The organism is Aeromonas sp. BIGb0405 (genome assembly GCF_024807335.1).
Lineage (GTDB): Bacteria > Pseudomonadota > Gammaproteobacteria > Enterobacterales > Aeromonadaceae > Aeromonas > Aeromonas rivuli.
On record NZ_JANUEP010000006.1, the window covers coordinates 57,277 to 113,636 of the forward strand.

52 protein-coding genes and 1 pseudogene (1 of these 53 running past the window's edge) are annotated in these 56,360 nt (G+C 61.7%); 28 read left to right on the forward strand and 25 right to left on the reverse strand.

What is annotated here, in order from left to right:
• From M2366_RS14670 to M2366_RS14695, 6 genes are all read right to left on the reverse strand, one after another.
• Positions 1-260 carry the 5' end (the start) of an L-threonylcarbamoyladenylate synthase gene (locus tag M2366_RS14670; protein WP_259237197.1) on the reverse strand. It extends 331 nt beyond the left edge of the window, so the window shows 260 of its 591 coding nt (coding positions 1-260); it begins with the start codon at positions 258-260; its stop codon lies off the left edge, out of view.
• Positions 261-279: 19 nt separating this feature from the next.
• Complete coding sequence (gene purE / locus M2366_RS14675) at positions 280-786, reverse strand: 5-(carboxyamino)imidazole ribonucleotide mutase (protein WP_042039915.1); 507 nt, start codon at positions 784-786, stop codon at positions 280-282.
• Positions 787-859: 73 nt separating this feature from the next.
• Positions 860-1,417, reverse strand: coding sequence for a topoisomerase DNA-binding C4 zinc finger domain-containing protein (locus M2366_RS14680; protein ID WP_224431744.1), 558 nt, complete (start codon positions 1,415-1,417; stop codon positions 860-862).
• Positions 1,418-1,471: 54 nt separating this feature from the next.
• The gene (locus M2366_RS14685) at positions 1,472-1,945 is read right to left on the reverse strand and encodes a DUF494 family protein (RefSeq protein ID WP_042039912.1); all 474 of its coding nucleotides are present in this window, start codon (positions 1,943-1,945) and stop codon (positions 1,472-1,474) included.
• Entirely contained in the window at positions 1,938-3,104 is a 1,167-nt protein-coding gene (gene dprA, locus M2366_RS14690; RefSeq protein WP_259270060.1) for a DNA-processing protein DprA, read from the reverse strand. Before dprA ends, M2366_RS14685 begins: the two co-directional genes overlap by 8 nt.
• An 11-nt stretch (positions 3,105-3,115) precedes the next feature.
• The gene (locus tag M2366_RS14695; protein WP_259270061.1) at positions 3,116-4,204 is read right to left on the reverse strand and encodes a LysM peptidoglycan-binding domain-containing protein; all 1,089 of its coding nucleotides are present in this window, start codon (positions 4,202-4,204) and stop codon (positions 3,116-3,118) included.
• Between the two features lie 108 nt (positions 4,205-4,312).
• Here M2366_RS14695 and def point away from each other — a divergent pair, with 108 nt between their 5' ends.
• The 5 genes from def (at position 4,313) to M2366_RS14720 (ending at position 10,115) form a co-directional block, all read left to right on the forward strand.
• Positions 4,313-4,825, forward strand: coding sequence for a peptide deformylase (def, locus tag M2366_RS14700; RefSeq protein ID WP_005893461.1), 513 nt, complete (start codon positions 4,313-4,315; stop codon positions 4,823-4,825).
• A 12-nt stretch (positions 4,826-4,837) separates the two neighbouring features.
• Positions 4,838-5,782 carry a methionyl-tRNA formyltransferase gene (fmt, locus tag M2366_RS14705; RefSeq protein ID WP_259237175.1) on the forward strand — a complete coding sequence of 315 codons (945 nt, stop codon included), beginning with the start codon at positions 4,838-4,840 and terminating at the stop codon, positions 5,780-5,782.
• Between the two features lie 60 nt (positions 5,783-5,842).
• The gene (rsmB, locus tag M2366_RS14710; RefSeq protein WP_042039908.1) at positions 5,843-7,138 is read left to right on the forward strand and encodes a 16S rRNA (cytosine(967)-C(5))-methyltransferase RsmB; all 1,296 of its coding nucleotides are present in this window, start codon (positions 5,843-5,845) and stop codon (positions 7,136-7,138) included.
• Between the two features lie 64 nt (positions 7,139-7,202).
• Positions 7,203-8,579, forward strand: a complete 1,377-nt coding sequence (gene trkA / locus M2366_RS14715; RefSeq protein WP_042039907.1) for a Trk system potassium transporter TrkA — start codon at positions 7,203-7,205, stop codon at positions 8,577-8,579.
• Between the two features lie 93 nt (positions 8,580-8,672).
• On the forward strand, positions 8,673-10,115 hold the full coding sequence (locus M2366_RS14720) for a TrkH family potassium uptake protein (RefSeq protein WP_224431739.1): 1,443 nt from the start codon (positions 8,673-8,675) through the stop codon (positions 10,113-10,115).
• 62 nt (positions 10,116-10,177) lie between these two features.
• On the opposite strand, the gene rmuC is transcribed toward M2366_RS14720, so the two are convergent.
• Both rmuC and M2366_RS14730 read right to left on the reverse strand, forming a co-directional pair.
• Positions 10,178-11,518, reverse strand: coding sequence for a DNA recombination protein RmuC (gene rmuC / locus M2366_RS14725; protein WP_224431738.1), 1,341 nt, complete (start codon positions 11,516-11,518; stop codon positions 10,178-10,180).
• Positions 11,515-11,730, reverse strand: a complete 216-nt coding sequence (locus tag M2366_RS14730) for a hypothetical protein (protein WP_042039905.1) — start codon at positions 11,728-11,730, stop codon at positions 11,515-11,517. The genes rmuC and M2366_RS14730 overlap by 4 nt, the downstream gene beginning before the upstream one ends.
• 136 nt (positions 11,731-11,866) lie before the next feature.
• On the opposite strand from M2366_RS14730, the gene M2366_RS14735 reads away from it, so the two are divergent.
• The gene (locus M2366_RS14735; protein ID WP_259270062.1) at positions 11,867-12,379 is read left to right on the forward strand and encodes a ferredoxin-type protein NapF; all 513 of its coding nucleotides are present in this window, start codon (positions 11,867-11,869) and stop codon (positions 12,377-12,379) included.
• A 63-nt stretch (positions 12,380-12,442) separates the two neighbouring features.
• On the opposite strand, the gene M2366_RS14740 is transcribed toward M2366_RS14735, so the two are convergent.
• The 6 genes from M2366_RS14740 to M2366_RS14765 all read right to left on the reverse strand — a co-directional run bounded on the left by M2366_RS14740 (position 12,443) and on the right by M2366_RS14765 (position 18,948).
• A complete protein-coding gene (locus tag M2366_RS14740) occupies positions 12,443-12,895 on the reverse strand; it encodes an Rrf2 family transcriptional regulator (RefSeq protein WP_042039903.1) in 453 nt (150 codons plus the stop codon).
• A gap of 238 nt (positions 12,896-13,133) precedes the next feature.
• The gene (locus M2366_RS14745) at positions 13,134-13,973 is read right to left on the reverse strand and encodes a PfkB family carbohydrate kinase (protein ID WP_042039902.1); all 840 of its coding nucleotides are present in this window, start codon (positions 13,971-13,973) and stop codon (positions 13,134-13,136) included.
• 109 nt (positions 13,974-14,082) lie between these two features.
• On the reverse strand, positions 14,083-15,198 hold the full coding sequence (ald, locus tag M2366_RS14750) for an alanine dehydrogenase (RefSeq protein WP_259270063.1): 1,116 nt from the start codon (positions 15,196-15,198) through the stop codon (positions 14,083-14,085).
• A 42-nt stretch (positions 15,199-15,240) separates the two neighbouring features.
• Positions 15,241-15,960 (reverse strand): glutamine amidotransferase-related protein, encoded by a 720-nt coding sequence (locus tag M2366_RS14755; RefSeq protein ID WP_259270064.1) that lies wholly within the window; start codon positions 15,958-15,960, stop codon positions 15,241-15,243.
• A gap of 54 nt (positions 15,961-16,014) precedes the next feature.
• Positions 16,015-17,511 (reverse strand): CoA-acylating methylmalonate-semialdehyde dehydrogenase, encoded by a 1,497-nt coding sequence (locus M2366_RS14760; protein WP_259270065.1) that lies wholly within the window; start codon positions 17,509-17,511, stop codon positions 16,015-16,017.
• A 105-nt stretch (positions 17,512-17,616) separates the two neighbouring features.
• Positions 17,617-18,948: an aspartate aminotransferase family protein gene (locus tag M2366_RS14765; RefSeq protein ID WP_259270066.1), complete on the reverse strand. Its 1,332-nt coding sequence runs from the start codon at positions 18,946-18,948 to the stop codon at positions 17,617-17,619.
• Between the two features lie 174 nt (positions 18,949-19,122).
• Between M2366_RS14765 and M2366_RS14770 the strand changes: the two genes are divergently transcribed.
• The 7 genes from M2366_RS14770 (at position 19,123) to M2366_RS14800 (ending at position 27,331) form a co-directional block, all read left to right on the forward strand.
• Positions 19,123-19,665 (forward strand): cupin domain-containing protein, encoded by a 543-nt coding sequence (locus M2366_RS14770; RefSeq protein ID WP_042039896.1) that lies wholly within the window; start codon positions 19,123-19,125, stop codon positions 19,663-19,665.
• Between the two features lie 144 nt (positions 19,666-19,809).
• Complete coding sequence (locus M2366_RS14775) at positions 19,810-21,306, forward strand: aldehyde dehydrogenase (RefSeq protein WP_224431731.1); 1,497 nt, start codon at positions 19,810-19,812, stop codon at positions 21,304-21,306.
• Between the two features lie 280 nt (positions 21,307-21,586).
• Positions 21,587-24,016 carry an Ig-like domain-containing protein gene (locus M2366_RS14780; protein WP_259270067.1) on the forward strand — a complete coding sequence of 810 codons (2,430 nt, stop codon included), beginning with the start codon at positions 21,587-21,589 and terminating at the stop codon, positions 24,014-24,016.
• A 392-nt stretch (positions 24,017-24,408) separates the two neighbouring features.
• Positions 24,409-24,579: a hypothetical protein gene (locus tag M2366_RS14785; protein ID WP_198135210.1), complete on the forward strand. Its 171-nt coding sequence runs from the start codon at positions 24,409-24,411 to the stop codon at positions 24,577-24,579.
• A 211-nt stretch (positions 24,580-24,790) separates the two neighbouring features.
• A complete protein-coding gene (rarD, locus tag M2366_RS14790) occupies positions 24,791-25,693 on the forward strand; it encodes an EamA family transporter RarD (RefSeq protein WP_042039894.1) in 903 nt (300 codons plus the stop codon).
• A 142-nt stretch (positions 25,694-25,835) separates the two neighbouring features.
• Positions 25,836-26,651 (forward strand): AraC family transcriptional regulator, encoded by an 816-nt coding sequence (locus M2366_RS14795; protein WP_259270068.1) that lies wholly within the window; start codon positions 25,836-25,838, stop codon positions 26,649-26,651.
• Positions 26,652-26,698: 47 nt separating this feature from the next.
• Positions 26,699-27,331, forward strand: coding sequence for a LysE family translocator (locus M2366_RS14800; protein ID WP_259270095.1), 633 nt, complete (start codon positions 26,699-26,701; stop codon positions 27,329-27,331).
• A gap of 111 nt (positions 27,332-27,442) precedes the next feature.
• Here the strand turns inward: M2366_RS14800 and M2366_RS14805 are convergent, their stop codons facing one another.
• The gene (locus tag M2366_RS14805; protein WP_259270069.1) at positions 27,443-28,867 is read right to left on the reverse strand and encodes a PLP-dependent aminotransferase family protein; all 1,425 of its coding nucleotides are present in this window, start codon (positions 28,865-28,867) and stop codon (positions 27,443-27,445) included.
• A gap of 164 nt (positions 28,868-29,031) precedes the next feature.
• Here M2366_RS14805 and M2366_RS14810 point away from each other — a divergent pair, with 164 nt between their 5' ends.
• The 3 genes from M2366_RS14810 to M2366_RS14820 are packed head-to-tail and all read left to right on the forward strand — an operon-like array spanning position 29,032 to position 32,743.
• Entirely contained in the window at positions 29,032-30,240 is a 1,209-nt protein-coding gene (locus tag M2366_RS14810) for an acetyl-CoA carboxylase biotin carboxylase subunit family protein (protein WP_259270070.1), read from the forward strand.
• The gene (locus tag M2366_RS14815) at positions 30,237-31,490 is read left to right on the forward strand and encodes an acetyl-CoA carboxylase biotin carboxylase subunit family protein (protein ID WP_259270071.1); all 1,254 of its coding nucleotides are present in this window, start codon (positions 30,237-30,239) and stop codon (positions 31,488-31,490) included. Before M2366_RS14810 ends, M2366_RS14815 begins: the two co-directional genes overlap by 4 nt.
• A gap of 11 nt (positions 31,491-31,501) precedes the next feature.
• Positions 31,502-32,743: an MFS transporter gene (locus tag M2366_RS14820; RefSeq protein WP_259270072.1), complete on the forward strand. Its 1,242-nt coding sequence runs from the start codon at positions 31,502-31,504 to the stop codon at positions 32,741-32,743.
• Here M2366_RS14820 and M2366_RS14825 read toward each other — a convergent pair.
• Positions 32,716-33,423 carry a chromophore lyase CpcT/CpeT gene (locus M2366_RS14825; RefSeq protein WP_404972801.1) on the reverse strand — a complete coding sequence of 236 codons (708 nt, stop codon included), beginning with the start codon at positions 33,421-33,423 and terminating at the stop codon, positions 32,716-32,718. The two genes, M2366_RS14820 and M2366_RS14825, sit on opposite strands and share 28 nt — an antisense overlap.
• Before the next feature lie 168 nt (positions 33,424-33,591).
• Between M2366_RS14825 and M2366_RS19920 the strand changes: the two are divergent.
• The 4 genes and pseudogenes from M2366_RS19920 to M2366_RS14840 form a co-directional block, all read left to right on the forward strand.
• Positions 33,592-33,693: pseudogene (locus M2366_RS19920) on the forward strand (LysR family transcriptional regulator); the annotation flags it as partial.
• Between the two features lie 211 nt (positions 33,694-33,904).
• Positions 33,905-34,120 carry a DUF2846 domain-containing protein gene (locus M2366_RS14830; RefSeq protein ID WP_259270074.1) on the forward strand — a complete coding sequence of 72 codons (216 nt, stop codon included), beginning with the start codon at positions 33,905-33,907 and terminating at the stop codon, positions 34,118-34,120.
• Positions 34,121-34,213: 93 nt separating this feature from the next.
• Positions 34,214-34,774 carry a hypothetical protein gene (locus M2366_RS14835; RefSeq protein ID WP_259270075.1) on the forward strand — a complete coding sequence of 187 codons (561 nt, stop codon included), beginning with the start codon at positions 34,214-34,216 and terminating at the stop codon, positions 34,772-34,774.
• Positions 34,775-34,894: 120 nt separating this feature from the next.
• Positions 34,895-35,503: a hypothetical protein gene (locus M2366_RS14840; RefSeq protein ID WP_259270076.1), complete on the forward strand. Its 609-nt coding sequence runs from the start codon at positions 34,895-34,897 to the stop codon at positions 35,501-35,503.
• A gap of 657 nt (positions 35,504-36,160) precedes the next feature.
• Here M2366_RS14840 and uvrD read toward each other — a convergent pair.
• Positions 36,161-38,332 (reverse strand): DNA helicase II, encoded by a 2,172-nt coding sequence (gene uvrD / locus M2366_RS14845; RefSeq protein WP_259270077.1) that lies wholly within the window; start codon positions 38,330-38,332, stop codon positions 36,161-36,163.
• Positions 38,333-38,853: 521 nt separating this feature from the next.
• Here uvrD and M2366_RS14850 point away from each other — a divergent pair.
• The 4 genes from M2366_RS14850 (at position 38,854) to M2366_RS14865 (ending at position 43,863) form a co-directional block, all read left to right on the forward strand.
• Positions 38,854-39,852 (forward strand): BMP family protein, encoded by a 999-nt coding sequence (locus tag M2366_RS14850; protein WP_259270078.1) that lies wholly within the window; start codon positions 38,854-38,856, stop codon positions 39,850-39,852.
• 146 nt (positions 39,853-39,998) lie between these two features.
• Complete coding sequence (locus M2366_RS14855; RefSeq protein ID WP_259270079.1) at positions 39,999-41,579, forward strand: ABC transporter ATP-binding protein; 1,581 nt, start codon at positions 39,999-40,001, stop codon at positions 41,577-41,579.
• Positions 41,580-41,664: 85 nt separating this feature from the next.
• On the forward strand, positions 41,665-42,783 hold the full coding sequence (locus M2366_RS14860; protein ID WP_224431717.1) for an ABC transporter permease: 1,119 nt from the start codon (positions 41,665-41,667) through the stop codon (positions 42,781-42,783).
• A 114-nt stretch (positions 42,784-42,897) separates the two neighbouring features.
• The gene (locus M2366_RS14865; protein WP_259270080.1) at positions 42,898-43,863 is read left to right on the forward strand and encodes an ABC transporter permease; all 966 of its coding nucleotides are present in this window, start codon (positions 42,898-42,900) and stop codon (positions 43,861-43,863) included.
• 162 nt (positions 43,864-44,025) lie between these two features.
• Here M2366_RS14865 and M2366_RS14870 read toward each other — a convergent pair whose 3' ends face one another.
• Both M2366_RS14870 and M2366_RS14875 read right to left on the reverse strand, forming a co-directional pair.
• Positions 44,026-44,466: a TM2 domain-containing protein gene (locus tag M2366_RS14870; protein WP_042039877.1), complete on the reverse strand. Its 441-nt coding sequence runs from the start codon at positions 44,464-44,466 to the stop codon at positions 44,026-44,028.
• A gap of 179 nt (positions 44,467-44,645) precedes the next feature.
• The gene (locus M2366_RS14875) at positions 44,646-45,551 is read right to left on the reverse strand and encodes a LysR substrate-binding domain-containing protein (protein WP_259237154.1); all 906 of its coding nucleotides are present in this window, start codon (positions 45,549-45,551) and stop codon (positions 44,646-44,648) included.
• A 133-nt stretch (positions 45,552-45,684) separates the two neighbouring features.
• Here M2366_RS14875 and M2366_RS14880 point away from each other — a divergent pair, with 133 nt between their 5' ends.
• The 3 genes from M2366_RS14880 (at position 45,685) to M2366_RS14890 (ending at position 48,325) form a co-directional block, all read left to right on the forward strand.
• Positions 45,685-46,812 carry an S-(hydroxymethyl)glutathione dehydrogenase/class III alcohol dehydrogenase gene (locus M2366_RS14880; RefSeq protein ID WP_259237153.1) on the forward strand — a complete coding sequence of 376 codons (1,128 nt, stop codon included), beginning with the start codon at positions 45,685-45,687 and terminating at the stop codon, positions 46,810-46,812.
• A 71-nt stretch (positions 46,813-46,883) separates the two neighbouring features.
• Positions 46,884-47,726 (forward strand): S-formylglutathione hydrolase, encoded by an 843-nt coding sequence (fghA, locus tag M2366_RS14885; RefSeq protein ID WP_224431714.1) that lies wholly within the window; start codon positions 46,884-46,886, stop codon positions 47,724-47,726.
• A 92-nt stretch (positions 47,727-47,818) separates the two neighbouring features.
• On the forward strand, positions 47,819-48,325 hold the full coding sequence (locus M2366_RS14890; RefSeq protein ID WP_259270081.1) for a DinB family protein: 507 nt from the start codon (positions 47,819-47,821) through the stop codon (positions 48,323-48,325).
• Between the two features lie 122 nt (positions 48,326-48,447).
• Here M2366_RS14890 and M2366_RS14895 read toward each other — a convergent pair whose 3' ends face one another.
• The 3 genes from M2366_RS14895 to M2366_RS14905 form a co-directional block, all read right to left on the reverse strand.
• Positions 48,448-49,170: a head GIN domain-containing protein gene (locus M2366_RS14895; RefSeq protein WP_259237151.1), complete on the reverse strand. Its 723-nt coding sequence runs from the start codon at positions 49,168-49,170 to the stop codon at positions 48,448-48,450.
• Positions 49,171-49,361: 191 nt separating this feature from the next.
• Complete coding sequence (locus tag M2366_RS14900; RefSeq protein ID WP_259237150.1) at positions 49,362-50,108, reverse strand: SDR family oxidoreductase; 747 nt, start codon at positions 50,106-50,108, stop codon at positions 49,362-49,364.
• Positions 50,105-50,713 (reverse strand): TetR/AcrR family transcriptional regulator, encoded by a 609-nt coding sequence (locus tag M2366_RS14905; protein WP_224432915.1) that lies wholly within the window; start codon positions 50,711-50,713, stop codon positions 50,105-50,107. The genes M2366_RS14900 and M2366_RS14905 overlap by 4 nt, the downstream gene beginning before the upstream one ends.
• A 150-nt stretch (positions 50,714-50,863) precedes the next feature.
• Between M2366_RS14905 and M2366_RS14910 the strand changes: the two genes are divergently transcribed.
• Positions 50,864-51,262: an HPP family protein gene (locus M2366_RS14910; RefSeq protein ID WP_259237196.1), complete on the forward strand. Its 399-nt coding sequence runs from the start codon at positions 50,864-50,866 to the stop codon at positions 51,260-51,262.
• Positions 51,263-51,375: 113 nt separating this feature from the next.
• Here M2366_RS14910 and ompA read toward each other — a convergent pair whose 3' ends face one another.
• The 3 genes from ompA to ilvD all read right to left on the reverse strand — a co-directional run bounded on the left by ompA (position 51,376) and on the right by ilvD (position 56,239).
• Complete coding sequence (gene ompA, locus M2366_RS14915; protein ID WP_259237149.1) at positions 51,376-52,518, reverse strand: porin OmpA; 1,143 nt, start codon at positions 52,516-52,518, stop codon at positions 51,376-51,378.
• A 254-nt stretch (positions 52,519-52,772) separates the two neighbouring features.
• Positions 52,773-54,293 (reverse strand): threonine ammonia-lyase, biosynthetic, encoded by a 1,521-nt coding sequence (ilvA, locus tag M2366_RS14920; protein WP_224431707.1) that lies wholly within the window; start codon positions 54,291-54,293, stop codon positions 52,773-52,775.
• A 104-nt stretch (positions 54,294-54,397) separates the two neighbouring features.
• Positions 54,398-56,239, reverse strand: coding sequence for a dihydroxy-acid dehydratase (gene ilvD / locus M2366_RS14925; protein WP_224431706.1), 1,842 nt, complete (start codon positions 56,237-56,239; stop codon positions 54,398-54,400).
• Positions 56,240-56,360 lie beyond the last annotated feature (121 nt).

A 56,360-nucleotide genomic window follows, 5' to 3' on the forward strand; every position in this document is an offset into this window, starting at 1 on the left:
CGCTGCTCGGCGCTCAACTGGGTCAGGTCGATATAAGTCTCCAGCTGGGCCAGATCGGCGGCAATCAAGATAAGCCCCTTCTCCATCGGCCGCTGTTTGATGGCGAGCAACTGCTGCACGGCGGCCTGGTTATCGGGGTCGCACCCCAGGCCAAATACAGCCTCGGTGGCATAGGCAATGACGCCGCCAGCACGAAGGGCGGCGACGGCTTGTTCGAATTCGTTCTGCATAGGAGATTCTGTATCAAAAAAATGCGGCAGCCGAGCTGCCGCATGGGACTTATTTCAGCAACTGAGCCTGAAGGGCGGCATCTTTGGCCATCACTTCTTCGGCATTTTTCTGACGCTCGGCACGTACCTTGACGGCCAGGGCGTCATCGGCCACGGCCAGCATCTGGGCAGCCAGATAACCTGCGTTCTTGGCACCAGCCTTGCCGATGGCAACGGTCGCAACCGGCACGCCACCCGGCATCTGCACGGTGGAGAGCAGAGCATCCAGACCCTTGAGCGGGCCACCGTCTATGGGCACACCGATCACGGGACGGGTGGTGATACCGGCAACGGCACCGGCCAGGTGCGCAGCCAAACCAGCGGCACAGATGAAAACCTTGCAACCACGGGCTTCGGCATCGGTGACGTACTGGTGGGTCGCAGCCGGGGTACGGTGCGCAGAGGTGACTTTCACTTCCACTGTGATATCGAAGGACTTGAGTACTTCCAAGGTGGTCTGCATCACGGGGAAATCTGAATCAGAACCCATCAGCACAGCAACAAACGGTTTATTCATGGTGGGAATTTCCTTACTCCAAGTGGGGGGTTGAAGTTACCGCAAACGTTTCGCTCGCTCGACGGCGGCGCGATTATACCTGCTCGCTTTGATGACCGCATTTCTTTTGCGGGCAGATCAATCTTAATATTCCCCGCACCCGCTTCTCGACCATGATAGCCCAGCCACATTCGGAACAAGGTATGGCCACCGGCTTGTCATTGACCACATATTTGCAATGGGGATAGTCATTGCAGCTGTAGAATTGCTTGCCATAACGGGAGGTGCGGCTGAGCAGATGGCCCTTGCCACAGGCAGGACAGGGGATCTGGGTATCACCACTCTCCTGCAGTGAGGCCATGTGCTGACAAGCAGGGTATTGGGTACAACCGACGAAGAGACCATAACGCCCCTTCTTGATGGCCAGTGGCTGGCCGCAATCGGGACAGATTGAACCTTCCAGCACCTTCTCGATGTCGCGACCGGATGGGGCCAGGGAACGGATATAGTCGCAGGCGGGGTAGCTGGCACAACCGAGAAAGGGGCCGTGTTTGCCTTGGCGGATCACCAATGCAGCGCCGCACTGGGGGCAAGGCTCACGCTCAAGCGCATGCTCGTGGGCAGAAAAGAGCTGATGGTCGATCTTGGACATGGGCCGCGCCTCGAATTCGGATGATCCGGATTCTACCAGCACGGCACCGGGCTGTCAGTGCAGTATGCCGTCCGACTCGTCGAACACCAGCTCTTCCATCTGCTGGTAAGCGGTCTCGCTGCCGGGGACATTGAACAGCACCATCATCACGACCCACTTGAGGTCATCGAGTTCGATATCGGGTTTGTCGAGTTCGAGCAGTCGCTCGATGCAGATCTCGCGGGTCTCGGCATTGAGTACCTGAGCCTGCTCCAGGAACAACATGAAGCCACGGCACTCGGTGCCAAGACGCACCAACTCTTCGGGGGCATAGATTCGCATCGAGCCCTGGGCGCTGGCGGTCACATAGACTTCACGTTCGCTATCATGCAGATTGGCCAGCCGTTCCAGCCAGTTGAGGGCCTTGTTGATCTCGTCCTGGTCGAAACCGGCACGGGTCAACTCGTCGGTGAGTTCATCTTGTTCGACCGTTACATCGGCATCACTGTGGATGTAGGTCTCGAAAAGGTACATCAATACATCAAACATGATTCGCCCTCCTCGCTTTGACGTATCCACCGGCTACCGCTATCACAGCACCTGCCAGCTCAAGCTCGACTAACCTGCCCAGTACCACCTCGACAGGAAGCTCGGTCCGTTCGGCAACGGTATCCACACTCGTGGTCTCATAATCTACGTTATCCAACAAATCGGCATAAGGCAATGCACTATTAATAGCGGTATTAGCGTCGATATTGCCACCATTCCTAGCATCCGAGGTGACCCCGTCCACCCCTGACGGAATAAAAATCTGTGTCCAGTGGAGTTCAGCCAGCACATCCTCGGCATTGAGTACCAGTTTGGCCCCCTGCTGGATCAGCCGGTTGCAACCTAAAGCCTGCTCGTTTTGCGGTGCACCGGGCACGGCAAACACCTCACGCCCTTGCTCCAGTGCGTAACGGGCCGTGATGAGAGAGCCACTCTGCTCGGCGGCCTCGACCACCAGCGTACCGAGGGAGAGGCCGCTGATGATGCGGTTACGACGGGGGAAATGTTCGGCCAATGGCCCCTTGTCCGGTGCAAATTCGGAGATGATCAGACCGCCATTGCCCAGGATCTGCTCAGCCAGGAGTTGATGGCGTTTGGGGTAGACCTGATCCAACCCGGAGCCAAGCACGGCAAGGGTGATGCCGCCAGCGGCCAGTGCTTGCTGATGGCAGACGCCATCTATGCCCAGGGCCAACCCCGAGGTGATCGCCAGTCCGGATCCCACCAATGCCTGAGCGAGCCTGGTCGCATTATCTTTGCCCGCATAACTGGGGTGACGACTGCCCACCATGGCAATCTGCGGTAAGCACAAGGCGTCAAGATCGCCGCGACAGTAGAGCAAGAGGGGGGCCGCAGGGATCTCCCGCAGCAAGAGAGGATATGCCGGACTGTCCAGGCAGATAAGTCTGTTGCCGGGGCGGTCAGCCCAGACAAGAGCCTGATCTACCCCGGCACCGGGGTGGCGCAGGGCCCTGATCTGCTCCCATTTCAGGCCTAAACCATGGAGATGGGCATCATCGCAATCAAACAGCGCAGTTATGCCACCCTCTGGCTTTTCTGCGGCGGCACGCTCAGCCAGGGCCGCCAAAAGACGCGAAGCGGTGACCGGCCCTATCCCGGGTACGCTTTCCAGTATCAGCCAGGCTCGGAGTTCATCCATGATGACCGAGCTCAGAAATTACTGACCTTGTAACCTGTACTCACCATGTCCTGGCTCTGCAATATCATGCCGTAACTCAGCTTGTCATAGACCTTGAACAGCATGATGCGGGCGATGGACTCGTCAGGCAGAGGAGTCCGGCCCGCCGAGTGGAAGCCCTTGTCATAGAGGGAAGAGAAGTCGCGATAGGAGACCTTGCCATACTTATCGGTCAGGCGGAGTCCGGGTCGCTGCACGTCCAGCACATCGCCGGGCGCCATCTGATCGCGAGCCCCCTTGTTGATCAGGACAATGTCAAACTTGCCACCACCACGGGCCTTGCTCGGTAACTCGACCACATAGCCAGGGCTGGTGAGCGGTGCAGCCTTGGGGGTAAACAAGGCAGAGAGGTTCTCTTGAGCCGGCAAGGGCATCAGCTTGTCCCCCTGATAGACTTCGCGCTGATTGCTGGTGAGGAGGATACGGCTGCGATCCTTGGCCAGTCGCGCCTGCGCATGAGCCGTCCCCACGAAGATGGCCTCCTGGCCCAGCAGCTCGCGGGTCTTCTCGTCTTTGTAAATGGTGCCTGGCCGATAGATGCCATAGTCCTGACCCGGGATCAGATCCCCCTGCACATAGAGGGTTGCTCCCTCCAGCATGCCGACATGGCCTTCATTTTCACCCAGGATATAGGGCAAGGCCTTGCTCTCCTGGCGCGTCGCGAAGATGTGATCCGTCTGCATGAAGGGACCAATTTCGCTCAATGGCAATGTCGGGATAGGATTCGCTTTACTCTCATAGTGATTCTTGGGAGAGAGGGTGATGACCCGCTTTCCACCTTGTACCGTCTTGCCGAGGCGCGGCTGGCCATTGACCCAGCTGAGTTGCAGCACATCCCCCGGGTATATCCAGTGCGGATTCGCAATCTGCGCATTGATATTCCAGAGCTGGGGCCAAAGCCAAGGCTGCTCGAGATACTTGCCGGAAATATCCCACAGGGTGTCGCCCTTCTGGACCACATAGTTGCTGGGATAACCGCTTTTGAGGGACAGCGTCTGGGCCTGTGCACCCTGGCTTATCAGGGCCAGCAGACAGGCAAAAGTCGTTTGCTTCAGATACATAACACTCCCTGTTATTTCTGTGCGCAAAGTGTTGCTGTTTTTTGTCGGCGTAAATGACTAGAATTACGTCAATATTGACTGCAATTATACGAAACTAAAGATAAGACTATGGCCATTCTAGATGTATTGCGTTTCCCCGATGAACGTCTGCGGACCGTTGCAGCCCCTGTCGAGACCATTACACCCGAGTTACAACACATTGTAGATGATATGTTCGACACCATGTATGCGGAGGAAGGCATAGGCCTGGCCGCAACTCAGGTCGACATCCATCAGCGCATCATAGTTATCGACGTCTCTGAGGATCGAGAAGATCCTCTGGTGCTGATCAACCCGGAAGTCATTGCCCAGTCAGGCAGCACAGGTATCGAAGAGGGTTGCCTCTCTGTACCAGGCAGCCGTGCGCTGGTGCCGCGCGCCGAGTGGATCAAGATCCGCGCCCTGGACCGTAACGGCAAGCCGTTTGAACTCGAAGCGGACGATCTGCTGGCTATCTGCATCCAGCATGAGATGGATCATCTGGTGGGCAAGCTGTTTGTGGATTACTTGTCCCCACTCAAACGCCAGCGCATCCGTCAAAAACTGGAAAAAATGGCGCGCGAAGACCGTAAAGCCGGTTAAGGACCTGCCCCTTTGAATAAATTGAAACTGATTTTTGCCGGTACCCCCGACTTCGCCGCCCGTCATCTGGCGGCGTTGTTGTCTTCCGACCATGAGGTCGTTGCCGTTTACACCCAGCCGGACAAGCCCGCTGGCCGTGGCCAGAAGCTGACGGCCAGCCCGGTCAAGGAGCTGGCGCTTGCGCACCAGTTGCCCATCTACCAACCTGCCTCCCTGCGCAATGAAGAGGCCCAGGCCGAACTCAAGGCACTGGGTGCCGACCTGATGGTGGTCGTCGCCTATGGCCTGATCCTGCCCAAGGTGGTGCTCGACACCCCGCGTCTGGGTTGCATCAATGTCCACGGCTCCCTCCTGCCACGCTGGCGTGGTGCGGCGCCCATCCAGCGCGCCATCTGGGCGGGAGATGCCGAAACCGGCGTGACCATCATGCAGATGGATGTGGGTCTGGACACCGGTGCCATGATACGCAAGGTAAGCTGCCCCATCGCCCCCGACGAAACCTCCGCCAGCCTCTATGACAAGCTGGCCGAGCTGGGCCCCCAGGCATTGGTCAAGACGCTAGACGGGATAGCCGCCGGTAACGCCCTCGCCGAGCCGCAGGATGATGCCCTGGCCAATTACGCCCAGAAGCTCTCCAAGGAGGAGGCGCGCATCGACTGGTCCATGGACGCCGTCGCCATTGAGCGCTGCATACGAGCCTTCAATCCCTGGCCTATCAGCTGGTTTGAAGTGGCGGAACAGACCGTCAAGGTCTGGCAGGCAGAAGCACTCGAGGCCGAACATGACCAGCGTCCCGGCACCCTGCTCAAGGCCGACAAGCAGGGGATCGACATCGCCACCGGCCATGGCATCCTGCGTCTGCTGACTCTGCAACCTCCCGGCAAGAAAGCCATGTCCGTCTCGGATCTGCTCAACTCGCGCCGTGACTGGTTTGCCCCCGGCATCCGACTGCATTGAGCTGGATGGAATTGAAACAAGCGGGGCCCAAGCCCCGACTTGCGCATCTAAGGTAACATTATGAAAACACGTGCACAGGCCGCTCTCGTCATTCAACAGGTGCTGGATCAGGGGCTGTCCCTCTCCGCCGTTCTGCCTGCTGCCCAGGAGAAGGTCGCCCCCCGCGATCGCGCCCTCCTGCAAGAACTCTGCTACGGCACTCTGCGCTGGATGCCGCGCCTGGATGCCGCCGTCAACGAGATGATGGACAAGCCTCTCAAGAACAAGAGCCGCATCTTCCACTATCTGATCCTGGTCGGGCTCTATCAGCTCATCTACACCCGTATCCCGGCTCACGCCGCCGTGGCCGAGACCGTCAATGCGGTCAAGCTGCTCAAGGGCAGCTCGCTGCGAGGCCTGATCAACGGCGTGTTGCGCAACTTCCAACGCAGCGCCGAGGTGATACTGGCTCGTATCGACAGGGTACCCAGCATACGCCTCGGCCACCCCGAGTGGCTCACCAAGCGTCTACGCCAGGCCTACCCCAACCAGTGGGAATTCATCATGGAGGCCAACAACCAGCGCCCGCCCATGTGGATCCGCAACAACGGTCAGCGCCAGAGCCGCGACCAGATGCTGACGCGCATGGCCGAGGCGGGCATCAATGCGCTGGCCGGTGAAGAGGGTGCTGACTGCATCTTGCTGGAGCGTCCCTGTGACGTGACCAAACTGCCCGGTTTCGAACAGGGTGACTGCTCGGTGCAAGATGGCGCCGCCCAGCTCGCCGCCCAGCTGCTCGACCCGCAACCGGGCGAGTGGATACTGGATGCCTGCGCCGCCCCGGGCGGCAAGACGGCACATCTGCTCGAGCGCCAGCCCGACTTGGCCGGAGTGGTCGCCGTCGATGCCGACGATAACCGCCTCAAACGGGTGCAGGAGAATCTGGATCGCATCGGTCTCAAGGCCCGGCTCATCCATGGGGATGCCAGCACCCCGGAGCAGTGGTGGCCAGAGGGTCAGTTCGACCGCATCCTGCTCGATGCTCCCTGCTCCGCCACCGGCGTCATCCGTCGCCACCCCGACATCAAGTGGCTGCGCCGGGATCAGGACATTCGCGAGCTGGCCGAGTTGCAGGGCCGCATCCTTGCCGCACTCTGGCCAAGGCTTAAAGTGGGCGGCACCCTGCTCTACGCCACCTGCTCGGTGTTGCCAGAAGAGAACCGCGATCAGGTGCGCACCTTCCTTGCCGCGACCAAGAGTGCCCGTCTGGTGCCGCTCCACGCCCAAGACAGCCCGGCCTCTCCGGGTCGCCAGTTCCTGCCGGGCGAGGCGGGCATGGATGGTTTCTACTACGCCAAGCTGATAAAAGAAGCCTGATGAATGCGGCCATGGGCCAGCCTGCTGGCCCCCTCCACCCCCTTGATGCGAGTAACGCTTCCCTATGAAAATCATCATACTGGGAGCCGGCCAGGTCGGCGGCACCCTGGCCGAGAACCTTGCCGGGGAGAACAATGACATCACCCTGGTCGACACCGACAGCGACCGGTTGCGCGAGCTGCAAGACAAGTTCGACTTGCGGGTGGTCAATGGCCACGGCGCCCACCCCAAAGTGCTGCGCGAGGCGGGAGCCCAGGATGCGGACATGCTGGTCGCCGTCACCAACAGTGATGAAACCAACATGATCGCCTGCCAGATCGCCTACTCGCTGTTTAACACCCCGAACAAGGTGGCGCGTATTCGCTCCCCCTCTTATCTGGCTGAGCGGGATCGGCTCTTTCTGCCCGAGGCGATACCAGTGGATCACCTCATCGCCCCCGAACAGCTGGTGACCGACTATGTTCGCCGGCTGATTGAATATCCGGGTGCCTTGCAGGTGGTGGACTTTGCCGGTGGCAAGGTGGGGCTGGTGGCGGTCAAGGCCTACTATGGCGGCCCCCTGGTCGGCAACGCACTCTCGACCCTGCGTGAGCACATGCCCAACATAGAGACCCGGGTGGCGGCCATCTTCCGCCAGGGCCGCTCCATCCGCCCGCAAGGCACCACCATCATCGAGGCCGATGACGAGGTGTTCTTCGTCGCGGCGGCCGGTCATATCCGCGCCGTGATGTCCGAGTTGCAGCGCCTCGAGAGTCCCTATCGCCGCATCATGATCGTCGGTGGCGGCAACATCGGAGCCGGTCTCGCCCGCCAGCTGGAGAAGCGCTACAGCGTCAAGTTGATCGAGCGTAACCAGAAGCGGGCCGAGCAACTCTCAGAACTGCTGGAAAACACCATCGTCTTCTGTGGCGATGCCGCGGATCAGGAGCTGCTCGCCGAGGAGCACATCGATCAGATCGACGTCTTCATCGCGGTCACCAACGAAGATGAGGCCAACATCATGTCGGCCCTGCTCGCCAAGAAGATGGGGGCCAAGAAGACGATGGTACTCATACAACGCAGTGCCTACGTGGACTTGGTGCAAGGCGGCTCCATCGACATCGCCATCTCGCCCCAGCAAGCCACCATCTCGGCGCTGCTGACCCACGTGCGCCGGGCCGATATCGCCAACGTCTACAGCCTGCGCCGTGGCGCGGCCGAGGCCATCGAAGCCATTGCCCACGGCGATGAAAACACCTCCAAGGTGGTCGGTCGCTCTGTGGGTGAACTGAAACTGCCGCCCGGCACCACCATAGGCGCGGTCGTCCGCGGTGATGAGGTGTTGATCGCTCACGATCGCACCAAGATCCAGCAAGATGACCATGTGGTGATGTTCCTGGTCGACAAGAAGTACATACCGGAAGTGGAGCGATTGTTCCAGCCAAGCCCCTTCTTCCTGTGACCTGACCATGCCCACTCTTCAAGCAGACAAGACCCGGTTCACCGCTCCTCGCGGTGGCCGGTGTTTCGCTCATCAACGACCAGGCGATTCATCATGATCAAGCTGCGTCCCATCGTCTTCACCCTGGGTCTGGTGCTTTCCAAACTTGCCCTGTTCATGTGGCTGCCCACTCTGCTCGCGCTGCTTACCGGCTCCGAGGGATTCGTCGAATTTCTGCAATCCGTGGTGATCACCCACCTCGCCGCCTTCTGGTGCCTGCACTATGGCCGCAAGGCTGAGTTTCACCTTGGCGTGCGCGAGATGTTCCTGCTCACCACCTCGGTGTGGGCGGTAGCCTGCCTGTTTGGTGCCCTGCCCTTCGTGTTCATCACCCACATCGGTTTCGCCGACGCCTACTTCGAGACCATGTCCGGGGTCACCACCACGGGATCCACAGTGCTGTCCGGGCTCGACGGCATGGCCCACAGCATCTTGTTGTGGCGCTCCATCTTGCAGTGGCTGGGAGGGGTCGGCTTCATCGTGATGGCGGTGGCCGTGCTGCCCTACCTCAACGTGGGCGGCATGAAGCTGTTCCAGACCGAGAGCTCGGATTGGTCAGACAAGAGCGCCCCCCGCGCCAAGACGGTGGCCAACAACATAGTGCAGGTCTATCTGGTGCTCTCCATGCTCTGCTTCCTCGCCTACTGGGCGAGCGGCATGAACAGCTTCGAGGCCATCAACCATGCCATGACCACCCTCAGCACCGGGGGCTACTCCACCTCGGATCAATCCATGTCCCACTTCTCTCACGCGGCACACTGGATTGGTACCCTGTTCATGTTCCTGGGGGGCTTGCCCTTCCTGCTCTATGTCCAGAGCCTGACCCGGCGCGACACCAGCCTGATCCGCGATGCCCAGGTGCGCGGCTTCTTCTGGCTCGTGGTCTGGGTCACGCTCATCATGACCTTCTACCTCTGGCACCGCGGCACCTTCGACTTCATGGATGCACTGCGGATCAGCGCCTTCAATATCGTCTCCGTGCTGACCACCACCGGTTATGGTCTGGGGGATTTCGGTACCTGGGGGCCGCTCACCAGCATCCTCTTCCTCTTCCTGTTGGGACTGGGGGCCTGCTCGGGCTCTACCGCAGGCGGCCTCAAGATATTCCGGGTGCAAGTGGCCTTCTCCCTGTTCAGGAAGCAGATGCGCCAGCTGATGCACCCCTCGGGGGTCTTCCCCCAGAAGTACAATGGCCGCCCGGTCAACGAGGCGATAGTGCGCTCCCTGATCGCCTTCGTGCTTGCCTACTTCGCCATCATCATCTTGATCGCCGCCCTGCTGGCACTGATCGGGCTGGATCCCCTCACCGCCCTGTCCGGCTCCATCACGGCGGTAGCCAACGTGGGCCCCGGCATGGGGCCCGTCATCGGCCCCAGCACCAACTTCGCCAGCCTGCCAGATTCGGCCAAGTGGATACTGTCGTTCGGCATGCTGCTGGGGCGACTCGAGATATTGACGGTAGCCGTCATCTTCTTCCCCTCCTTCTGGAAGCAATAAGCCGCCGCCGGACAGCAAAAAGGGCAGCCAATGGCTGCCCTTTCTCATGTCACAACGCAGTGCTAGTCCCCTGACTCTTCCCGCTCCAGGGCGCGATTGACCAGCGGCTCTGGCAGGGTCTTGGTCACCTCCACCCCCAGCTCGCGGAATCGCTCGGCCTGGGCTATCAGGTTGCCGCGACCGCTGACGAGTCGGCCCATGGCCTTGTCATAACTCTCCTGCGCCTTGTTCAGGCTGCCGCCAAGCTGCTGCATCTCCTCCACGAACAGTCGCAGCTTCTCGTAGAGGCGACCGGCCCGCTCGGCTATCTGACGGGAATTCTGGTTCTGACGCTCGTAGCGCCACAGGTTCTCTATGGTGCGCAGCGCCACCATCAGGTTGGTGGGGCTGACCAGCAGTATGTTGTGGTCCAGGCCATAGCGCACCAGGGAGGGATCCGCCTCCAGCGCCGCCAGGAAGGCAGGCTCCACCGCCACGAACATCAGCACATAGTCCAGGGTGCGCACCCCGGGCAACTGCTGGTAATCCTTGCGGCCCAGCTCGCGGATATGATTGCGCACCGAGGCGACATGCTCTTTCAGGGCCACGGCCCGGGTCAGATCATCCTCGCCGTTGTACCAGCGCTCGTAGGCGGTCAGCGACACCTTGGCATCGATGATGATGTCTTTTTCCTGGGGCAGGTGAACGATGACATCGGGCTGATAACGCTTGCCCTTGTCGGTCTCAAGGCTCACCTGGGTGTCGTATTCGTGCCCCTCGCGCAGGCCGCACTCATGAAGAATGCGCGCCAGCACCACCTCGCCCCAGTTGCCCTGTTGCTTGCTGTCGCCTTTGAGGGCGCGGGTCAGGGCCGCAGCCTCCTCCGTCATCCGGGCGTTGAGTTCGGCCAGACGCTCCAGTTCAAACTTGAGGCTGTGACGCTGGGCCGTCTCCTGGGCATGGGTCTCACCCACCTGGCGGCGAAAGCCCTCCAGCTGCTCCTTGAGCGGCACCAGCAGGTTATCCAGGCTGTGCTGGTTGAGTTCACGGAAGTTGCCCGAGTTCTGCTCGAAGATACGGTTGGCGAGGTTCTCGAATTGCTGGCCGAGCCGCGCCTCCGCCTGCTGTTGCAGCGCCAGCTTCTCGGCACTGGCGAGCCGCTCGCTGCGCAGGGTCGCCTCGGCGTCCTTGAGACGGGCGGTGAGCTTGATGATGACATTCTGCTGTTGCTCGAGCTTGTCCTGCCCCTGCAACTGCTCATCGTGCAGCTCGGCCAGTCGCGCCTGCCAGGCACTGGCTCGCTCCTGGCTCAACGCCAACGCCTGGCTCAGGGCCTGGGCGCCCTGACGCCCCCACAACCAACCGAGCCCGAGCGCCAGCAAGGCCCCGCCACTCAGCCAGAGCCACGGCAGCGGCTCCATCATCGCCGGCTCCGCTGCCGCAGGAACAGCAAGAGATAGCGGTTGATCAGGATCCAGAGCACCACATAGAGCAGATAGGAGGCCAACACCACCCATTTGTGATTGTTGACGCCGCTGTCCAGCTCATCGAAGCCGATCCCCTTGAACCGGCAGTAGCCCCACATCAGCAGGGGGAAGACATAGAGCAGGGAAGCCCGCCACAGAAATAACCACATAGAGTCAACCCAGCAAAAAAGACTCGCCTAGCTTACACAAGGGGGGCTGGCCTTGCGATCCCGCCGTGACGGTTCCGCTGGCTTGCATGGCATAAACCCCATAGAATTACCCCTTAATGAGTATTAGGAGCAGTGCATGGCGCATTTCCTCTGTCGACGATTGACGCGGCTCTGGGCCAGACGTCGACCGGGCACCATCAGTTGCCGCGAGGCGCGCCCGCCCTGGGCCATCGAGGAATCCCAATTCCTCGCCCTCTGCCAACGCTGCGGCAGCTGCTTCCAGGCCTGTCCAAACGGCCTCATCAAGCCTGCCGCTGGCCCCGAGTACCAAGACAGCCCCATCGCCGGTACCCCGGTGCTGGATCTCGACTGTGGCCAGTGCAGCTATTGCGGCAGCTGTGCCAGAGCCTGCCCGAGCGGCGCCCTCGATCTGCGTTACGGCCGCCAGGTGCAGACCCGGGTCAGGATAGAAAGCAGCTGTCAGGCCAGGCAGGGGTTCTACTGCTTGCTGTGTGAGGATGCCTGTCCCCAGCAGGCCATCAAGGCCAGCCCGGACGGAGTCACGGTCAACATGGCAGCCTGCGATGGCTGCGGCGCCTGTGGCCTCGCCTGCCTCTATGGTGCCATCAGCCTGGTACGCCAACCCTGACGCCCGCTGGCAGCGGATAGCAGAAGGGGCCCGCAGGCCCCTCTTTATGCTGGATAACGGAGTTCAACTCACGACCAGGTGCTGCTCCTGCTCCATGCCGAGCAGGTGGCAGAGCCGGGTCGGATCGTTCACCACATCGGCGAGGGTGTACTCCCCCAGCACCTCGAGGAAGGCGTTCATCGCCTTGCGCAATATGCCCTGAATACGGCAGCCACCAGCCAAGCGGCAGTTATCCGTCTTGCAATAGGCGGGACAGAGGATGTTCTCCATGTCCATCACCACATCACGCAGGTTGATGGAGACGGCGGAGCGGCCGAGACGGATGCCCCCATGCTTGCCACGCACCGTCTCGATGTAACCCTTGATGCCAAGCTGGTGCACTATCTTGACCACGTGGTTGCGGGAGATGGCAAAGGTGTCGGCCACTTCAGTGATGGTCGAGAGCCGGTCCGTCGGCTGGAGCGCCAGAAAGGTCAAGGCGCGCAGGGCATAGTCGGTAAAACGTGTCAGTTGCATGGTGGTACTGCCTCTCACTACAGCCGGATTCGGACAAGAAGAGCCAAGGTTAAGAGCAGCGGTAGCGAGTGTCGATAAAGATGCACATAAATCGACACTTTCTTTGATTGAACGCAAACTTGCCGCCTTGTTGCACGCTTCTAGCCAGTTTGAGCGCGAACGGGCAGTTATGCCAAGGGGGCGAGAGGGCGAGAGGGCGGGATGATGCCTCAGTGCCACCCTGCGGAAGGTGTCGCCATCAGTGCCCCTGTTCCAGCCAGGACTTGAGCGCCGCAGAGGGAATGGAGCTCTGACTGGCAACGGCAAAGGCGCCCCAGTCCACGGCGCACTGCAATGCCGCCTCAATGGCCATGCCCCGCGCCAGACCATGAATGAGCCCGGCGGCGAAGGCATCCCCGGCGCCCGTGGTGTCCACCACAGAGACGGGCCGCGCCGCTACCCTGATCCGCTCCTCCCCATGGATGGCGACGGCCCCGGCCTTGCCCTCGGTCAGCACCAGCCATTGCAACTGCTCACCGGCCAGCGCCCGGGCATGAGCCCAGGGGTCAGCGATCTCCCCCAGATCCGAGCGCGAGGCCACCAGCAGGTGACAGGGCCTCAAGTGCTTGCCGCCCTTGGGATATTGCGCCACCACCAGACAGCCGTCCTGCATCTGGCGCATATAGTCCGCCACCGCCCCTCCCGGATAGTTGACATAGAGGCAATCCACCCCCTGGCTCGGCAAGTTACCGGGCAGATCGGGACGCCGGGGCTGGCGCAAGATGGTGCGCTCGCCAGTGGAGTCCACCAGGATCAGCAACTCCCCGGTCTCACCGCCAAAGCGCTCCACATGGCTGCACTCCAGGCCATGGCTGCGCGCCTCGGCCAGCAACCAGTCCCCGGTGTCATCCAGGCCGATCCGCGAGGCGATGGCGACCTCATGCCCCGCCCACACCAGCCCTATGCCGGTGTTGGCGGCTCCGCCCCCCAGGCGCCGCCCCCGATCCAGATATTGCAAGCGGGCCCCCGCGACCAGAGGCTCGGAGAGGGATAACACATGGTCACAGTTGAGATTGGCGAGCAGCAGAATGCGGGACATGACGGATCCTCAGGCAGGGCGAGGGCCCATTATAAAGAGAAAGGGCCATGACGGCCCTCCCTGATACGCTGAGAATGTGAAGCCTGTCGCCCAGGTTCACTACACCCAATCACCCCAGCACAGTGGCCGCGCTGACGTAGTCGTAACCGAGGGCCTCGGCCACCGCCTGCTGGGTCACCTTGCCCTTATAGACATTGAGTCCGGCCAGCAGATGCCTGTCCTCCCTGAGGGCCTGCTGGTAGCCCTTGTCTGCCAGGGCCAGCACGAACGGCAGCGTGGCATTGGTAAGGGCGAAGGTGGAGGTGCGCGCCACCCCGCCCGGCATGTTGGCCACGCAGTAGTGGATGATGCCATCGACCACATAGGTGGGCTCTTCATGGGTGGTTGGCCTGGAGGTCTCAAAGCACCCCCCCTGGTCGATGGCCACGTCCACCAGCACCGAGCCCTTGCGCATCAACCCCAGCATGGCGCGGGTCAGCAGCTTGGGCGCTGCCGCCCCCGGGATCAGCACGGCGCCGATCACCAGATCCGCCTGGGCGATGCAGGCCTCGATATTGGCCTTGGTCGAATAGAGGGTCTTGAGGGCCGGGCCATAGAGGCCATCGAGCTCCCGCAGTCTCGGCAGGGATCTGTCCAGGATGGTGACATCGGCCCCCAGACCCAGCGCCATGCGCGCCGAGTTGACGCCGACCACGCCACCGCCCAGCACCACCACCTTGGCAGGGGCCACCGCGGGGACGCCGCCGAGCAGGGTGCCATTGCCGCCCTGGGCCTTCTCCAGACTGTGAGCACCGGCCTGCACCGCCATGCGCCCCGCCACCTCTGACATGGGTGCCAGCAGTGGCAAGCCGCCGCGATCGTCGGTGACCGTCTCGTAGGCGATGGCGACCGCCCCCGAGTGGACCAATAACTGGGTCTGTACCGGATCCGGCGCCAGATGCAGATAGGTGAACAGCAATTGCCCCGGGCGCAGCAGCTCGCACTCCTCGGGCTGCGGCTCCTTCACCTTCACGACCATCTCGGCCCGGGCGAAGATCTCGGCGGCGCTGGCGACCAGTTCGGCCCCGGCAGCGCGGTACTCTTCGTCGGACAGACCGATGGCCTCGCCGCCCCGCACCTGCACCAGTACGGTATGACCTCGAGCCGTCAGCTCCTGCACCCCCGAGGGGGTCATGCCAATCCGGTACTCGTGGTTTTTGATTTCCTTGGGTACACCAATGATCATCTCAATGCTCCTGCGTTCATCCCTGTATCCCGCCGGGGCCGCTTAGGGCCGACCCGGCAGTATCCCTAAAAATCGCAACAACCAACCCATCATGATGGTGGAATCCACCTCCTGCTCCAGCGAGTCAAGGCAGGCCTGATAACGCTCAGGGGCCAGATGCGACTGCCGCTTCTCGATCAGTGCCCTGTCATAGTCAACCGGGAACTCCGGGTGACCCTGGATGGCGACGATGTGCTCCCCCTGACCGAACATGAAGTTCGGGCAAAAACCATTGCCTGCCAGCCGGCGTCCACCGGGGGGGAGCAGCGCCACCTGATCCTGATGGCTCGCCAGAATGCGGATCTGATCGAGGGCGGGCTGCATCCAGGGCTCGCTCGCCAGCATGGCATTGGTGGCGACCCCCAGTCCCCAGCCTTTGTCGGACTTGACCACTTCGCCGCCCAGCGCCTGGGCGATCACCTGGTGGCCGAAGCAGACCCCGGCCAGCTTGGCCCGGGCCTCATCCGCCCGGCGTACCCACTCCCGCAGGGCCACCACCCAAGGGGCATCCCCATGGGCGTCATGGCGCGATCCCGTAATGAGCCAGGCATCGCACTCATCCAGATCCGCTGGCAAGTCGCCATCCAGGGCCGACCAGACCCGAAATTCCAGATCCGGTGCCAAGGCCCTGAATCCCTCGATAAACATCCCGGAATAGACCCGGCCAAAACGGGCTTCGAACTCCGGATCCAGCCGATCACAATCGAGAATTCCCAGTCGCATCCTTTACTCCTTTATACGTCCATAGGGCGGGCCGACCCAAAGCGGCCCAGGGCCCTACTTCATGGTCGGCATGGCGAACTCGGCACCGGTCCGCAGGCTCTGGGGCCAACGGGCGGTCACCGTCTTCATCTTGGTGTAGAACCGCACCCCATCCGGCCCATGCATATTGAGCGGCCCGAAGATGGATCGCTTCCAGCCACCGAAGCTGTGGAACGCCATGGGCACGGGGATGGGGACGTTCACCCCTACCATACCGACCTGAACCCGCGTGGTGAAGTCCCGCGCCGTATCGCCGTCACCGGTAAAGATGGCGGTGCCGTTGCCGTACTCATGCTCATTGATGAGCTTGAGTGCCGTTTCATAGTCCGGGGCCCGCACTATGGCGAGCACCGGGCCGAAGATCTCCTCCCGGTAGATGCGCATCTCGGGGCTGACCCGATCGAACAGGCTGCCACCGATAAAGTAGCCCTGGCCATGACTCACCCCACGACCATCGACCCGCAGCAGGGCCCCCTCGGCCACCCCCTGATCCACGTAACCGCGCACCTTGGCCAGATGCTCGCGGCTGATGAGCGGCCCCATCTCACTCTCCGGGGTCATACCCACACCGGGCCCCACCCGCAGTGCCTCGACGAGGGGCGCCAGCTTGGCCACCAGGGCATCGGCGGTCTCCTCTCCCACCACCACCGCCACCGAGATCGCCATGCAGCGCTCACCGGCCGCGCCATAGGCGGCGCCCATCAGGGCGGAGATCGCCTGATCGAGATCCGCATCCGGCATCACCACCATGTGGTTCTTGGCGCCGCCCAGGGCCTGCACCCGCTTGCCATGGGCCGAGGCGGTGGCGTAGATGTATTGGGCGATGGGGGTGGAGCCGACGAAGGAGACGGCGGCCACCCGCGGGTCGGTCAGCAGCACATCGACCACCTCCTTGTCGCCATTGACCACGTTGAGCACCCCGTCCGGCAGACCGGCCTGCTTGAGCAGCTCGGCCATGCGCAGGGCCAGCGAAGGATCCTTCTCGGACGGCTTGAGGATGAAGCTGTTGCCGCAGGCCAGGGCCACCGGGAACATCCACAGCGGCACCATGGCCGGGAAGTTGAACGGCGTGATGCCGGCGCAGACCCCGACCGGTTGCATCATGGAATAGCTGTCCACCCCGCGCCCCACATTGAGGGAGTGCTCCCCCTTGAGCAGATGGGGGATGCCGCAGGCGAACTCCACCACCTCCAGCCCCCGGGTCAGCTCCCCCTGGGCGTCGGAGAAGACCTTGCCGTGCTCGCGGCTGATGAGTGTGGCCAGCTCGTCCCTGTGCAACTCCATCAGCTCCTTGAAGCGAAACAGCACCCGGGCCCGCACCAGCGGCGGAGTCTGGGACCAACCGACGAAGGCCGCCTCGGCAATGGCGATGGCCTCACCACACTCGGCGGCGCTGCTGAGCGCGACCTGGCCCTGCTGCTGGCCGGTGGCCGGATTGAAGATAGGGGCGAAGCGTTCGCTGTGGCTGGCGCTGAACTCGCCGTTGATGAAGTTGGTGACCCTGTATTCCATGCATCCTCCGTGATGGGTAATGGCTCTCCCCTGCGCCCGACTTGGTCAGGACCCAGGGCACTGACCCGCCAATAGTGGGTCAGTGAATTCCGTACTATGGGTTGCTCACTCCTGGGCCTGCAGGACGTCCTGCAGCAGGGTAAAGAGGTCGTCTATCTCGCTGCGCTCGATGATGAGCGGTGGCGACAGGGCGATGATGTCGCCGGTGACCCGGATCAGGGCCCCCTTCTCGAAGCAGCGCACGAACACCTCATAGGCGCGCTTGCCCGGCGCCCCCGCCATGGATTCCAGCTCGATACCCGCCACCAGACCGTAGTTGCGCACATCCTTGACATGCTTGCAGCCCTTCAACGAATGCGCGGCCTCCTGCCAGTAATCGGCCAGCTCGGCGGCGCGGTGCAGCAGGTTCTCGTTGCGGTATATCTCGAGGGTCGCCAGACCGGCGGCCGCGGCCACCGGGTGGCCTGAGTAGGTGTAGCCGTGGAACAGCTCGATGGCCCCCTTGCCCGCGCCCATCATGTCGTCATAGATGTGGTTCTGGACCAGCACGGCTCCCATGGGGATGGCCCCATTGGTGAGCCCCTTGGCGCAGGTGATGAGGTCGGGGATGACGTCGAACTCCTGGGCGGCGAAGGGTGCCCCCAGCCGGCCAAATCCGGTGATCACCTCGTCGAAGATGAGCAGGATGCCGTGCCTGGTGCAGATCTCCCGCAGTCGCTTGAGGTAGCCCTTGGGCGGCATGATGACCCCGGTACTGCCGGCGATGGGCTCGACGATGACCGCGGCGATATTGCTGGCATCATGGAGGAAGACGATCTTCTCCAGCTCGTCGGCCAGGGTCAGATCTTCCTCGGGCAGCCCCTTGGTGAAGGCATTCTTGGCAATGTCGAGGGTGTGGGGCAGATGATCCACGCCGCCGAGCAGGGAGCCGAACCACTTGCGGTTGCCGGGGATGCCGCCGACCGAGATGCCGCCAAACCCCACCCCGTGATAACCGCGCTCACGGCCAATCAACCGGGTGCGGGTGCCCTGACCCCGGGCCCGCTGCCAGGCGAGCGCAATCTTCAGTGCCGTATCCACCGACTCTGAACCCGAGTTGGTGAAGAAGACATGGCCAAAACCCTGGGGGGCTATCTCCACCAGCTGGTTGGCGAGTTCAAACGGCAGGGGATGACCCATCTGGAATGTGGGCGCGAAGTCGAGATGGGAGATCTGCTGGGAGACCGCCTCGGCGATTTCCCGGCGACCGTGCCCTGCATTGCAACACCAGAGGCCGGCGGTGCCGTCCAGTATCTTGCGGCCATCCTCTGCGCGATAATACATGCCCTCGGCAGACTTGAGGATGCGCGGCGCCGCCTTGAACTGCTGATTGGCGGTGAAGGGCATCCAGAAGGCGGAGATATCCGCCGGCGTATTGATGTCACTGACAACTTTCATGGTCACCTCATCCTTAAGGTGTTTAGCTACTCTGGGTGAGCGCCTATTAAATTAAACACCTATATCCATAAAAAAGGGCGCTATGCTGCCCAGTGATGGTGTCACCCCGACCAGGGTGGTATAAGATATTTAACACAAATTCAATAATAGTAAACACTCGAGGAGAACAGAAGGATGGATATAGGTCAGCGCCTCAAGGCGGTCCGCACCAAGGCGGCCCTGTCCCAGCGTGAACTCGCCAAACGCTCGGGGGTGACCAATGGCTTTATCTCCCAGATAGAAAAGAATCAGGTCAGCCCCTCGGTCGCCTCCCTGCGCAAGGTGCTGGCAGGCATTCCCATGTCCCTCGCCAGCTTCTTCACCGACGAGACGGCCCTGGACTCCGAAGTGGTGTTTCGCGCCGCCGACATGCCGGATCTCGGCAGTCACCCCATCAGCTATCGTCTGGTCGGCCATAGCCGCGCCAACCGCGCCATTGGCATGCTGCAAGAGATATTGCCCCCTGGTGCCGACACCGGTGACGACATGCTCAGCCATGACGGGGAAGAGTGCGGCATCGTCATCCAGGGTCAGATTGAGGTGACCATAGGCGAGCAGATCCACCTGCTCGGTGCCGGTGACGGCTACTACTTCGACAGCCGCACCCCACACCGTTTTCGCAATGTCGATGAGCAGGAGTGTGTGCTGATTTCGGCCAATACCCCGCCCACCTTCTGACCCCTGCCCCGGGCCGGGGTGGGCCGCCATGCCGGGTGCCCGTCGACATCCCTGTTTAAGGAATTGTTACAATCTGGATTTACAGACGGCAAAATGTTTAGCATATTGATACGCGGACAACCTTTGCACGTTCAAGGAGCGAACATGAGTGACATGACCCTGGCCCAGTGGCAATACCGACAGGCCCAGCTGAACCTCCCCACCCAGGCGTTCATCGATGGCAGCTATCGTGATGCCGTCAATGGTGCCACCTTCGATTGCATCAACCCGGCCAATGGCCAACTGCTGGCAAAAGTTGCCGCCTGCGACGCCGCCGATGCCGAGCTGGCCGTCGCCGCCGCCCGCGCCGCCTTCAGCGACAAGCGCTGGGCGGGGCAATCCCCCAAGGAGCGCAAGCTGGTGATGCAGCGCTTCGCCGAGCTGATGCGGCTCAACAAGGTGGAGCTGGCCCTGCTGGAATCCCTGGACATGGGCAAGCCCATCATGGATGCCATGAATTACGATGCACCGGCCGCGGCCAACTGCATCGCCTGGAATGGGGAGGCCATCGACAAACTGTATGACGAGGTCGCCCCGGTCGAAGAGGGCGCCCTGGCCCTGATCACCCGGGAGCCGCTGGGCGTCGTCGCCGCCATCGTGCCCTGGAATTTCCCGCTGGTGATGGCGTGCTGGAAGCTGGGTCCGGCGCTCGCCACCGGCAACTCCGTCATCCTCAAGCCGTCCGAAAAATCCCCCCTCACCGCCCTGCGCATCGCCGGGATAGCCAAAGAAGCGGGCATTCCGGACGGCGTGTTCAATGTGTTGCCGGGCTTTGGTCATACCGTGGGTGAGGCGCTCGCCATGCACATGGACGTGGACTGCATCACCTTCACCGGCTCCACCAAAATCGGCAAGCATCTGGTGCAGTGCTCCGGCAAGTCGAACCTCAAGCGTGCCTTCATGGAGTGCGGCGGCAAGAGCCCCAACATCATCTTGGCGGATGCGCCGGATCTGGACGCCGCCGCATCGAGCGCCGCAGCCGCCATCTTTTACAACCAGGGGGAGGTGTGCACCGCCGCCTCCCGCTTGCTGGTGCAAAACAGCATCAAGGCCGAGTTCATCGAGCGGCTGCTGGCCCATGCCCGCGAGTGGGTCTCGGCAGATCCCCAGGATCCCAGCACCCGTATCGGCGCCATGGTCGACGGCATTCAGATGGAACAAGTGCTGCGCTATATCGACATCGGCAAGCAGGAGGGCGCCAAGCTGCTGCTCGGCGGTCAGCGCACGCTGGAGGAGAGCGGCGGCTTCTATATCGCCCCCACCATCTTCGACGAGGTGACGCCCCAGATGCGCATCTTCCGCGAGGAGATCTTCGGCCCAGTGCTCGCCATCACCGGCTTCGATACCCTCGAAGAGGCGATTGCACTCGGCAATGACACAGATTACGGCCTGGCCGCCGCCATCTGGACCGCGGATCTCAACAAGGCGATCAAGGGCTCTCGCGCCCTGCGCGCCGGGACCGTCTTCGTCAACAACTGGGACGGCGGTGATATGACGATGCCCTTTGGCGGCTTCAAACAGTCGGGCAATGGTCGTGACAAGTCACTGCACGCCCTGGAAAAATACACCGAGCTCAAGAGCACCTGGATCCAGCTTGCTTGACGAGCAACCGCCTCCACAAGACCCCTTCAGATTTGCTTCACATGTCACAGATTGACGCATAACTTGGCCCCCTCTCCATACCAAATGGGGAAGGGGGGCTTACCCCAGAGAACCCGGCTGAATTAGCCTAGTGGAGCCCAATTTCCCACCACTGACAGGGCGACCTCCACAACTCATTGCGCAAAAACATCAAGATCTTAAGTTCAAGTGATGTTTTACTGACCGGCTTCACATTAAAAGTGATCCGTTTTTGCACACACATGAAGGAAGACCCGCCGCCATGAAACAATGGTTAATCTGTCTACTGGTTGCGACCCAGGCGCTCTTGCTGCTGGCCGGTTGCGACAATACCTCCCATCCCCAGGATCCGGGCCAACCGGTCAACCCTATCGTCAGCCTGCAAGTGACTCCGGCCAACCTGCAGCTGCCCATAGGCCTGAGTCAGGATCTGGTGGCCACCGCTTTCTATGCTGACGGCAGCTCCCGCGATGTCTCGCAGCAGGCGCTGTGGAGCAGTGATGCCGAATCCCAGGTCTCCCTGGGTACTGCCACTGCCCTGGGAGAGCCCGTGACAGCCCTCGCCGAGGGTGAGGCCAGGGTCACCGCCCTGTTTGATGGCATGAGCGACGTCGCCACCATCAAGGTCACCAATGCCACCGTCACCGACCTGCGGGTCAGCCCGGCCAGCGCCGCTGTGCCCAAGGGCTTCAGCCAGCAGTTGCAGGCCATTGTGACCCTGTCCGATGGCAGCACCCTGGATGTGACCAATAATCCCGCCCTCAGCTGGAACAGTGCAGATCCTGCCATCGCCACTGTCGACAGCCAGGGTCTGGCCCAGGCCATAGAGGCCGGTAATACCAGCATCAAGGCGAGCGGCTCTGCCAATGGGGTCAACTTCGAGGGGCAATCCGCCCTGACAGTCACCCATCACACCCTGACCAAACTGACCCTGACCCCGGCCAGCGCCACTCTCGCTGCTGGCTTCCAACTGCAACTGCAAGCCATCGCTACCTTCTCCGATGGCAGCACGCTGGATGTGACAGATAACTCGGCCCTTAGCTGGGCCAGCGCGGATCCGGCCATCGCTACCGTCACCGATCTGGGCCTGGCCCAGGGCGTCAGTGCCGGTGCCACCGAGCTTCAGGCCAGCGGCAGCGTCAATGGTGCCAGCTTCAGCGCCACTAGCGCCCTGACGGTCACCAATGCCACTCTGGCCGACATAGTGATCACCCCCAAGGTCAGCAAAGTCACCCTGGGGGAAAGCCAGCAATATAAGGCCCTCGGCAGCTTCAGCGATGGCCATCAGCAAGACCTGAGTCACCAAGTGCAATGGCAAAGCGCGGATGAGACGGTCGCCACCATGGGGCTAATGGGCAGGGCCCATACCCATGCCACCGGTACTACCCAGATCACGGCGAGCCGCGCCGGTGTCACCAGCAACAGCGCCGAGCTGGCTGCCATCAACACCCAGGTCACTACCTGGGGGGGCGAATTCTTCGGGGCGGACAGCAGTGCCGTGCAGCCCCTCACCCAGGTCAGCAGCCTGGTGGCCACCCCTTACAACAACGCCAGCGCCTTCGCCGCCCTCAAGAGCGACGGTACTGTCGTGACCTGGGGTTATGGCCCCTATGGCGGCGACAGCAGCGCGGTCCAGGATCAGCTGGTCGGCGTCACCGCCGTCACCCCTGGTACCCTCGCTTTGGCCGCCTTGCGTGATGATGGCTCAGTAGTCAGCTGGGGGGATGCCGCAAATGGAGGTGACAGCAGCGCCGTGCAGGATAAGCTCAGCCAGGTCAGCGAGATTTTTGCCAACCAAGGCGCCTTTGCCGCCCTCAAGCAGGATGGCACTGTCGTTACCTGGGGCAATCAGAGCAGTGGCGGCGACAGCTCAGCCGTGCAGGCCGAGCTTACCCAGGTTGCCACTATCGAGGGCAATAACAGCGCCTTCGCCGCCCTCAAGCAGGATGGCACCCTGGTCACTTGGGGCGAGCCAAGTAACGGGGGTAACAGCCAAGCCGTACAGGCCCAGCTTATCGATGTCAAAACCCTCTTCCACGGCGCCTTCACCTTCGCAGCCCTCAGGCAGGATGGCACTGTGGTCACCTGGGGCGACGCCACCAGTGGCGGCGACAGCAGCGCCGTGCAGAGCCAGCTCACCGATGTGACCGACATTGTGAGCACAGGAAGCGCCTACGCAGCCCTCAAGCAGGATGGCAGCGTGGTCAGCTGGGGCGATGCCACCAAGGGCGGCGACAGCAGCGCCGTCCAGGCTCAACTCATCGATGTCAAACAGATAGTTGCAAACGACAACGCCTTCGCCGCCCTCAAGCAGGATGGCACCATCGTCACCTGGGGCGATGCCGCCAAGGGCGGTGACAGCAGCGCCGTGCAGAGTCAACTCACCGTTGTGAGCGCTGTCTCGGCGACCGATACCGCCTTCGCTGCCCTCAAGCAGGATGGCACTGTCGTCACCTGGGGCAATCAAAGCAGTGGCGGCGACAGCAGCGCCGTGCAGAGTCAGTTGCTTGACGTGGCCACCATCTACGCCACCGGCACAGCCTTTGCCGCCGTCACCAGCGACGGCCATGTGGTCAGCTGGGGGGATGCCGCCAATGGTGGCGACAGCAGTGCCGTACAATCCGCGCTCAGCCGGGTACAGAGCATAGTGCCAAACAGCGGTGCCTTTGCCGCCATCAGCGAGCGTCCCTGAACTCAGGGATAGCAAACTTTCTAGGATGCAAGCGGGGCCAGTGGCCCCGCTTCTTATGGCGTCAGCAAAGCCGTTTTCCCGGCAGGGGCCCCCTCTTGGTCACACTTCCAACAGGCTCGGCGCCCGACGCCATCGAGCGCGCCACGGCACGGCCAGCCGAGTCGGGGGTGATAGAGAGCCGGGGGGAAAGAACGCATCCAGGTCGAAGAGAGAAGAGAACAGCCGGGCCGCGCCCTGTTTAAACGGTGCTCGCCAGGCCGCCATGGCACAGAGGCAGACCCGATCGAGGCGATGAGAGGATGAAAGATAGCCTCATCAGAATGAGCGCTTCTCTCGGGCGTCCTAATTGATATACTCCTCAGCCAAGCACCATCTCAGCCATAGATATCAAGATGTTATTTCTCGTGGGCAGCGTACTGCTGCTGGTAATAGGGCTGCCACTGCTGTTTTTCCTGCTGGGTCAGGGGGAGGCCTATGTGACATGGGGCCCCTGGATCTCGGCTCTGGTGCTCATGCTGTGGTTGCTATTGGATATCGACAAGATCCGCCGCGGCAGAGGCTAAGCAGATAAACCCGGCCAGCATGGCCACTCATGCCGTGCTGTGATGACGGCTGAATATCGCCAAGATCCGCCAGGGTGGATGCGAATAGCCAGATACTCCGCTGTAAGATGCATGTTAATCACTATTTAATCGCTTCTTTCCCGCCCCGAGGATGGCTAAACTGATCGTTTGGCGGTGTCAGTCACATCGCTCCTTCGTCAAGGTCAGCCAGATGCCAGAACAGATCCAGCGCCAGGGGATCATCTATGCCCTGTGTGCTTATACCCTTTGGGGCATAGCCCCCATCTATTTCAAGTTGATTGCCGAGGTACCCGCCGCCGAGATCCTCACCCACCGCATCATCTGGTCGTGCGCCCTGCTGGCAGTGCTGGTCCTGCTCACCCGCCAATGGCCCAAGGTGCGTGCCGTGCTGCGCAGGCCCAAGGTGCTGATGACCCTGGCACTGACCGGGGCCGTGGTAGGCGGCAACTGGCTGCTGTTTATCTGGGCCATCAACAATGGTCACATGCTCGATGCCAGTCTGGGTTACTACATCAACCCGCTGTTCAACGTGCTGCTCGGCATGGTGTTCCTCGGTGAGAAGCTGCGCCGCCTGCAGTGGTGGGCCGTGGGGCTCGCCTTCATCGGCGTGGCCGTGCAGTTAATCGCCTTCGGCTCCCTGCCCTGGATTGCCCTAGTGCTGGCCAGTTCGTTCGCCTTCTATGGTCTGGTGCGCAAGAAGCTGGCGCTGGATGCCCTCACCGGCCTGCTGCTGGAGACGCTGATCCTGCTGCCGCCCGCCGCCATCTATCTGTGGGGCATCGCCGACAGCCCGACCAGTCATATGACGGACAACAGCCTCTATCTCAACCTGATGCTGATTGCCGCAGGCGCCGTCACCACTGCCCCCCTGCTCTGCTTCACCGCCGCCGCGACCCGGCTCAAGTTCTCCACCCTGGGCTTCTTCCAGTACATAGGGCCCAGCCTGATGTTTATCCTGGCGGTCACCCTGTACGGCGAGGCACTGCGCACCGACAAGCTGATCACCTTCGCCTGCATCTGGAGTGCGCTGGTGCTGTTCAGCCTGGATGGTCTGCGCAGCAGCAGACGGCCACCCCAACCTGCGGTTCGATAGCAGACCGGATGACCCTCATCTCTCACACACCCGGCCCCCGCCGGGTGTTTGCCATCAGCCCCGAACCGGTATTGGCCACCCAACATCGGCCGACCGCAATAATCTACAAGCGCCCGTCGCCAATCTGGGGTATTGGTAAGGGATGAAACACGCCGCCCCCATTCACTACTGGCAGTCCCCCCATCTGCCGGGCCTGGAACTCTCTCACTCCCATCACCGGGAGTTCAGCTATGGCCGCCATGTGCACCTGGACTACCACATCGGTCTGGTGCAGCGGGGTGGCCAGAAGTTCATTCACAAGGGAAGCAGCCATGCCCTGGTGCGCGGCGAGCTCTCCACCGTCAATCCCGACGAGATGCACGACGGCCTGAGCCTGCTGCCGGAGGGGTACGAGGTGCGGGTCTTCTCCATCGATCCGCACCAACTGGCAACCTGGCTGCCCGGTGGCGAGCACTTTTTCGACCGGGGCCTGCAACGGCGCCCGGATCTCTATACCGGCTTCGCCCGCCTGCACATGTACCTGGAAGATCCCAAGGTCGATGGCCTGCTGGCCGAGAGCGAACTGCTGGCCCTGCTCGGCGAGCTGCTGCAGCTGGCGCCGAGCGAGCACAAGCTGGCGGATCCCCAGCTCAGGTTCCTGCGCGGCCATCTGCTGGATCGCCTCGATGAGCGCCACAGCCTGGAGGATCTCGCCGCCCTGTTCGGCCTGGATCGTTTCGCCTTCTTGCGCCAATTCAAGAAGAAGACTGGCATGACCCCCTACGCCTGGCTCAAGCGGCTACGGCTCGAGCGCAGCAAGGCCCTGCTCGCCCGGGGCATGGCGGTGAGCGAGGTGGCACTGACGGTGGGCTTCTTCGATCAGAGCCACTTCCACCACGGCTTTCGTCAGGCATTCGGGCTGACCCCGGCCGACTACCGCCAGCAGATGCAATCTTTTACAAGCCATCCGCACCGCTAGGCTGGCAAGCTGCTCGCTCTTCAAGGCAGCACAGTAAGGAAAGCACCATCATGCAGAGTCTGTTCGTCACCATAGGGCTCCTCCATATCATCGCCCTGGCCAGCCCGGGCCCGGATTTCGCGCTGATCCTGCGCACCAGCTTGCACAGACCCACCGCCATTGGCGCCGCCATCGGCATTGCCATCGCTATTCTGTTGCATGCCACCTTCAGCCTGACCGGCATCAGCCTGCTGATCGCCAATCACCCCTGGCTGTTCATCCTGGTACGGCTGGTCGGTGCCCTCTATCTCGGCTGGCTCGGCTGGGGGGCGCTCAGGGCGGCGTGGCAAGGGGGAGCGGCGGCCAGCTTGCAGGCAGGAGGCGAGCATGGCGGTCTGGTGCAGGGCATTCGCCGCGGGCTGGCAACTAACTTGCTCAACCCCAAGGCACTGCTGTTTTTCGTCGGCCTGCTGGCGGCCATGGTGACACCGCAAGTCAGTGGCCTGACCCGTGGCCTGCTGGTGATGGAACTCTTTCTGTTATCCCTCGCCTGGTTTGGGCTGCTCGCCTGGAGCCTCTCCACCCCGCGCGCCCAGCGCCTGCTCGGCCGGGTACAGCGCCCGCTCAATTTCGTGACTGGTGTGCTGTTTGGCGCCGTAAGCCTCTCCATCCTGGGCGGCATGGCCGAGCAGCTTATCTAGCAGAGGACGGCCTCTGGCGCGCCCTTTGGTGCCCAGTCCCAGCCTCTCCCTCCCGGGCGGCATGACCGGGCAGCTTCTCTAGCAGAGATCCGCCCACTGCCGAGCTCCCCCTCAGGGGAGCGCAGTCGGTCCTTGCCCCGCCTCTCGGAGCAGCCGCCCCAGCCGTGCCATCAACTCGGGGTGATCGGTGTGGGCGAGATTGAGTCGCATATAGCGGTGCCCCTCCTGGCCCCGGGTGAACAGCGAGCCCGGGGCCAAGGCGATGCCTTCGGCCAGAGCCGACTGGGCCAGGGTCTCGCTGTTGACCCCCTCCGGCAGCCGTACCCAGCGAAACAGCCCCCCCTCCCCATTGAACTCCAACCGGCAGCCCAACCCTGTCAGCCAGTCGTCGACACGGCCCCCCGCATCACACAGTCGCTGCCGAATGCGGCGTAGCTGCCGGTCGTAGTGGCCGTCTCGCAGCAACCCGGTCAACATCCGCTCCCCTATCTCCATGGTCACCCCACCGCAGACCTGCTTCAGTCCGGCCAGACTCGCCGCCAGAGCCGGGCTCGCCGCAATAAAACCTATCCGCAAGTTGGCGCTGAGCAACTTGGAAAAACCCGACACATAGGTCACTCGACTGGCACCACCCAGGCTCGCCAGCCGGGCGCCCCCCTCCCCGAGCAGATCCCCGTAGAGGTCATCCTCAATCAGGTGACAATCCCAGCGAGACAGCAGCTCCAGCAGGCTGAACCCCTGCGCGGTAGAGAGCGATTGACCGGTGGGGTTATGCAGCAGGCCAGAGGTCAGATAGAGCCGCGGCTGCTCCTCCCTGAGCCAATGTTCGAGTTGCACCAGATCAGGCCCCTGCGGGCCACGAGGCAGAGGCAGCACCCGGGCGCCGTGCAGGCTCAAGATGCCATGGAAATTGAAATAGCAGGGATCATCGACCAAGACGGTCTCGCCGGGGCGCAGCAGCAAGCGCAGTAACAGATCGAGGGCCTGCATGGTGTTGGCCGTGGTGACCAGCTGGCTGCTGGTCAGCTGCATGCCATGGACGGCGAGTCGGTCGCGCAAGGTCTCACGCAAGGGTCGGTAACCGGCGGCATCACCATATTCTGCCAGTCTGAGGTTGGGCTGACGACTCACCTGACGCAGCGCCTGGCGCAACCCGTCATCATCCAGCCAGTCGGCAGGCAAGAAGCCGCAGCCGGGCCGATCCGCCACATTTTCGCCAATCAGGGCACGGCGAGACACACTCAGAAAATCCTGCGGCAAGAGCTGACCCAGGCTGTCACTATCCGGCACAGGAGCATGCCGGGAGACAAAATAGCCGCGTCCCTGGCGGGCATGAACCAGCTGCTGGCCCTTGAGCCTGTCCAACGCATCGACCACGGTAAATTTACTGACCCCGAGCTGACGCGTCAGGGCATGGATGGAGGGCAATCTGGCCCCTTTTGGCAAGCTGCCATCCTGAATCAATTGACTGATATGGGCCGTAATTTGCAGCACCTTGGCTTCCCCTGGTTTGAATACCAGGTCGGGGATCATCATGACAGCGAGGCTCCTTGCTCAACTTTACTGGCCACTCTACCGGCAAAGTAATGCCAAATGAATACCTACCCTCCCTGCTTCCCTGCCTTTAACAAACATAGAGTGACCCTGGTATACGCCTTAGCCGCCAGCATGGCGCACCACTTCCCGCTGGAGTATCAAGCATGAACATTGTCATTCTGCATCGATTGCCCTATGGCAAGATCCGCTACGACCAGGCCATCGACCATGCCGAGCACAGGGTCGATTACCTCTGCCTGCCCGGCGGCCAGGCAGACCTTCCCCCCGGCAGTCATCATCATGACGTCGCCAGCTTCGAGCCCGAGGAGCTGGCCCGGCAATGTGCCTCCCTGCTGCACCGGGCCGATCGGCTGATCGCCCGCTCCGAGTACGAGCTGCTGGCCGCAGCCGAGCTGCTGGCCGCAGCCGAGCTGCGCGAGCGCTTCGCCATTGCCGGTGACAGGCCGCAGGACATACTGCCCCTGCGCGACAAGTGGGCCATGCGGGTCCGCTGTGAGGCCGCGGGCATCCCCCAGCCCGCGTTCTGGTCCCTTGAGACATTTTCCCGCCTGCCGGACAGCCCCGGCAGCTTCGTGCTCAAACCCAGACTGGAAGCCTCCAGCACAGGGATAGTGATGGGGGATCGGCAGAGGCTGCTCGATGCCATCGGGCAACTTACCCGCCTGGATGACTACTTCGTGGAAGCCTTCATCCAGGGTGAGATCTGCCATATCGATGGCTTCTTGCGCGAGGGTGAACTTGTCCAGGCAATCACCAGCCGCTATGTGGGCAACTGCCTCGACTACGCCGGGGGCGCCCCCCTGGGCTCGGTTCAGATAGCCCCCCAGCCGCAGATGGAAGCACTGCTGCGCCAGACCCTGGCCGCCCTGGGTCAGCGTCAGGGTTGCTTTCACTTCGAACTCATTGAAGACCACCAGGGTGGACTCTATTTCCTCGAGACCGCCTGCCGGGTCGGCGGGGCCGGGGTCGCCGATACCTTCGCCCTGAGGACGGGGCTCAACCTCTATCACATCGACCTGCAATACCAGCTCCATGGGAAGATCACCCAGCAGGCGGCCCCCCTGAGTGACACCCACTACGGCTGGTTCGTCTATCCGGCCCACCACAGGGGCGAGGCCCAGCGCATCCACTTCGACCACGGCCGCTGGGGCGCCCTGCTGCACAGCTGGCATCAGGCGAAACCGAACATGGCGCGTCCCGGCAGCATCAGCTACGCCCCTGGCGCCACTCCCTTGTCCGGCATAGTGCAAGGCCGGGCAGAGACCCTGCCCCCGGCCCTCGGCGCCCTGCTGGAGCAGACCCGCGTGGAATACATATCGACCCCGCCTGCGCGGATGGAGGCATCAGCATGACCCCCTGTTTCGTCATCGTCGGTTACAACAATGTGCGCATCTATGATGTCGCCAAGCTCCGCCAACTGGCTCACGACCGGTTCGATTGCCAGCTGGTGCTGGTGGTGGAACGGGCCAGCCAGCAAGACTGGCAGGCTGCCGATCTGGTAATCCAGACGGATCTCGGCCAGGCCCCCGCCCTGGCGCGGGTGTGCCAGGCCCTGGCCGAGGCGGCCATGACACCGGTCGGCATACTCCCCTTCTCCGATCGAGGCGTACCGCTCGGAGCCATGTTGGCCCAGCACTACCGGCTGCCCGGTGCCCGGCTGGAGGCGGCCCTTGCTGGTCTGGACAAGCGACGTTTCCGGGCCATGGAGGCCGAGGTGCCCGCCCCGGATCACTATCTGCCCCTGACGGCCCGGGCCATCGACAGCCTGGAGACCCTGGTCGCCACCCGGGAGGAGTTCGGCGGCACCGGCTTCATCAAGCCGGTGGCCGAGGGCAACAGCCGGGGCTGCATGGCAGTTCATGGGCACACCGACTGCGCCGCCGTCTGGGCCGAGCTGGCCCCCTATCACACCAGCGGCATCATGATGGAGCCCCTCATCGAAGGGGCGCGGGAATTCAGCTGGGACTATGTGGCCGGTTGCCGCTGGCTGACCGAGAAACACACCACCCAGGGGGAGTACCGCGCCGAATACCAGCAGATAGTACCGGCCCGGCTCGCCCCGGAGCAGACCCGCTGGCTCAATCAGGCCGGGGGCTTCATGCGTCAACTGCTGGCAAAGGAGTGGGGGGCCTATCACAACGAGCTCTTCCTGCGCGAGCAGGGGGCCAGCGCGGTGGAGAGCAACATGCGGCCGGCGGGCATGCACATCTGGGATCTCGCCGCCCTCAGCTTCGAGGCGTTCGATCCCTGGCAACGCTGGTTGCACTGGGCCCGCACGGGACAGACCCATACCGTCCTTCCCCGCCAGTTGGGCTATAGCGGGATCCGCATGTTGCGCCCCCGTCAGAGCGGCACCCTGCGCCGCCAGGCCGATATCCCGCGCCTCGCCCAGGCTCTGGGCATCCCACTGCACCAAGGCAGCTACAGCAAGACCTTGGGGGAGCGGGTCAGCACCAGGGTGACCGACAATGGCGGCTTCATGGGCCAGATAGTGTTGCACCACGCCGACTATCCGACCCTGCTGGCCCAACTCGATGCCCTGGCTGAGGCCATTGAGGCCGACACCCTGATCGCCTGCGACCAGCCGGTCGTCCACTGCTGAGGGATATGTCTATGCAAGCAATGCGCTTCTCCGTCTTTCTGGGTTCCCGCATGCTGTCCGGGCTCGGCGATCAGATCCTCCAGTTTGCCGTGCCCCTGCTGGTCTATCGCAGCACGGGCAGCGTCGCCCTGTCGGGACTGGCCTTCTTCATCGAATGGCTGCCCCGCCTCATCTCCCTGCCTCTGGCCGGGGTGTTTGCCGACCGGGTCGGCGGGCGGCGCGTCTACATACTGGCCGACGGCCTGAGGGCGGCGGCCTGCGTCATCACCGCCCTCATCATGACCCTGTGGCCCGGCAGCGGTATGGCCCCCATCATGGTGATGATGGCGCTGTGCGCCTTCTGCTATGCCCAGGCCTTCATCGCCCTCGAGACCACCTTGCCCCAACTGGTGCCTCCGGCCGACATGGCCAAGGCCCAGAGCTGGCTGCAAGTCACCAACAACGGGGCCAGCGTGCTCGGCCCCGCCCTGGCCGCCGTGCTGCTCATCTGGTTGCCCGCCACCCAACTGCTATGGGGATGCGCCCTGGGTTTCGCCCTGAGTGCCACCGGAGTATTGGGACTGACCCGGGGTGCCGCGCCCGCCGCCAACCCCCAGAGTCAACACAGGGCGCTGCTGCCCGAGCTGCGGGTCGGGCTCGACGCCTTGCTGGCCCAGCCCATACTGCTGCGGCTGGTCGGACTCGCCATGCTGGTCAACCTGATCGTCGGCCTGGCGCTCGCCACCGCCGCCCCCATGACGCTGGGACTGTTTGGCCAGAGCGATCAGACCCTTGCCAGCGTCCAGCTCACCATGGGGCTCATCTCCATCAGCGCCTTCCTGCTGATGCCCTGGTTACTGCGCCGGGTCGCCGTCTACTGGATAGGGCAGCTCGCCTTCCTGCTGATCCTGGCCGGGGGCCTCATCATGGCCACGGCCCCGAGTTTTGGCTGGTATCTGCTGGGATGCGGCCTCAGCTACGGCCTGTGCGGTCTGTTCAATGTCTTTATTCGCACCGAGCGACTGCACTGGATAGCGGAACAGCAGCGGGGGAGAGTGATCAGCCTGATGGTGCTGCTCAATCAGCTCAGCCTGCCTCTGGCCGGGCTCATCATCGCCCTGTTGGGAGACAGGGTGGCGGTGCAGGAGATCTTCCTGATAGCGAGCCTGGTCTGTGCCCTGGGCTACCTGCTGCTCTATCGATCCATCGCCGGGGCCGCCCGCACCCGGGCCCTGCCCGAACCGGCTCAACCGGCGGCGGGCAGCCGCAGGTAGAGATAGCCCTCCCCCGGGCTGCCCCAGCGTTGATGGCCGCCTTCGTCGTAGGCGCGATCGAGCAGTCGCACCCGATCCGGGCCAATCCAGAGGTACTGCACCAGGGTGTGGGCGCCACCAAAATCGGTGTCGCAGCTGCCTATCTTGCTGTGGCCCTGGTAATCGCCGGAGGGTTGACGACTGAGCAGGATCTCGCAGCCGGCGCGCAAGGAGAGTTGGGAGGGAGCCAAAGAGTCGAGCAGGGGAGGGTTGTGCCAGGCACCGGCAAAATCCGTGGCGCGCGGCATGGTCAGCTCGGCCATCAGGATGCGGCCGCCTGGCCCCTCGCTGAAACGATAGATGCGCTGACGAAAGGGACGATCCGGCCGCTCGCTCAGGCTCTGCTCGGCATAGACCCAGCGCACCCCGGCCATGCCCGGCCAGATCTCCATCAGCCGCAGCTTGGCACTGGCGAAACGGTCGTCATGGCTCGCCTGCTCGGCATTGGAAAAATCCCCGCTAAACCAGGAGAGCAGCGGCTCCATGGGGCCGCCTTCCCTTGTTTCACTGGCCACGGACGGGCCGGTCTGAGGGGTGATCAAGGGGGCCGACACTGGCGCCGCCCATACCAGACCGCTGTAAAGCAGCCCGAGCAGGAGTGCCATCCGCTGTGTCATCGAATCCGTCCGAGTCATCTTCATGGCGGCGATTATATGAGCTATCGATCGCAAAAACTGCAAGCCAGATCAAACCCTTAAGGATCCCGGGTCCGGGTGGCGTCCCCTCGGCCATCTCATCTACCGCCAGATTGATGATTCTCCCAGCAAGGTGGGTGTCCCGGATTGTTCCAGATTGTTCTCCCCCACTGACAACCCGACCCCCACGCCCTGTTCGCCGTCTACCCCTTCCACAAGGAGCAGTCCCGCAAGGTGCGGCTCTTTATCGAATTTATCGTCAAGGCGTTTCAGTAGCGGTGAGCCTGACAGGCAGGAGCTTGGAGTTTGTGCCTCTCGGCCAAAACGCCGATAATCCACCTCTATGCGGCGTGTAGGTTCGATTAGCGAAGCGTAATCGGGCCTGCGACTCAACCTCATGCCGGTTAATTGTCGGAATATTGAATCCCGTCACATCAGCTACAACCTGAACAGTTGCTTGGCTGTGAGGCCCCATGCGAACCTTTATTTGCCTTTCTTCCAACCAAAACAAAGGGCGCCGGGCAGCCGCATCTCTTACAAGTCGGAGTACGATGCCACCCTGACCCTCAACACCGAGGTGGGTAAAAGCTACTACGTCTGGCAGGAGGCCAAGATGGGCCTGCTGATGGCCCGCTCCAAGCGGAGTCAGGTCAGTGAAAGAGAAGGCAGGAAAGGGGTGATGGAGAGCAGGCTTGTTAAGTAATCAGTTGGATGCCAGCTTTAAGAGCGCATATGACAAGCCATTTCTCAATCAGTATCGCCCCCGTATTTTCTGAGAAATATATAAGGTAATACCGTGGATAATATAACTCAATTTAGTATTTATACGGCAAAAATTTTCGAAGAGCTGTACGCTTCATTCCCAGTTCCAAAGTTTATTGATCAAGAGAAAATGATCTCCATTTATCTTAGCTTTGACAAGGATGATGAAATATCAAAAGAGAAAGAATTTGTTGCTGCAGTTGAGCTTGTAAAAATTTTCCATGAGATGGACCCAGATAATGTAACGACCTCCCATGATTATGATGAACGTAAAGTTAAATCCGAAAATAAAATTATGGAGTTAAATTATGAAAAAAGAATTGACAGAGACAATCAGATTGAAATATTTACTGGGACGTTAGATTTTTTAATATCAGAGGGGCTAATCCTTAAAATAGATAGGAAGGGCTATAGATTGACATCAAGATCTTTTTCTCATCTAAATAAAACTTTTGAAGAGGGTAAAGTAAGAGAGGAAGACAGATCTTATATCTTCGCCATAAAAAATATGTTTGATCAAACTAAATCTATATCTAAAGAAGTGGCAGTAGGTACTGCAATAGCGATAATACCTAAGCTTCTTGGTTACAACTAACTTAACCCTATATTTAATTATAATAATAGATAACGATGATGAGTAGTTACATTCACAGTTTAAATAACTCCACTAGCAATATGCCATAATCAGTTACTAATTAAGGCTTTGAGGGCTCTCATGACACCACCAATTCATACAACAAGCGCAGAAGTTTTTATTCTTGAGTCGCTTTCAGAAGCGAATGAAGAAGCTGGCTTATTTGAAGGGAGAATTCTATATAAGACATTAAAGATGGCAGGAAAGAATCCAATCTACTATTATTTCAGGACAAAAGAAGAACTCGAATTACTTGCATATACCTTTAGAGATTCTGGCTATCGCTATCTTCATATTTCTTGTCATGGAGATCTTACTCATATACATACCACATTAAATAGAATATCTTATCAAGAGTTTGGGGCTATATTTTCTGGGCTCCTTAGAAACAGAAGACTATTTATGTCTGCCTGCTCTACAGGTAATGAGATTTTTTCGACTTGCATTTCCGTATTAAATAAAGGTATGTACTCTATTGCGGCGCCAGTGAATGATATTAGATTTGATCAAGCCTATGCCTTTTGGACTGCATTCTATACTAAGGCTCACCTTATGGATCAGAACCTAATGAAGTCTAAATATATATATGCGGCATTCTCTGATCTTTGTAAATTTTTTGAAATTGATTTTCATTGGAGTCGATACAATCCAAAGCATGACACATGGTTCCATAAAATTTTTGGCCGATAGGCCTTTAGTATAAAAATATCGATCTATACCCGAGGATAAACTTGCCCAAATAAGATGGGCACGGTACTGATGATCCCCTCCAATCCGCCGAGGGTCAGAGGCAACGTCAGGGATGATGGCGTAGCCTCAGCGGACAGGGGCCAAATCGGGTCAGGGCGAGCACAGCTCGACCCCGATTTGGCGCGAGAACAAGGATGTTCGAAGCGGGCTTTGGCCGAAGCCATGGATGGCGTAGGCCAAAGTGCCGTCTGCGGCGGCCCGTCCGACGTTGGCTCTGGCCCGAGGGCACTGGCGAAGCCAGCGGATTGGCGGGGGTGGCCTTTCTTTTGGTGACTTTTCTTTGGCCACGCAAAGAAAAGTCACTCGCCCAAGCCCGAAGGGCGGGCGAAACCCTGTCGAGGGCCATGCCCTCGCGTCCTGCACGGCGCCAGCCGTGCCAAGAGCCAAAGCCATTTACGAACCCCTCATCCCCAACCCTTCTCCCACAAGGGGAGAAGGGAGCAAAGACGATCACGGGAACAGACCCCTCTCCCACAAAGGGAGAAGGGAGCAAAGACGATCTCGGGAACAGGCCCCTCTCCCGCGATGGGAGAAGGAGGCAAAGACTATCTCGGGGATGATCCCCTCTCCCGTTGGGAGAGGGTCAGGGTGAGGGGATTACAGCGCCTCCAGCCTCGCATATGCCGTCACCAGCCACTTGGCGCCGACCTCGTCGAACTGGATCTGCACCCGACTCTGCTGGCCGACCCCTTCGAAGTTGAGCACTATGCCTTCGCCAAATTTCGGATGGAGCACCCGCTGGCCGAGCTTGATGCCGCTGGCGTCGAAGCTTTGCTGCACCTCGTTCTGGCTGAAGCGGCCGTACTGGGTCGGGCGGCTCACCTGGGTGCGCAGCCGGATCTCTTCCAGACACTCGGCGGGCATCTCGCGGATAAAGCGGCTCGGCTTGTGGAACATCTCGCGGCCATAGATGCGGCGGCTCTCGGCATAACAGATGTAGAGCTTCTCCATGGCGCGGGTCATGCCGACGTAACAGAGGCGCCGCTCCTCCTCGAGCCGGCCCGACTCCTCGGTGGATTGCTGGCTGGGGAACATCCCCTCCTCCACACCGACCAGCAGCACCAGCGGGTATTCCAGGCCCTTGGCGCTGTGCAGTGTCATCAGCTGCACCGCGTCACTGTATTCGTCCGCCTGATTCTCGCCGGATTCCAGCGCCGCATGGGCGAGGAAGGCCGACAGATCGCTCATCTCTTCCAGCTCGTCCGGGCGATTGTACTGACGGCAAGCGGTCACCAGCTCGTCCAGGTTCTCTACCCGCGCCTGGGATTTCTCGCCCTTCTCCGCCAGATACATGGCCTTGAGGCCAGAGTGCTGGATGGCGATGTCCGCCTGCTGATGCAGGGGCAGCAGGGAGACCTGTTCCTCCAGCGCATCCACCAGCTCGACGAAACCGCGCACCGCGTTGCCAGCGCGACCGGTCAGCACCTTCTCATCGAGCAGGGTGCGGGCCGATTGCCAGAGGTTGAGGCCACGATCCCGGGCGTTGCTCCGCAAGATCTCCAGGGTGCGCTCGCCGATGCCGCGGGTCGGGGTATTGACGACCCGCTCGAAGCTGGCGTCGTCGCCTCTGTTGTTGATGAGGCGCAGGTAGGCCATGGCGTCTTTAATTTCTTGTCGCTCGAAGAAGCGCAGGCCGCCATAGATGCGGTAGGGCATGGCGTCCTGCATCAGCGCCTCTTCCAGCACCCGGGACTGGGCGTTGGAGCGATAGAGGATGGCGCAATCGGCGAGCAGGCCGCCCTTCTCCTTCCAATCCTTGAGGCGACCGACCACGAAGCGGGCCTCGTCCACCTCGTTGAAGGCGGCGTAGAGGGAGATAGGATCCCCATCAGCCCCTTCGGTCCACAACTCCTTGCCGAGCCTGTCTGAGTTGTTGGCGATGACGCTGTTGGCGGCCTTGAGGATATTGGCGGTGGAGCGGTAGTTCTGCTCGAGGCGTATGGTCTCGGCGCCCTGGTAATCGGTCAGGAAGCGCTGGATGTTCTCTATCTTGGCGCCGCGCCAGCCGTAGATGGACTGATCGTCGTCACCCACTATCATCACCCGGCCGGACTCGCCTGCCAGCATGCGCAGCCAGGCGTACTGGATGCCGTTGGTATCCTGGAATTCGTCCACCAGGATATTCTGGAAGCGATCCCGGTAGTGCTCCAGCACATGGGGCCGGTTGAGCCACAGCTCGTGGGCGCGCAGCAGCAGTTCGGCAAAATCCACCAGCCCGGAGCGATCGCAGGTCTCCTGATAGGTCTTGTAGATCTGCTGGTAGGTGCGGGTGACGGGATCGCCGTAGAGGTCGATGTCACCGGGGCGCAACCCCTCATCCTTCTTGCCGTTGATGTAGCCCATCACGGCGCGGGGGGCCCAGTGCTTCTCGTCGAGGTTGAGCGCCTTGAGCACCCGGCGGATCAGCCGGTACTGGTCGTCGGAGTCGAGGATCTGGAAGTCCTGGGGCAGGCCCGCGTCCAGATGGTGGGCGCGCAGCAAGCGGTGGGCGATGCCGTGGAAGGTGCCTATCCACATGCCGCGCACCCCGTCACCTATCACCTTCTCGACCCGGCCGCGCATCTCGGCGGCCGCTTTGTTGGTAAAGGTCACCGCAATGATGGAGAAGGGTGAACAACGCTCCACCTGCATCAGCCAGGCGATGCGGTGCACCAGCACCCGGGTCTTGCCCGAGCCGGCACCGGCCAGCACCAGCAGATTGCTACGGGGCGCCGCAACGGCATCTCTTTGCTTGTCGTTGAGCCCGTCGAGCAGGGTCGAAACGTCCATCACCACTCCTGTTTATTTATACAGGCAGGGATTATACGGCTTGTGTGGGCTCAGGCCAAATCGGCGTGCATGTCCTCCGCTGACATGCCTCCATCGGCCCCACAGGCGCAGCCCCTCACGGGATCCCCTTGGCCGTCGCCATCCCCTTCCATCTGCATGCTGGCTCCCATGCACCACGGATCTCAACCGATGAGCCTCCCTGGTCAAAACGCCGGAAATGGGTCAAATGGGAATCAATAGAAACCTGCTATCGAGCCAATGGGGGAAAACGCTTGCGCACAACCCTATGATTTGTAATCAAAATGTCATTTGAGGCTGGATAAATTCAGCACAAAAAACCATAAAAAGGCTTATAAACAACAACTTATAAAGCAGTTCTCTTATGTTTCAAATCGTTAGCGCAAACGTTTTTCTGTTACGCACGCCTTGACCCCCATGCCCACTCACTTACAGTTAGCCTGCGTGCACTGGCGCCTGCACCGGCAGGCCATGGACCCTCAATAACAATCAAGGATAAGATCGTGACTAAGGTACTCAAACTGGCCAGCGTGGCCGCCTTCACCCTGGCCGCTCTCTCGGCCCAGGCAGCTTCCCAACCCGCCGTCATCTATGACACCGCAGGCAAATTCGACAAGTCGTTCAACGAAGCCGTGTTCCGCAACGGCGTCGAAGTCTACAACAAGGACAAGGGCGTCAAGGTCAAGGAGTTCGAACCCCAGAATGAGGCCCAGCGCGAGCAGGGTCTGCGCCGTCTGGCCAGCCGTGGCAACAGCCCGATCGTCGCCGTTGGTTTCAACATGGGCTCGGCGGTCGAGAAAGTCGCCACCGAGTTCCCCAAAGTGCAGTTCACCATCATCGACATGGTGGTCGACAAGCCGAACGTGCAATCCATCGTCTTCAAGGAGCATGAAGGCTCCTTCCTGGTCGGCGCCCTGGCAGCCATGGCCTCCAAGACCGGCAAGGTCGGCTTCGTGGGCGGCATGGACATCCCGCTGATCCGCAAGTTCGAGTGCGGTTATGAGCAGGGTGCCAAATACGTCAATCCGAAGGTCGAGGTGTTCCAGAACATGACCGGCTCCACCCCGGCGGCCTTTGCCGATCCGGCCAAGGGTGCCGAGCTCGCCAAGTCCCAGTTCGCCAAAGGCGCCGATGTGGTCTATGCCGCCGCCGGTGGCACCGGGATCGGCGTCTATCAGGCCGCCAAGGACGAAGGCAAGCTGGCCATCGGCGTGGATTCCAACCAGAACCACCTGCAGCCGGGCACCATGCTGACCTCCATGGTCAAGTCGGTCGGTCTGGCCGCCTACAAGACCTGGGAAGATGGCGCCAAGGGCAGCTGGCAGCCGGGCATTCAGTCCCTGGGGCTGGCCGAGGGCGGCGTGGACTGGGCGCTGGATAAAGACAACGAGGCGTTGATCACCCCCGAGATGAAAGCCAAGGCGGATGCCATCAAGGCCGACATCATCGCCGGCAAGGTCAAGGTGCATGACTACATGAGCGACAGCACCTGTAACTACTGATCGTTCCTTAGCTACTCGACACCCCACCACCGGCCCGTTCGCGGGCCGGTTTTTCAGTCTCTCCTTCACCCTGGCACAGGCTGGCTATGGATAGCCGCACCGCCGGGCGCGGGCGCAGACTTTTCATGATTAGCAAGGACTGCATCATGGACCAGACAGATCGCTACGCCATCGAATTGCGCGGTATCGACAAGCGGTTTGGCGAGGTTTACGCCAACAAGCAGATCGACCTGCAGGTTCAAAAAGGCAGCATTCATGGCATCGTCGGCGAAAATGGCGCCGGTAAATCGACGCTCATGAGCATCATCTACGGTTTTTATCATGCCGATCGCGGCGACATGCTGGTCGACGGCTCCCCTTTCCGCCCCCATGGCTCCCAAGACGCCATCGCGGCCGGTATCGGCATGGTGCATCAGCACTTCATGCTGGTGAACAACTTCACGGTATTGGAAAACGTCATCCTCGGCGCCGAGAACGGCTGGCACCTGGGCAAGAGCCTGGCGGCGGCCGAGAAGCTGCTCGGTGAGCTGGCCCGGGACTATGGCCTGGAAGTGCCCCTGCACGAGAAGGTTGAAGATTTGCCGGTCGGCCTGCAACAGCGGGTCGAGATCCTCAAGGCGCTCTATCGCGGCGCCCGCATCCTGATCCTCGACGAACCGACCGGAGTGCTGACCCCGCAAGAGGCGGATCACCTGTTCGAGGTGCTGAAAAAGCTGCGGGATCAGGGCACCACCATCATGCTCATCACCCACAAGCTGCGGGAGATCCTGGCCATTACCGACAGCGTCTCCATCATGCGCCGGGGCGAGATGGTCGCCCATGTTGCGACCAGGGACACCGACAAGGAGCAGCTCGCCGAGCTGATGGTGGGCCGCAAGGTGCGGCTCAAGGTCGACAAGGGCCCGGCCCAGCCCGGCGCACCCAAGCTGCGCGTCGACAACCTCAGCTATCGCGATGAGGCCGGGGTCGAACGGCTCAAATCGGTCAGCTTCGCGGTGCGGGCCGGGGAAGTGGTCGGCGTGGCGGGCGTCTCGGGCAATGGCCAGTCCGAGCTGCTCAGCCTGCTCGGCGGCATCCTCAAACCCAGCCAGGGCAGCTTCACTCTGGATGGCAAGGGCCAGGTCCATCACATCGACAGCCAGCACCCGGCAAGCCCAGAGCAGGTACGCGACTATGGCCTTGGCCATGTGCCGGAAGACAGACACAAGATGGGCCTCATCAACCGCTTCGACGCCCAGGAGGCCTTCATCCTCGGTTATCACCAGCGCCCCCTCTACAACAGGGGCTGGCTGCAGAACAAGGGGGCCATCCGTCAGGACTGTCAGGCCAAGATGGACAAGTGGGACGTGCGCCCGCCGAGCCCGGATCACAAGACCGCCAACTTCTCCGGCGGCAACCAGCAAAAGCTGGTGATAGCCCGGGAGGTGGAACAGGATCCGGACGTGCTGCTGATTGGCCAGCCCACCCGGGGCGTGGACATTGGCGCCATCGAGTACATCCACCAGCAGATCATCGCCATGCGCGATCAGGGCAAGGCGGTGCTGCTGGTGTCGGTGGAGCTGGACGAGATCCTCTCCCTCTCGGATCGCATCCTGGTGATCAGCGATGGTCGTCTGGTCGGCGAGCTGGATGCCGCTACGGCGGACGAGCGCACCATAGGGCTGATGATGGCGAATATCGTTCCCGATGAGGTGGCGGCATGCCAACCCCAGGGAGCCACGCCATGAGACCCGCATTCGCCCCCACAGCGGTGGCGCTGATGATGACAGCCATCACTGCCCACGACGAGATCCCCGGCAAGGAGAGCCAATCATGAGTCAACAACGCGTTCCGGCCTGGGTATCGGTCGGCGTCCTCTCGGTCATGAACATAGGGCTGGCCTTCCTGGTCTCCGCCATCCTGTTCTATTACCTGGACATCAAGCCCCTCGAGGCCGCCCAGATCATGTGGTACGGCGCCTTTGGCACCGGCGAGGGAATAGGTTTCACCCTCTATTACGCCACCGGCTTCATCTTCACCGGTCTGGCGGTGGCGGTGGCCTTCCACGCCGGGTTGTTCAACATCGGCGGCGAGGGGCAGGCCTATATCGGCGGCCTGGGGGTCGGGCTGGTCTGCCTGCTGCTCGGCGACCTCTTGCCACCTATCTTGCTGGTGCCGCTGGCCATCATCGCCGGTGGCCTGTTTGGCGCAGCCTGGGCCTTCATCCCGGCCTGGCTGCAAGCCAAGCGGGGCAGTCACATCGTCATCACCACCATCATGTTCAACTTCATCGCCGCCTCCCTGATGGCTTACCTGCTGGTCGATGTCTTCAAACCGGCGGGCTCCATGGCCACCGAGAGCAAGGTGTTCGCCATCAACAGCTGGCTGCCGAAGATGAGCGAGCTGGCGGCCGGCATGGGGATTGAGATGTCCACCAGCCCCCTCAACATCAGCTTCTTCTGGGCGCTGATCTGCGCGGCCCTGGTATGGGTCTTTATCTGGCATAGCCGCTGGGGTTACGAGATCCGTGCGGTGGGCGCCAGCGCCTCGGCCTCCGCCTATGCGGGCATCTCCTATCCCAAGGTGGTGATCCTGGCCATGGTGATCTCCGGCATGCTGGCGGGCTTTTTCGCCCTCAACGTGCTGCAGGGGGAACTGCACCAGATCAAGCTCAACTTCGTGGAAGGCTTCGGCTTCACCGGCATCGCGGTGGCCTTGATGGGCCGCAACCATCCGGTCGGCGTCATTATCGCCAGTCTGCTGTTCGGCTTCCTCTATCAGGGGGGCGCCGAGCTCAGCTTCGAGTTCGGGGTGGATCGCAACATAGTGGTGGTGCTGCAAGGCTTGGTGATCCTGTTCTGCGGCGCCCTGGAGCACATGTTGCGCCCGCGCATCGAGCAGGCCTATCTGGCCATTGCCAACCGCTCCACCGCGCAAGTCAAGGGAGTCTGACCATGTTTGAAACACTGATCCTGATGCTGGACGCCACCATCCGCACCGCGCCACCCTTGATCCTGGCGGCCATGAATGACAGACATGTTTTGCGAGTCGAAGGGAGTCCACATCATGTTTGAGACACTGATATTGATGCTGGATGCCACCATCCGCACCGCGCCACCCCTGATCCTGGCGGCCATGGCGGGGATGTTTTGCGAGCGCGCCGGTGTGGTCAATATTGCCCTGGAGGGCAAGCTGCTGGCTGCCGCCTTCGCCAGTGGCGCGGCGGCGGCTGTCTCAGGCTCCGCCGGGATAGGCCTGGGCGCCGGGGCTGGCGTCGCCATCCTGTTTGCCCTGCTGCACGGCTTTGCCACCATCACCCATCGCGGCGATCAGGTGGTGAGCGGCATGGCCATCAACATATTGGCAGCCGGTCTGACCGTCACCCTCGGCCGTTACTGGTTCGATCAGGGCGGCCAGACCCCGGCGCTGTCCGGCGCGGCCCGCTTCGCCCCCATCGACCTGCCCTACGCCAAGGAGCTCTATGACGTGCCCGTCATCGGCCAGCTCTACAGCGAGCTGCTGAGCGGCCACTCCCTGCTGGAGTACGTGGCCTTTGCCTGCGTGCCCCTGGCCTGGTGGGTGCTGTTCCGTACCCGCTTCGGCCTGCGGCTGCGGGCGGTGGGCGAGGCCCCGGCCGCCGTGGATACCGCTGGTATCTCAGTGGTGAAGATGCGTTACACGGCGCTCATCATCGGCGGCCTGTTGGCGGGTATTGGCGGCACCTACCTGGCGGTGGCCCAGACCGCCCAGTTCATCCCCAACATGAGCGCGGGCAAGGGCTTCATGGCGCTGGCCGCCCTGGTGTTCGGCAAGTGGCGTCCCTGGAGTGCCATGGCGGCCTGTCTGCTGTTTGGCTTCCTCGACGCGGTCGCCATCCGGTTGCAGGGGGTCAGCATCGGTGACTTCCCGATCCCGGTGCAGGCCATAGAGGCGCTGCCCTATGTGCTGACCGTGTTCCTGCTGGCCGGCTTCATCGGCAAGGCAGTGGCCCCCAAGGCGCTCGGCACCCCCTATGTGAAGGAGCGGGAATAGGACTAACCTTCCCATTCAAGTGGCTGGTCTTAGACTTATCGCACCCGACACCTACGCGGCGGATGGGCCTATAAAAAGAGCCCACTCTTTTCAAAGAGTGGGCTCTTTCTCAATCTGAACCCTACTTGTAAGGAACTACGACTTCTCAATATTATTAATTAGTTAGAACCATACTTTCTTATCTATTACATAGGTTTGTTCAAATTCTTCATCTGATTTTGAAAGATAAATAACGAATTCGACGAAGGCAATAATACCGATAACCATCGACGGAAAACCGAGCAGGATAAAGCCAAACAAAAAAATCAGCAGCATGATTACACCTTGCTTGGTGTAGCCAAGATAAAATTTATGCGCACCAAAGGCGCCTAGAAAAAAAGCAAATAATGCAGCTGCTACTTTCTTCGACCCAACAATATTAGAGGCCACTACGTAGATAGCCTTTGCGTCCTCTCCTTCAACAGAAAAATCAACTTTTAATCCACTTTTTGGGCGCTGGCTTCCTTTCCATTCACTCATATCAAGTTGATATCGTTTACCATCATCTGCCGAAATCAAGCCAGTCCGGTTGGCCTCATTGAAATCAATTACCGTGCCTTTCATTTTTATCTGTCCCTTATCCATAAAAAGAAGTGAAACCAAGCCTGAACAGGTCTGATGTGCCAAATAGGTTACACCAAGAGAGGCTCATATGAAGCAAAATAATCATACAGGCATAGTCTAGTCAGAACCATCCGTTGGCCTCCTTCTAGTCTCCTCATCACTCACAACCAGTTGGCCCTTCAGCCGATGGGCGGTGCCAGGGAAGGCTGGCTGGGCTGGTCGAGCCGCTCGGCCAGATAGTCCACCAACAGTCGCACCTTGGGGGAGAGGTGACGATTCTGCGGGTAGAGGGCCCAGATCCCCTCTTCGGGGGCCCGCATCTCGGGCAGCAACTCGATGAGGCGACCGGCGGCCAGGTGATCGCTGACGTAGTAATCGGGCAATTGCACTATGCCTATCCCCTTGAGGGCCGCATCCATCAGGGCATGGCCGCTGTTGCACTTGAGCAGGCCGCGCACCCGCACGCTGTACGGGCGGCCATCCAGGGTGAAGTGCCACTCGTCACCGTTGCCGAGCAGGCAGGTGTGGCGGCTCAATTCCGAGAGGCTGTTGGGCATGCCCCGACTCGCCGTGTAGCCCGGAGAGGCACACACATAGGGCACCCGCCCTGCCAGACGGCGCGCCACCAGGCTCGAATCCTTGAGGTGACCGAGCCGGATCGCCAGATCGTAACCATCGTGCACCAGATCCAGCAGCTGATTGGTGAGGTTGAGGGTCACCTCCAGGGCCGGGTAGCGCACCATGAAGTCGTTGACCAGGGGGGCGATGCGGCTCTCGCCATAGGAGACGGGGGCCGTGATGCGCAGCAACCCCTGGGGCTGGGCCTGATGCCGTCCCAGGGCCAGCTCGGCTTCGTAGAGGTTGTCGAGCAGCTGACGGCAGTGGCGGTAATAGATCTCGCCAAGCTCGGTGAGCCGCACCTGACGAGTGGTGCGCAGCAGCAACTTGGCCTGCAGCCTGTCTTCGAGCTGCGCCACCTGACGGCTGACCTGGGCCACCGACACCCCCAGCTCTCTGGCCGCCGGGGTAAAGCCCCCCTGCTCCGCCACGCTGACAAATTCACAGACCCCTTCCCAACCGAACATTATTACCTATGTGTAAAAGTGATTTGATATTTGACCCCATTATCACCAAATCAGCGGGAAACTACACTGAGGTTCGGGTCAGCAGACCCTCTTTTTATTTCATCCGCCAACGCGCACAACCAGAGGAGTCTTTATGGCACAGGTACAGAGCATCAAGTGCAAGGCCGCCATCGCCTGGGGTCCGGGTCAGCCCCTCTCCATCGAAGAGATTGAGGTGATGCCGCCCCAGGCCGGTGAAGTGCGGGTACGCATCGTCGCCACCGGCGTCTGCCACACCGATGCCTTCACCCTGTCCGGTGAAGATCCGGAAGGGGTCTTCCCCTGCATCCTGGGCCATGAGGGGGGCGGCATCGTCGAATCCGTCGGCGCGGGCGTTACCAGCGTCAAGGTCGGCGATCACGTGATCCCGCTCTACACCCCCGAATGCGGCGAGTGCAAGTTCTGCAAATCCGGCAAGACCAACCTGTGCCAGAAGATCCGCACCACCCAGGGCAAGGGCTTGATGCCGGACGGCACCACCCGTTTCTCCTGCAATGGTCAGCCCATCTATCACTACATGGGCACCTCCACCTTCAGCGAATACACTGTGCTGCCCGAGATCTCCATCGCCAAGGTGGACCCGGCCGCGCCCCTGGAAGAGGTGTGCCTGCTCGGCTGCGGCGTCACTACCGGCATAGGCGCCGTGATGAACACCGCCAAGGTCAAAGAGGGTGAGAGCGTCGCCATCTTCGGGCTGGGGGGCATCGGCCTCTCCGCCGTGATCGGCGCCCGTCTGGCCAAGGCCGGTCGCATCATCGCCATCGACATCAACGAGAGCAAGTTTCCGCTTGCCCGCAAGCTCGGCGCCACCGACTGCATCAACCCGAACGACTATGACAAGCCCATTCAGGAGGTGATCGTCGAGATGACCGACGGCGGCGTCGACTTCTCCTTCGAGTGCATCGGCAACGTCAAGGTGATGCGCGCGGCGCTCGAGTGCTGCCACAAGGGCTGGGGCGAGTCGGTCATCATCGGGGTGGCCGGGGCCGGTCAGGAGATCAGCACCCGTCCGTTCCAACTGGTCACCGGCCGAGTCTGGCGCGGCAGCGCCTTCGGCGGCGTGCGTGGTCGCAGCGAGTTGCCGAGCTATGTACAGCGCTACATGCAGGGTGAGTTCCGTCTCGATGACTTCATCACCCACACCATGGCGCTGGAGCAGATCAACGAGGCGTTCGATCTGATGCATGAAGGCAAGAGCATCCGCACCGTCATCCACTACTGAGTCAGCAGGGGCGGGGTCATCCCCGCCCCTATTCGTTCATCCCAGGCGCCCCATGGCGCAGGAGATCCCAGATGTCGTTAGATATCATCGCCAGCAACAAGAGCTTCGATGGCTGGCACAAGCAGTATCGTCACGAATCGAACCTGCTCGGCTGCGAGATGCGCTTCGCCGTCTATCTGCCGCCTCAGGCCCTGACCGGCCAGAAGGTACCCGTGCTCTACTGGCTCTCGGGGCTCACCTGCACCGACGAGAATTTCATGCAAAAAGCCGGTGCCCAGCGCATCGCCGCCGAACTGGGCATCGCCCTGGTGGCACCGGACACCAGCCCCAGGGGTGAACAGGTGCCCGACGATGCCGGTTACGACCTCGGCAAGGGCGCGGGTTTTTACGTCAACGCCACCCAGTCCCCCTGGCGCGAGCATTACCAGATGTATGACTACGTCACCCGGGAGCTGCCCGCCCTCATCGAGACCCACTTCCCCATCTCGAATCGCCGCGCCATCAGCGGTCACTCCATGGGAGGTCATGGTGCCCTGATCGCCGCCCTGCGCGAGCCGGGCCGCTACCGCTCGGTGTCGGCCTTCAGCCCAATCAGCCACCCGAGTCGCTGCCCCTGGGGCCAGAAGGCCCTCGGTGCCTATCTCGGCAACAACCCCTTGCTGTGGCAGGAGTGGGATAGCTGCCAGCTGCTGCGTCATCATGATTGCCAGGCGCTGCCCACCCGGGTCGATGTCGGCCTGGACGATCCCTTCCTCGACGAGCAGCTCGGTATCGATGCCCTGGCGGAAGCCGCCGAGGCCAAAGCGTGGCCTCTGGAACTGCACCGTCATGCTGGCTACGATCACAGCTACTTCTTCGTGGCGAGCTTCATCGAAGCGCACCTGCGCTTTCACGCCGAGCATCTGACCGAGTGACTATCATGCTCAGGCCCCATCCGGGCCTGAGCCATTGATTGGATAGCCGCTTGCTCACGACCCAATGGAGCATCACAGAACAGGAGTTCAGAATGTCTATCTTCGCCACGCTATCGGCCATGCCGGATCAGTTTGACCGCCTGCTGCGCCACATCCCCGCCGAGTACCTGAACTGGGAGCCGGCCAACTGGGCCGGCATCCCCTCCGAGCGTTTCTCGGCTCTGGGCCACCTCTGCCACCTGCTGGACATAGAGACCCAAGGCTACCAGGTGCGCTTTATGCGCACCCTGGAGGAGACCCGGCCCGAGCTGGCGTCCCTCGATGGCTATCAGCTGGCCCAGGACAATGACTATCCCCATCAGGATCCCGCCGTGCAACTGGCCCGCTTTCGCGCCGCCCGCACTCACACAGTCACCTGGCTCCAGGGGCTGCCCCCCTCGGCCTGGGGGCGACGGGCCCATTATGACAACTATGGGGAGATCACCCTCGATGGCCTGGTGCGCCTGCTGGTCAGTCATGACCACCAGCACCTCGCCGGGATGCAGTGGCTGCTGATGCGGCTCAACGCCGACAGGGAGCTGCAGCTTCCCCTCGCCTGAGCCGCCATGCAGCCACAGGGCAGGGGGACGACGCAGGCAGGACTCGCCTTCCCCTGATGGGCAGGCACAATAAACGAAACGGGCCCGTCAGGGCCCTGTTGCATCGACATCCAGCCTGGCGTTCAGCCGCCCTGGCGCACCAGTTGTCCCGACCCCAGGATCTCGCTCTCTATCTCGGGGCTCCCCCAGTAGTCGATGTTGCCGGAACCGGCGATGGTAGCTGTCAGCCTCTGCGCGGCATGTACCGCCACATCTCCGCTGCCAGCGATATTGATCTCGACCTCCCGTGCCACCAGCTCCGCAGCCTCTATGCCGCCGGAGCCAGCGATGTTGAAGGTGAGGCTGTCCGCATGACCCTGGATCAGCTCGAGATCCCCTGAGCCGGCGATGTTGCCCTCCAGGCGCTTCATCGCCAGTCGGTTGGCGCGGATCCCCCCCGACCCCGCCAGGGAGAGGCTCAGCTCATCTCCCTCGAAGGCGCCGATCTCGCCCCGGCCGCTGCCCGCCAGCGCCAATGCCCGCAGGGCAGGCAGCGTGATGGTCACCTTGAGTCGCTCGCCGGGGTCGAGGCGGTAACCCTCCTTGACCTCTATCTCCAGCTTGCGGCCACTCTCGCTGAAGATCAGATAGGGCAAGAGATTTTCCTGCCCCTCCAACCGGATCCCGCGCTGCGTGCCGGGCACCAGGGTGATGTCCGCTGGCACCACGGCCAATATGCTGTCGATCCTGTCGCCAAGGGGCAGCTGCTGAACGACCGGGGAGCCCAGGCCTCGCACTATCTCATCGTCTTGCCAGCTGCACCCCGCCAGTCCCAATGCCAGTACCATGGCCATTATCTGTTTCATCTTGTTCATCCTTGCTGCCAGGGGCCCCCATGGGCCTCTCCTTTGCCCCTTTATCGCAATCCTTATGCCAAAACATAACAGACTGATTTATATAAAAAAGACCCTTAAACCGTCGCATTCCATGGGCTATTAAAGAGTCATACAGACCACAAATCGGTCAGCTTGACCAACCCCATGCGGGGGATCGCGCCTCAGCGCCCCCCTGCAAGATCGATGAAGGCACCGGTGACGTAGGACGCCTCATCGCTCAGCAGCCAGCGAATGGCGGCGGCGACCTCGACCGGCTCACCCCCGCGCCCCATGGGGATCTGGGGCGCCAGGCGGGCCACCCTGTCCGGCTCGCCGCCATCCCCGTGCATCTCGGTATAAATAAAGCCGGGCCGCACGCAGTTGACCCGGATCCCCTCTCCCGCCACCTCCAGTGACAAGCCCCGGGTCAGTGTGTCTATGGCTCCCTTGCTGGCGGCATAGTCCACATATTCATGGGGCGAGCCCAGCCGGGCCGCCGCCGAGGAGACGTTGACGATGGCGCCACCCCGGCCACCGTGGCGATGGGACATGCGCCGCACCGCCTCCCGGCAGCAGAGAAACTGGCTGGTGACATTGGTGGTCAACAAGCGGTTGATGCGGGCGGCGTCGAGATCTTCGACCCGGCTCTGGGGCAGCAAGATGCCCGCATTGTTGACCAGGGCATCGAGGCCGCCGAAGTGCGCGTCAAGGGTCTGGAACAGCCGCACCACCTCCCCCTCCTCGGCGAGGTCGGCCCCTATGGTGATCACTTCGGTCCCCTGAGCCCTCAACGCTTCGGCCAGCGCCTCGGCGCGGGCCGCTTCGCGCAGATAGTTGAGACAGAGCCGGTACCCCTGCTGCGCCAATAACCGGGCGGTGGCGGCCCCTATGCCGCGACTCGCCCCCGTGATCAGTGCCACCTTGCTCATTCTGGACTCCTTGTCGTTAACTCATTGATCTTGTTTGCCATCCTGCCATGACATGGCCCTGTTTCCCCCAGGGACTGGCCGAGCAGGGCCCATGCCAGGGGGCGAACCTGACTCAACGCCTCAGCCTGCTGATAGCTGTGCGCCATCACGACCGCTCCCTCCAGCAGCAGGCAGAGCCTGGTCGCGACCTGCTCATCACAGTCCAGATTCTGACTCACCCACAGCAGCAGGGCACGCTTGTGCGCCGCCACCAGCTTGCGTACCGGGTGGCGCGGATCGCCAAACTCGGCGCTGGCATTGATAAAGTTGCAGCCGTAGAAATCACTGCGGCCAAACCAGTCGGCGAAACCATCGAGCAGGGCCTCCAACCTGGCCTCCCGGCCGGAGACACCGGCCAGTCTGGTGTCGAGCAGGGCAAAGAATTCGACATCGCGGGCCGTCAGGACGGCTTCGATCAGGGCATCCTTGGTGGGAAAGTGGCGATAGAGGGTACGTTTGGTACTGCCCGCCTCTGCCCAGATGCGATCTATGCCGGTGGCGTGAAAGCCATGGCGGTTGAACAGCCGGTAGGCGGTCGCCATCAATTGCTGCCGTTTCTCGCTCATCAGCTATTTCCCCTTGAAGTACACCGATCTGTCTACCTAATGTCTCAACCTGGGTCAAGGCACCCGCAACACATCAGGAGAACAGAGATGGAATGGAAACGATGGCAAAACGCCTTGCTGGCGGGACTGGGGGCCAGTCTGGCCATAGCCCTGCTTGGCTGGCTGGATCTGGGTTGGCAGCTGCCCCTGCTGATGGCACCTTTTGGGGCGAGCTGCGTGTTGCTGTTCTCCCTGCCACAGAGCCCGCTCGCGCGCCCGCAAAACGTGCTGGGTGGTCACCTGCTCGCCGCCGCAGTGGGTCTGTTGGTGCAGGGGTTGCCCCTGCCACTGGAGATCAAGCTGGCCCTCGGCGTGGGGCTCGCCATCGTGCTGATGCAAGGGCTGGGGCTGATACATCCCCCCGCGGGTGCCAATCCGCTGCTGGTGCTGCTCACGGCCCAGCCCTGGCCCTTCCTCTGGCAGACGGTGCTGCCCGGCGCCCTGCTGTTGATACTGATCGCCACTGGATATCGTCGGCTGAGCCGCAAGCCAGCTGCGGCCCTGGCCTGACGCCGACCACGCAGCAAAAAGGGAGGCTTGGCCTCCCTGTTTTGTCTCTGCTGATTTTTAACCCTGCTAACTTGATGCAGAGCTAACGGCGCCGGGGGTTGGACAGCGGCAAGTCACGACTGCGGCGACCCCTCGCCAACGCCGTTCAACTTGATCTCGACCCGGCGATCCGGCGCCAGACAGACGATGAGTTCAGACTTGCTGCCACTGTTGCACTGGTTGGCGGTGATGGGTTCCCGCTCGCCCCGCCCTTCCACTTGCATCTTTTCTGCCGGCCAGCCACGGCCGATCAGCGCATCGGCTACGGAACGGGCACGCAGCTCGGACAGGTTCTGGTTGTAGTCATCCGCGCCAAGTCTATCCGTGTGACCCACCACTGTTGCTATGCCGTCCTGGGGGTTGGCCGCCACTATCTGCTGGAACAGGGTGTCCAGCGCCTGGTTGGCCTCGGGCCTGAGGCTCGCCTTGTTGAATTCGAACAGTACATCCGAACTCAGAGTGAAACGCTGCTGCATGATGACGGTGGCGGGGACGACCGCGGCCGGTGCCGGACTGGCCGCCACCACCTCCTCTTCCCCCTGTCCGAAGCGGTAGACCAGCCCCAGGGCGAACAGGCCGTTATCCAGCTCTATGCCTGACTCGCCAGGGGAGGTATTGCCAAGGGGGGTGGTGTATTGGTATTCGAGGCGCAGCGCCCAACTGGGATTGAAGGCGTATTCGGCGCCGAGGGCGCCGACGAAGGCTGCGCCATGGTACTTGTGCCCGGTACTGGAAGATGACGCATTGCTGGAGGGATTGGCAGTGTCTTGATAGCTGGCAGAGAAGGCGCTTTCAGTCCAGGCGTAGGCGCCGCCCAAACGGCCATAGATGTCCAGCGCCGGGGTGGCAGGCAGGCTGATTCTCATGGTGGCCTGCACCATCTGCGCCTTGGCTTCGCCATCGATCCTGGCCGACTCGGTGCCCTGGGAGGCGGACTTGTCCAGCTGGTACTTGCCTAGCCAGTCATAACCCAGCTCAAAGCCCAGATTCGGGTTCAACTGATAACCAATGAAGCCACCCAGCCCCAGGTCACTCTCCTGCTTGTCCGGTTCGACAAGATCGACGATATCTTTGATCTGACCGTCGTAATCGACCCCGTAGAAGTGGGACCAACCGGCCTTTCCCCCCAGATACCAGCTGTTATCGAGGGCCTGAGCCTGGGCCTGACCTGTCATGCATGCGCAGCCAATCAGGGCAGCTAGCAGGGATTTTGTCATGTGGGTGCCTCTTCCGTGAGTCATCTGTCTTGGGATCAGGCGTCACGGCTGCTATCCAGGCCATGATGCCGGGCGCCGTACAGGGCCGCCGTCACCAGCCTACCCCATCTGCAGCGGGTCTCAAACGACCAGATCTCCCAGAGTGTGAACTGGCTGACAAACAAAGCATGTCCCCGTGCGGTCAAGGTGGCGGCTGGCCCAAAAAAGAGCGGGAGGCCTGTGCCTCCCGCTCTTGCTCATGGGGTTCCCCGGGTTCAGTTCGCCAGGAACAGTCGGTAGGCGGGATCCTCGCTCACCTCTTTCCAGCCGTAGCCCAGCTCGCGCAGGTAGTCGTGGAAGGCGGCCACGTCTTCGTCCGGCAGCTCGAAGGCGCAGAGCACCCGACCATAGTCGGCGCCATGGTTGCGATAGTGGAACAGGCTGATGTTCCAGCGGCAGCCCAGGGTCTCGAGGAAGCGCATCAGGGCGCCCGGCTGCTCCGGGAACTTGAAGCTGTAGAGCCGCTCACCAAGGGGCCGGGCAGGGCGGCCGCCAATCATGTAACGCACATGATTCTTGGCCAGCTCGTTGTCCGTCATATTGACCACGGGGTAGCCGTTGCCATTGAGATGGGCTTCGATCTGACCCAACTCTTCGTCACCGCCGGTGAGTCGCACCGAGACAAACAGCGAGGCCTGCTCGGCATCGGAGTAACGGTAGTTGAACTCGGTCACCATCCGCGATCCCAGGTTGCGGCAGAAGTCGAGGAAGGCCCCCTTGCGCTCGGGTATGGTCACCGCCAGCATGCCCTCGCGCTTCTCGCCTATCTCGCAGCGCTCCGACACATAACGCAGGCTGTGGAAGTTGACGTTGGCGCCAGAGAGTATGGCCGCCATCCGGCCACCCTTGACCTGCTCCCGCTCACTGTAGGCCTTGAGCCCCGCCAGGGAGAGGGCACCGGATGGCTCGGCGATGGCGCGGCAGTCGTCGAAGATGTCTTTCAGGGCCGCGCAGATCTGATCGTTGGAGACGGTCACCACCTCGTCCAGATACTGGTTGCAGAGCCGGAAGGTCTCGGTGCCGATGCGCTTGACCGCCACCCCGTCCGCAAACAGCGAGACCCGCTCCAGATTGATCGGCTCGCCCGCCTCCAGCGCCGCCTTGAGGCAGGCGGAACCCTCGGCTTCCACCCCTATCACCTTCACATTTGGCAGCAGCTGCTTGATATAGACCGCCACCCCGGCGGCCAGGCCGCCGCCGCCCACGGGGACAAACACATGGGTGAGGTGAGTGTCCTGCTCCAGCAACTCCTTGCCGATGGTGCCCTGGCCCGCGATCACCTCGACGTCGTCGAAGGGCGGTATCAGGGTGTAACCCTCGGTTTCCGACAGGCGACGGCTCTCGGCATAGGCTTCGTCGAAGCTGTTGCCAAACAGCAGCACATTGCCCCCCTGGGCCCGCACCGCATCTATCTTGATGTCCGGCGTGGTCTTGGGCATGACGATGATGGCATTGATGTCGAGCTTGGCCGCCGACAGGGCGACCCCCTGGGCATGGTTGCCAGCCGAGGCCGCCACCACACCACGGGCCTTCTGCTCGGCGCTCAGGGTGGCAATCTTGTGATAGGCACCGCGCAGCTTGAAGGAGTGCACCGGCTGCAAATCTTCCCGCTTGAGGGAGACATGGTTGCCGAGCCGCTCGGAGAGCTTCTTCAACGTCTGCAAGGGGGTCACCCGCGCCGCCTCATAGACCGGGGAGAGCAGTATCTTGCGTAGATAATCAGCCGCAGAGACCATGGCTTACCCCTCCAGCTTGCTGAGATCGCGCCACACCAACCCCTTGCCGGCATAGACAGCGGCGAGCGGCACTTTGCATAAATGATTCGTCATCATCGTCATGATCACTCCTCCAGCTTGCTTAAGTCGCGCACCGCGCCCTTGTCTGCGCTGGTCGCGAGCATGGCGTAGGCGCGCAGGGCATAGGAGACCTGACGCTGGCGGTTCAGTGGCTTCCAGCCACGGGCATCGACGGCGGCGCGGCGAGCGGCCAGTACGCTGTCAGCCACCTCCAGCACCATGGTGCGGGCCGGGATATTGATGTTGATGATGTCGCCATCCTCCACCAGCCCTATGGTGCCGCCGGAAGCCGCCTCCGGGGAGACGTGACCGATGGACAGCCCCGAGGTGCCGCCGGAGAAGCGACCGTCGGTGATAAGCGCACAGGCCTTGCCGAGCCCCATGGACTTGAGATAGGTGGTGGGGTAGAGCATTTCCTGCATGCCGGGGCCGCCTTTGGGGCCCTCGTAGCGGATCACCACTACTTCACCGGCTTTGACGGTGCTGTCCAGAATGCCCGCCACCGCGCTGTCCTGGCTCTCGAACACCCGGGCGGGGCCGCGGAAGCAGAGGTTCTCTTCATCGACACCGGCAGTCTTGACGATGGCACCATTGAGGGCGATGTTGCCGGAGAGCACGGCCAGCCCCCCCTCCAGGCTGTAGGCATTATCCAGGGAGCGAATGCAGCCTTCGGCGCGGTCCAGATCCAGCTCGGGCCAGCGACAGCTCTGGCTGAACGCCTTGGTGGTGCGGATGCCAGCCGGGCCTGCGCGGTAAAAATCATGCACCGCTTTATCCTGGGTGCGGCTCACATCATAGCGCTCCAGCAACTCGAGCAAGCTGGTGCCGAGCACGTTGCGGGTATCGCCGTGCACCAGACCGGCTTTTTCCAGCTGACCCAGGATCGCCACCACGCCACCGGCGCGGTGCACATCTTCCATGTGGTACTTCTGGGTCGAGGGGGCGACCTTGCAGAGCTGGGGCACCCGGCGGGACATGCGGTCGATGTCATCCATGGTGAAGTCCACCCCCCCCTCCTGGGCCGCCGCCAACAGGTGCAGCACCGTATTGGTGGAGCCGCCCATGGCAATGTCCAGGGCCATGGCGTTCTCGAACGCCGCCTTGGTGGCGATGTTGCGCGGCAGAGCGCTCTCGTCATCCTGCTGGTAGTAGCGATTGGCCAAAGCGACGATGCGCTGACCGGCCAGCTTGAACAACTGCTCGCGGTCGGCGTGGGTCGCCAGCATGGAGCCGTTGCCCGGCTGGGAGAGCCCCAAGGCTTCGGTCAGACAGTTCATGGAGTTGGCGGTGAACATGCCGGAGCAGGAACCACAGGTGGGGCAGGCGCTGCGCTCGATCTGATCGCTCTGGGCATCGGAGACCTTGGGATCGGCCCCCTGGATCATGGCATCCACCAGGTCCAGCTTGATGATCTGATCGGAGAGCTTGGTCTTGCCCGCCTCCATGGGGCCGCCGGAGACGAAGATCACCGGGATGTTGATGCGCAGCGCCGCCATCAGCATCCCCGGGGTGATCTTGTCACAGTTGGAGATACAGACCATGGCGTCGGCGCAGTGGGCGTTGACCATGTACTCCACGGAGTCGGCGATCAGCTCCCGGGACGGCAGCGAATAGAGCATGCCGCCGTGACCCATGGCGATGCCGTCATCGACCGCTATGGTGTTGAACTCCTTGGCAACGCCGCCCGCGGCCTCGATCTCCCGGGCCACCAGCTGGCCGAGATCCTTGAGGTGCACGTGACCCGGTACAAACTGGGTGAAGGAGTTGACCACGGCGATGATGGGCTTGCCAAAGTCCTCGTCTGTCATGCCGGTGGCACGCCAGAGGGCACGGGCCCCGGCCATGTTACGTCCGTGGGTGGTGGTGGCGGATCTCAACTTCGGCATTGTCTCTACTCCCTGAATACATGAGCCCAACTGGGCAAATTAATGATGCGAAACCGTCAATTCGAATCGGTTGTGGCAAGGGATCTGCCCTTGCCATAGCCGACTCGGCACTTGCTCTCTC

What these genes read in the sequence shown, in the direction of transcription:
- purE (WP_042039915.1), bottom strand. Translation starts at nt 786, where the DNA reads ATGAATAAACCGTTTGTTGCTGTGCTGATGGGTTCTGATTCAGATTTC.
- M2366_RS14680 (WP_224431744.1), bottom strand. Translation starts at nt 1,417, where the DNA reads ATGTCCAAGATCGACCATCAGCTCTTTTCTGCCCACGAGCATGCGCTT.
- M2366_RS14685 (WP_042039912.1), bottom strand. Translation starts at nt 1,945, where the DNA reads ATGTTTGATGTATTGATGTACCTTTTCGAGACCTACATCCACAGTGAT.
- dprA (WP_259270060.1), bottom strand. Translation starts at nt 3,104, where the DNA reads ATGGATGAACTCCGAGCCTGGCTGATACTGGAAAGCGTACCCGGGATA.
- M2366_RS14695 (WP_259270061.1), bottom strand. Translation starts at nt 4,204, where the DNA reads ATGTATCTGAAGCAAACGACTTTTGCCTGTCTGCTGGCCCTGATAAGC.
- def (WP_005893461.1), top strand. Translation starts at nt 4,313, where the DNA reads ATGGCCATTCTAGATGTATTGCGTTTCCCCGATGAACGTCTGCGGACC.
- rsmB (WP_042039908.1), top strand. Translation starts at nt 5,843, where the DNA reads ATGAAAACACGTGCACAGGCCGCTCTCGTCATTCAACAGGTGCTGGAT.
- trkA (WP_042039907.1), top strand. Translation starts at nt 7,203, where the DNA reads ATGAAAATCATCATACTGGGAGCCGGCCAGGTCGGCGGCACCCTGGCC.
- M2366_RS14720 (WP_224431739.1), top strand. Translation starts at nt 8,673, where the DNA reads ATGATCAAGCTGCGTCCCATCGTCTTCACCCTGGGTCTGGTGCTTTCC.
- rmuC (WP_224431738.1), bottom strand. Translation starts at nt 11,518, where the DNA reads ATGATGGAGCCGCTGCCGTGGCTCTGGCTGAGTGGCGGGGCCTTGCTG.
- M2366_RS14730 (WP_042039905.1), bottom strand. Translation starts at nt 11,730, where the DNA reads ATGTGGTTATTTCTGTGGCGGGCTTCCCTGCTCTATGTCTTCCCCCTG.
- M2366_RS14735 (WP_259270062.1), top strand. Translation starts at nt 11,867, where the DNA reads ATGGCGCATTTCCTCTGTCGACGATTGACGCGGCTCTGGGCCAGACGT.
- M2366_RS14740 (WP_042039903.1), bottom strand. Translation starts at nt 12,895, where the DNA reads ATGCAACTGACACGTTTTACCGACTATGCCCTGCGCGCCTTGACCTTT.
- M2366_RS14745 (WP_042039902.1), bottom strand. Translation starts at nt 13,973, where the DNA reads ATGTCCCGCATTCTGCTGCTCGCCAATCTCAACTGTGACCATGTGTTA.
- ald (WP_259270063.1), bottom strand. Translation starts at nt 15,198, where the DNA reads ATGATCATTGGTGTACCCAAGGAAATCAAAAACCACGAGTACCGGATT.
- M2366_RS14755 (WP_259270064.1), bottom strand. Translation starts at nt 15,960, where the DNA reads ATGCGACTGGGAATTCTCGATTGTGATCGGCTGGATCCGGAGTTCGAA.
- M2366_RS14760 (WP_259270065.1), bottom strand. Translation starts at nt 17,511, where the DNA reads ATGGAATACAGGGTCACCAACTTCATCAACGGCGAGTTCAGCGCCAGC.
- M2366_RS14765 (WP_259270066.1), bottom strand. Translation starts at nt 18,948, where the DNA reads ATGAAAGTTGTCAGTGACATCAATACGCCGGCGGATATCTCCGCCTTC.
- M2366_RS14770 (WP_042039896.1), top strand. Translation starts at nt 19,123, where the DNA reads ATGGATATAGGTCAGCGCCTCAAGGCGGTCCGCACCAAGGCGGCCCTG.
- M2366_RS14775 (WP_224431731.1), top strand. Translation starts at nt 19,810, where the DNA reads ATGAGTGACATGACCCTGGCCCAGTGGCAATACCGACAGGCCCAGCTG.
- M2366_RS14780 (WP_259270067.1), top strand. Translation starts at nt 21,587, where the DNA reads ATGAAACAATGGTTAATCTGTCTACTGGTTGCGACCCAGGCGCTCTTG.
- M2366_RS14785 (WP_198135210.1), top strand. Translation starts at nt 24,409, where the DNA reads ATGTTATTTCTCGTGGGCAGCGTACTGCTGCTGGTAATAGGGCTGCCA.
- rarD (WP_042039894.1), top strand. Translation starts at nt 24,791, where the DNA reads ATGCCAGAACAGATCCAGCGCCAGGGGATCATCTATGCCCTGTGTGCT.
- M2366_RS14795 (WP_259270068.1), top strand. Translation starts at nt 25,836, where the DNA reads ATGAAACACGCCGCCCCCATTCACTACTGGCAGTCCCCCCATCTGCCG.
- M2366_RS14805 (WP_259270069.1), bottom strand. Translation starts at nt 28,867, where the DNA reads ATGATGATCCCCGACCTGGTATTCAAACCAGGGGAAGCCAAGGTGCTG.
- M2366_RS14810 (WP_259270070.1), top strand. Translation starts at nt 29,032, where the DNA reads ATGAACATTGTCATTCTGCATCGATTGCCCTATGGCAAGATCCGCTAC.
- M2366_RS14815 (WP_259270071.1), top strand. Translation starts at nt 30,237, where the DNA reads ATGACCCCCTGTTTCGTCATCGTCGGTTACAACAATGTGCGCATCTAT.
- M2366_RS14820 (WP_259270072.1), top strand. Translation starts at nt 31,502, where the DNA reads ATGCAAGCAATGCGCTTCTCCGTCTTTCTGGGTTCCCGCATGCTGTCC.
- M2366_RS14825 (WP_404972801.1), bottom strand. Translation starts at nt 33,423, where the DNA reads ATGAAGATGACTCGGACGGATTCGATGACACAGCGGATGGCACTCCTG.
- M2366_RS14840 (WP_259270076.1), top strand. Translation starts at nt 34,895, where the DNA reads ATGACACCACCAATTCATACAACAAGCGCAGAAGTTTTTATTCTTGAG.
- uvrD (WP_259270077.1), bottom strand. Translation starts at nt 38,332, where the DNA reads ATGGACGTTTCGACCCTGCTCGACGGGCTCAACGACAAGCAAAGAGAT.
- M2366_RS14855 (WP_259270079.1), top strand. Translation starts at nt 39,999, where the DNA reads ATGGACCAGACAGATCGCTACGCCATCGAATTGCGCGGTATCGACAAG.
- M2366_RS14860 (WP_224431717.1), top strand. Translation starts at nt 41,665, where the DNA reads ATGAGTCAACAACGCGTTCCGGCCTGGGTATCGGTCGGCGTCCTCTCG.
- M2366_RS14865 (WP_259270080.1), top strand. Translation starts at nt 42,898, where the DNA reads ATGTTTGAGACACTGATATTGATGCTGGATGCCACCATCCGCACCGCG.
- M2366_RS14870 (WP_042039877.1), bottom strand. Translation starts at nt 44,466, where the DNA reads ATGAAAGGCACGGTAATTGATTTCAATGAGGCCAACCGGACTGGCTTG.
- M2366_RS14875 (WP_259237154.1), bottom strand. Translation starts at nt 45,551, where the DNA reads ATGTTCGGTTGGGAAGGGGTCTGTGAATTTGTCAGCGTGGCGGAGCAG.
- M2366_RS14880 (WP_259237153.1), top strand. Translation starts at nt 45,685, where the DNA reads ATGGCACAGGTACAGAGCATCAAGTGCAAGGCCGCCATCGCCTGGGGT.
- fghA (WP_224431714.1), top strand. Translation starts at nt 46,884, where the DNA reads ATGTCGTTAGATATCATCGCCAGCAACAAGAGCTTCGATGGCTGGCAC.
- M2366_RS14890 (WP_259270081.1), top strand. Translation starts at nt 47,819, where the DNA reads ATGTCTATCTTCGCCACGCTATCGGCCATGCCGGATCAGTTTGACCGC.
- M2366_RS14895 (WP_259237151.1), bottom strand. Translation starts at nt 49,170, where the DNA reads ATGAAACAGATAATGGCCATGGTACTGGCATTGGGACTGGCGGGGTGC.
- M2366_RS14900 (WP_259237150.1), bottom strand. Translation starts at nt 50,108, where the DNA reads ATGAGCAAGGTGGCACTGATCACGGGGGCGAGTCGCGGCATAGGGGCC.
- M2366_RS14905 (WP_224432915.1), bottom strand. Translation starts at nt 50,713, where the DNA reads ATGAGCGAGAAACGGCAGCAATTGATGGCGACCGCCTACCGGCTGTTC.
- ompA (WP_259237149.1), bottom strand. Translation starts at nt 52,518, where the DNA reads ATGACAAAATCCCTGCTAGCTGCCCTGATTGGCTGCGCATGCATGACA.
- ilvA (WP_224431707.1), bottom strand. Translation starts at nt 54,293, where the DNA reads ATGGTCTCTGCGGCTGATTATCTACGCAAGATACTGCTCTCCCCGGTC.
- ilvD (WP_224431706.1), bottom strand. Translation starts at nt 56,239, where the DNA reads ATGCCGAAGTTGAGATCCGCCACCACCACCCACGGACGTAACATGGCC.